The sequence below is a fragment of the Spiribacter onubensis genome (assembly GCF_040838425.1).
Classification (GTDB): Bacteria; Pseudomonadota; Gammaproteobacteria; order Nitrococcales; family Nitrococcaceae; genus Spiribacter; species Spiribacter onubensis.
On record NZ_JBAKFI010000002.1, the window covers coordinates 447,888 to 502,592 of the forward strand.

The following is a 54,705-nucleotide window of genomic DNA, read 5'->3' on the forward strand; positions in this document are numbered from 1 at the left end:
ACGGTTTCTGGACGTTCCACATCGACACGCTGGTCGTGTCCTGGGTGCTGGGCCTGATCTTCTTCGGTGTCTTCTACTCCGTCGCCCGTAAGGCCAGTACCGACGCGCCCAGTGGAATACAGACCTTCATAGAGACCTGTGTCGAATTCATCGACAACCAGGTCAGCGAGAGCTTCCACGGCCCCAAGGATTTTGTCGCTCCGCTGGCGCTGACGATCTTCGTGTGGGTGCTGCTCTGGAATCTGATGGACCTCATCCCGGTGGATCTCTTCCCGGAGATCATGAAGCTGTTCGGGGTCGAATACGTCCGAATCCTGCCCTCAGCGGACATGAACGCGACGTTTGGTCTGTCCTTCAGCGTGCTGATCCTGATCATCATCTACAGCGTCAAGGGTAAGGGCGCCAAGGGCTTCGGCAAGGAGCTGTTCTGCCATCCGTTCGGGTCCCATCCCCTGCTCTGGCCGGCCAACCTGCTGCTCAACATCGTCGAGCTGATCGCCAAGCCGGTATCGCTGGGCATGCGGCTTTTCGGCAACCTCTACGCGGCCGAAATAATCTTTATTCTCATCGCGCTGCTGCCCATCTGGGCGCAGTGGATGCCGGGTGTTGCCTGGGCGGTCTTCCATATTCTGGTGATCCCCCTGCAGGCATTCATATTCATGGTGCTCACGATCGTGTATCTGAGCCTGGCTTATGAGGAACACTGATCGGCCGATCTGAAGTCGACCGATCGAGCGTAATCAACCCTTAAACGACCCCTTATTGGAGGAACCATGGAAGCTATCGCCCAGGTCCAGGCGTTTACCGCCATCACCATCGGACTGATCTTCGCCTTCGCGGCTGTCGGCACCAGCATCGGCTTCGGCATGCTGGGCGGCAAGTTTCTCGAGGGCATCGCGCGCCAGCCCGAAGTGGCCGGTGTCCTGCAGGTCCGCATGTTCATCGTCGCCGGTCTGCTCGACGCCCTGTCCATCATCGGCGTGGCCTTCGCGGCGCTTCTGATGTTCGCCAACCCGCTGCTCGGCGCGCTGGGCTGAACCAATCGGACGAAGCGACATTCTGCCAACCGGCAGTCATCGGAGAGTAGACCGTGGGCATTAACGCAACGCTATTCGGACAGATGATCACCTTCCTGGTGTTCATTCTGCTCACCATGAAGTTCGTCTGGCCGCCCATCAAGCAGGCCATGAGCGAACGCGAGAAGCGTATCGCGGACGGTCTGGCTTCCGCCGAACGCAGCCAGCACGAGCTGGAACTTGCCAAGGAGCGGGCCGCCGAGCATATCCGCGAGGCCAAGGCGCAGGCAGCGGACATCATTGAGAAGGCCAACCGTCAGGGGGCCAATATCGTCGATGAGGCCCGTCAGGAGGCCCGCGTCGTCGCGGATCGTGAGAAAGCCGCCGCTGAGGCGCGGATCGAACAGGAGGTCAGCCAGGCGCGGACCGAGCTGCGCCGCAACGTCTCGGAGCTGGCCATTCTCGGCGCAAGCCGCATTCTCGAGCGGGAGGTGGACGCCAAGGCCCATCAGAAGATGCTCGACGAGCTGGCCGACCAGGTCTGAGGCAGTAGGAATATGGCGCAGGAAACCACCGTTGCCCGTCCCTATGCCGAGGCCGCTTTCGAGCTGGCTCGCGAGGCCGAAGTGCTGGCCGGCTGGGCGGATGGTCTCGCGCTCGCCGCGACGGTTGTCGCCGACGAGCGGGTGGACGCCGTGCTTGGCAATCCGCGGGTTGACGATGAGCGGAAGGCCGGGCTGATCCTGGAAGTCTGCGGTGATGCGCTTGATCTGCAGCAGCGGAATTTCATCCGCCTGCTGGTCAATCGCGACCGGATCACGCTACTTCCCGAGATCCGCCAGCAGTTTGACCTTCTGCGTGCCGATCATGAGAAAACGCTCCGTGCCGAGCTCATTACCGCGCAACCGGTGGATGACACCGTGCGGGACCGATTGGCACGGGCGCTGTCGGATCGGCTTGAGCGTGAAGTCACCCTGGAGATCCGTCTCGACGAATCGCTCATCGGCGGCGCGGTCGTCCGCGCCGGCGACCTGGTCATCGATGGTTCGGTGCGCGGCCGGCTGGCCCGGCTGACCGGCGCCCTTAGCCGCTAAGAGGACAGATTAGATGCAACTTAATCCCACGGAAATCAGCGACCTGATCAAGCAGCGCATCGAGAACTTCGAAGCGGTGGCAGAGGCCCGCAACGAGGGCACGGTCGTCAGCGTCACCGATGGCATCGTGCGTATTCACGGCCTCAGCGACGTCATGCAGGGCGAGATGCTGGAGTTCCCCGGTGACACCTTTGGAATGGCGCTCAACCTGGAGCGTGATTCGGTCGGCGCCGTGGTGCTGGGCGATTATTCACACCTCAGCGAAGGTGATGCCGTTCGCACCACCGGCCGCATCCTCGAGGTGCCGATCGGCGAAGGCCTGCTGGGCCGCGTGGTCAACGCCCTGGGCGAGCCGATCGACGGCAAGGGTGCGGTGTCGGCGGACGCCACAGCGCCGGTCGAAAAGGTGGCGCCGGGCGTGATCGCCCGTCAGTCGGTTGATCAGCCGGTCCAGACCGGTCTCAAGGCCATCGACTCCATGGTTCCGGTGGGCCGCGGGCAGCGTGAGCTCATCATCGGTGACCGCCAGACCGGTAAGACCGCGGTCGCGATCGATGCGATCATCAATCAGAAAGGCACTGGCATTAAGTGCATCTACGTGGCGGTGGGCCAGAAGGCATCCTCCATCGCGAACGTCGTGCGCAAGCTCGAAGAGTACGGTGCGCTGGAGCACACCATCGTGGTGGCTGCGTCGGCCGCGGAGTCGGCCGCGCTTCAGTTCATCGCGCCTTATGCCGGCTGCACGATGGGCGAGTTCTTCCGCGATCGCGGCGAGGACGCCCTGATCATCTACGACGATCTCTCTAAACAGGCGGTCGCCTATCGCCAGGTCTCCCTGCTGCTGCGCCGCCCACCGGGCCGCGAGGCATTCCCGGGCGACGTCTTCTACCTCCACTCGCGGCTGCTCGAGCGCGCGGCCCGTATCAATGAGGCGGAGGTCGAGCGTCTGACCAATGGCGAGGTCAAGGGCAAGACGGGATCGCTGACGGCGCTGCCGATCATCGAAACCCAGGCCGGCGACGTTTCCGCCTTCGTGCCGACCAACGTGATCTCCATCACCGATGGCCAGATCTACCTGGAGACGGACCTGTTCAACGCGGGTGTCCGGCCGGCGATCAATGCGGGTCTCTCGGTGTCGCGTGTTGGCGGCTCGGCACAGACCAAGATCGTCAAGAAGCTCGGCGGCGGTATCCGCCTCGCCCTGGCGCAGTATCGTGAGCTGGCCGCATTCGCGCAGTTCGCATCGGATCTCGACGAGTCGACCCGGAAGCAGCTGGAGCGTGGCCAGCGCGCCATGGAGATCCTCAAGCAGGGTCAGTATGCGCCGCTGTCCGTCGCCTTCATGGCCATCTCGCTCTACGCCCTGAACGAAGGCTACCTCGACGAGCTCGACCTCAAGAAGGTCGGTGATTTCGAGGCGGCTCTGCATCAGTACATGGCCAACAACTACGCCGACCTGGTCAAGCAGATCAACGACACCGGCGATTACAGCGATGACATCCAGGCCCAGCTCAAGAAGGCGATGGATGACTTCGTGGCGACGGGTACCTGGTAAAGGCAGTTAAGGTAGGAACGGCATGTCCGGCGCAAAGGAAATCCGCACTCAGATAAAGAGTGTGAGCAACACGCAGAAGATCACCACGGCCATGGAGATGGTCGCGGCCTCGAAGATGCGTGGTGCCCAGCAGCGTATGCAGGCTGCCCTGCCCTACGCCGAGAAGATGCGACAGGTCATCGGCCATCTGGCCGAAGCCAATCCCGAGTATCGCCATCCATTTCTCGTCCGGCGTGACGAGGTCAAACGGGTCGGGTACATCATTGTCTCCAGTGATCGCGGCCTCTGTGGCGGGCTGAACAACAACCTGTTCCGGGCCATCATCAAGGAGCTGCGTGATCACGACAATGCCGGTCAGGAAGCGCGACTCTGTACGGTGGGCTCCAAGGCCATCCAGTTCTTCAGCCGCCTGTCCGCGCCCATCGTCGCCGAGGTTTCCCAGCTCGGTGACACGCCGCATCTGCAGGATCTGATCGGTACCCTCAAGGTGATGATGGATCAGTATGCGTCGGGTGACCTGGATCGCGTCGTCATCTGCTACAACCGCTTCGTCAACACGATGACGCAGACGCCGACCATCGAGCAGATCCTGCCCCTGCCGCCCACGGAATCGGAGTCGGTCCGGGAGCGGGCCCACAGCTGGGATTACGTTTACGAACCGTCGGCCGCCGAGGCCCTGGACCTGCTGCTCGAGCGTTACATCGAGTCGCTGGTTTACCAGTCCGTGGTCGAGAACATTGCCTGCGAGCAGGCAGCACGCATGGTGGCGATGAAGGCCGCCTCCGACAACGCCGGCAAGCTGATCGACGACCTGAATCTGGCCTACAACAAGGCCCGTCAGGCGGCGATCACCACCGAGCTTTCGGAGATCGTGGCCGGCGCCGAGGCCGTCTAGCGTGGACGGCCAGCCAAAACCGAATACAACGCTTTCGCGAAGAGGAACCGCGCTATGAGTTCAGGAAAGGTCGTCCAGATCATCGGTGCCGTGGTGGACATCGAGTTCCCCCGCGATTCCGTACCCAAGGTCTATGACGCACTCGAGGTCAAGACCAGGGATCTGGTGCTTGAGGTCCAGCAGCAGATCGGCGACGGAGTCGTTCGCGCCATCGCGATGGGCAGCACCGACGGCCTCCAGCGTGGTGTCGATGTGACCAACACTGGGGCGCCCATCTCGGTACCGGTGGGCGAGAAAACGCTGGGTCGCATCATGAACGTCCTCGGCGAGCCGGTGGACGACGAAGGCGACGTCGGCGCCGAGCAGCACTGGCCGATCCACCGCAAGGCGCCCTCCTACGAGGAGCAGGCGGGTTCCACGGAACTGCTCGAGACCGGCATCAAGGTCATCGATCTCCTCTGCCCCTTCGCCAAGGGCGGCAAGGTCGGCCTGTTCGGCGGCGCCGGTGTCGGCAAGACCGTCAACATGATGGAGCTGATCCGCAACATCGCCATCGAGCATTCCGGTTACTCGGTATTCGCCGGTGTCGGTGAGCGGACCCGGGAAGGCAACGACTTCTATCATGAGATGAAGGAGTCGGACGTGCTCGACAAGGTGGCACTGGTCTACGGCCAGATGAACGAACCGCCGGGTAACCGCCTGCGCGTCGCGCTGACCGGTCTGACCATGGCGGAGTTCTTCCGTGACGAAGGCCGCGACGTGCTGATGTTCATCGACAACATCTACCGCTACACGCTGGCGGGTGTCGAGGTCTCGGCGCTTCTGGGCCGCATGCCCTCAGCAGTGGGTTATCAGCCGACGCTGGCCGAGGAGATGGGCGTCCTGCAGGAGCGCATCACCTCCACGAGCAAGGGCTCGATCACGTCGATCCAGGCGGTCTACGTGCCTGCAGACGACCTCACCGACCCATCTCCGGCGACCACCTTCGCCCATCTGGATGCCACCGTCGTGCTGGCGCGTTCCATCGCCGAGCTGGGTATCTACCCGGCGGTGGACCCGCTCGATTCCACGTCCCGTCAGCTCGACCCTCAGGTCGTCGGTCAGGAGCACTACGACACGGCACAGGATGTCCAGCAGGTCCTGCAGCGCTACAAGGAGCTGCAGGACATCATCGCCATCCTCGGCATGGACGAGCTTTCCGAGGAGGACAAGCTCACCGTGACCCGCGCTCGAAAGATCCAGCGGTTCCTCTCTCAGCCGTTCTTCGTGGCCGAGGTGTTTACCGGCTCGCCGGGTAAGTACGTGTCGCTCAAGGAGACGATCCGCGGATTCCGGGCCATCGTCGATGGTGAGCATGACGACCTGCCGGAACAGGCCTTCTACATGGTCGGCAGCATCGATGAGGCCGTAGAGAAGGCCCGCAACCTTTAAGGGGATGCCCCGATGGCCCTGACAATGCATATCGACATCGTGAGTGCGGAGGAGTCGATTCACTCCGGCACGGCGTCATTCATCCTGGCGCGCGCCACTGAAGGCGAGGTCGGTATCTACGCCCGGCACGTGCCGATGCTCGTCCAGTTGCAGCCGGGCGAGGTCACCGTTCGGGATGAGTTCGGCACCGAGGAGCATTACTACGTATCCGGCGGGACGATGGAAGTCCAGCCACATGTGGTGACGGTGCTTGCCGATGCGGCCACTCGGGCGCACGATATCGACGAAGCCGCGGCGGAACAGGCGCGACGCCGGGCCGAGGAGGCGCTTGCCAATCGCACGGGTGAAATCGACTATGCCCGTGCACAGGCCGAGCTTGTCGAGGCCGCGGCCCAGCTGCGCACGATCCAGAAGCTGCGCAAGACCGCGAACCGGGGCTGATCCTGAGCGGGCAGCCCCGCGCTGCTGCGAAGGAGTCCCATGTCCAGTGAACCCCTCAGTGTCGTTGTCCTCGCCGCCGGCGAGGGCAAACGCATGCGATCCACACGTCCGAAGGTCCTCCAGACGGTGGCAGGGCGCCCCATGCTTGCCCATGTCCTCGATGCCGCCAGCGCGCTGCAGCCCGAGGCGATCCATGTCGTCTACGGTCATGGCGGCGACGCCGTTCAGGCGGCATTCGCCGATCGGTCGCTTGCGTGGGCCCTGCAGTCCGAGCAGCTCGGCACCGGGCATGCCGTCGCCCAGGCCCTGCCGGCGATTCCCGACCATCACCAGATCCTGGTCCTGTGCGCCGACGTGCCGCTGATCCGGCCGTCAACCCTGGAAGCGCTGGTTTCCGAGGCGCATGGAACCCTGTCGCTGCTCACCGTGGTATTGCCGGAGCCCACCGGTTATGGGCGGGTGGTACGTGGCGAAGGCGGTGCCGTCGATGCCATCGTCGAGGAAAAGGATGCGACGCCGGCGCAGCGGGCCATTACCGAGGTCAATACCGGCGTCATGTGTCTGCCCGCCAGCCCGCTTCGGCACTGGCTGGGTGCCCTCGACGCCGGCAACGCCCAGGGCGAGTACTATCTGACCGACTGTATCGCCATGGCCCGCGCCGACGGTTGGCCGGTGCATCCGCTGGTCTGTGCCGATCCCTGGGAAGTGCAGGGGGTCAATGACCGCGCCCAGTTGGCCGCGGTAGAGCGGGCCGCCCAGCACCGTCAGGCGGTGGCCCTGATGCGTGACCAGGGCCTCGGGCTGGCCGACCCGGCGCGCTTTGACCTGCGTGGCGAGCTCACTGTAGGACAGGACTGTTTCATCGATGCCAGCGTCATGATCGAAGGAACGGTCACGCTCGACGATGATGTGCATGTCGGCCCCTTTACCCGTCTCTGCGACTGTCACATCCAGTCGGGTACCCGCGTACTCGCCCACTGTGATGTCGAAGGCAGTGAAATTGGGCATGACTGTCGCGTCGGTCCGTTCGCGCGGCTCCGGCCGGGAACGGCGCTGGCTGAACGGGCCCGGGTGGGCAACTTTGTCGAGACCAAGCAGGCACGGGTCGGCGCCGACAGCAAAATCAACCATCTCTCCTATATCGGAGACAGCCAGTTGGGTGCTGAAGTAAACGTCGGGGCAGGGACCATTACCTGCAACTACGATGGCCGGAAGAAGCATCGCACGCGCATTGGTGACCGCGTTTTCATTGGCTCGAATACGGCCCTGGTGGCGCCGCTTGCCGTGGGCGAGGGGGTGACCATCGGCGCCGGGACAACCGTGCGGGAAGATATCCCCGCTGATACCCTGATGCTGGAGTCCGGGCATCTGCGCCAGATCCCGGGCTGGCGGTCCAGGGGAAAGGACTGATTTGATCAAAGGGGGAAGCCTTCATGTGTGGAATCGTCGGGGCGGTGGCGGAGCGCGATGTCTCGGCCATCCTGCTGGAGGGCTTGCGGCGGCTCGAATACCGGGGCTATGACTCCGCCGGTCTGGCGGTGCGCGGTGATGAGGGTGTCCTCCATCGACATCGCGCGGTCGGCAAGGTCGGTGCGCTTGAAGATGCGCAGGCCGCCCGCCCCCACCACGGCGTCCTGGGCATTGCTCACACCCGCTGGGCAACCCATGGCGCTCCCACCGAGGCTAACGCTCATCCCCATGTTGCCCGCGATGAGGTCGCCATCGTCCACAACGGCATCATCGAGAACCACGAGCCGCTGCGTCGCCAGCTGACCGCCGCCGGCTACCGGTTCGACTCGGAGACCGATACCGAGGCGGTGGTCAATGCCGTCCACGAACGACTCGAGGCCGGGGACGACCTGCTGACGGCGACGCGTTCGGTGATCGCCAGGTTGGACGGCGCCTATGCCCTCGGCGTGATCTCGCGTCATGATCCGGACCGCCTGATTGCGGCGCGTCGGGGCAGCCCCCTGGTGGTGGGCGTGGGTATCGGCGAGCACTTCATCGCGTCGGATGTCGCCGCCCTGCTGCCGGTGACCCGGGACTTCATTTATCTCGAGGAGGGGGATGTCGCCGAGCTCACCCGTGAGGGTGTCCGTATCCTCAATGCCGCGGGCGAGCCGGTGGAGCGGCCCGTGCGGACCACCGAGCTGACCGCCGATGCCGCCGAGCGCGGAGCCTTCCGGCACTTCATGGCCAAGGAAATCCACGAACAGCCGCGAGCGGTGGCGGAGACACTCGAGGGCCGCGTCGCCGAGGCACGGGTTTTGCCCGAGGCTCTGGGGCCAGAGGCCACGCGGCTACTGGGAGAGGCCCGGCGCATCCAGATTGTCGCCTGCGGAACCAGCTATCACGCGGGGCTGGTGGCACGGTACTGGTTCGAGGCCATCGCCGGTCTCCCCTGCGATGTGGAGGTGGCCAGCGAATTCCGCTACCGGCGGCATGTCGTTCCACAGGACACCGTGTTCGTTACCCTGTCCCAGTCCGGCGAGACCGCGGACACGCTGGCTGCACTGCGCGAAGCCCGAACCATGGGCTATCTGGCCACGCTCGCTATCTGCAACGTGCCGGAGAGCTCTCTGGTGCGTGAATCCGATCTGGTCATGATGACCCGCGCCGGGCCTGAAATCGGCGTTGCCTCCACCAAGGCATTCACCACGCAGCTCACCGCGCTGCTTCTGACCGTCATTGCCACCGGGCGCATGCATGGCCTGGAAGCGGCCGAGGAAGCGCGGCTGGTGACCGCGCTTCGCAGCCTGCCCCGGCAGATGGAGGATGTGCTGGCCCTTGAACCCGCGATCGAGGCGATGTCAGAGCAGTTTGTCGATAAGCATCACAGCCTCTTCCTGGGCCGCGGCACTCAGTATCCGATTGCCATGGAAGGTGCGCTCAAGCTCAAGGAAATCTCCTATATCCACGCCGAGGCCTATCCGGCGGGCGAGCTGAAGCATGGCCCGCTGGCTCTCGTGGATGCCGAGATGCCGGTGGTTACGGTGGCCCCCAACGATGACCTGGTGGAAAAGCTCAAATCCAATCTCCAGGAGGTCCGGGCCCGTGGCGGGCGGCTCCATGTGTTCGCCGATGCCGCGGCGGCGCCGGCCGCCGATGCCGACTGCCAGGTCATTACGCTACCGCCGGTGGATGAGGCGGTCGCACCGCTGCTCTACACCGTCCCATTGCAGCTGCTGGCCTACCACGTGGCCGTGCTTAAGGGTACCGACGTCGATCAGCCGCGTAATCTCGCCAAGTCCGTGACGGTGGAATAACCGCGGCACTGGATTTTTCCACCGCTTTCCGTGTCCGACAGAGCAGTGCCACGAAGCGTATTCGGAGGCCTGCATGGAGGCAGCACAAGCGTCGGATCAATCGCCGACCGGAGAGGTCATCGGCGTCCATGGCAGCGTTGTGGACGTCCGATTCGTCGATGCGCTCCCGGAGCGTCTCGAGGCACTGACCGCTGGCGGGGACGATCGCATCGTGCTCGAGGTGCAGCGCCATGTGGACGTGCACGTGGTCCGCTGCATCGCTCTCACCACCACGCGCGGGCTGGCCCGCGGCGACCGTGTCCGGGCAACCGGTGCCGGGCTGCAGACGCCGGTGGGCCGCCAACTCCTGGGCCGGATGCTCAACTGTTTCGGCCGGCCGGTCGATGGCGGCGAGCCCCTCGGGTCTGCGCCCCTCGCACCCATTCATCGGGATCCGGTTGCCCTCGAAGACCGGGTGACCAGTACCGAGATTTTCACCACCGGCATCAAGGCGATCGATCTGCTCTCGCCCCTGGAGCTGGGTGGCAAGGCCGGCCTGTTCGGCGGCGCCGGTGTGGGCAAGACGGTGCTCATTACCGAGCTGATCAATAACATGGTGCGCGACTACGAGGGGGTGAGTCTGTTCTGCGGCATCGGTGAGCGCAGCCGCGAAGCCGAAGAGCTCTACCGTCAGATGCGTGATGCGGGGGTGCTTGAGCAGACCGTCATGCTGTTCGGCCAGATGAACGAGCCACCCGGCGCGCGTTTTCGTGTCGGGCATTCGGCGCTCACGGTCGCCGAGCACTTCCGCGATGTCGAGCGGCAGAGCGTGCTGTTGCTCATCGACAACATCTTCCGCTTCGTCCAGTCGGGGATGGAGGTTTCCGGCCTCATGGGCCGTATTCCCTCGCGGGTGGGCTATCAACCCACGCTGGCCACCGAGCTCGCGGAGCTCGAGGAGCGCATCGCGAGCTCGCGCAGTGCCGCCATCACTTCGGTCCAGGCGGTCTATGTGCCAGCGGATGACATGACCGACCCCTCCGCCACCCACACGTTCTCGCACCTCTCGGCATCGCTGGTGCTCTCCCGGAACCGCGCCAGCCAGGGGCTCTATCCGGCGGTGGATCCGCTCGCCTCCGACTCGAAGATGCTCTCGGCGGACGTGGTGGGCCGTCGTCACGACGAGATCGCCCGGGCGGTGCGCCGAACCCTGTCCGAATACGAGGAACTGAAGGACATCATCGCGATGCTGGGCCTCGAGGAGCTCTCCGCCGATGACCGTGCCACGGTCAGTCGGGCCCGGCGGCTGGAGCGTTTTCTTACGCAGCCATTCTTCACCACCGAGCAGTTCACCGGGATGCAGGGCCGCAGCGTGAGTCTGGAAGATACGCTGTCCGGCTGCGAGCGGATCCTTGACGATGAATTCGCCGACTATGGGGAGCGCGCCTTCTACATGATCGGCGGGATCGACGAGGTCGCGGACGGATGACGGCGGCAACCCTGCATCTGCGGATATTCCTGCCCACCGGCATCCTGCTCGATACCGAGACCAACAGGCTGGTGGCGGAATCCCCCGCGGGCAGCTTCGGTGTACTGCCGCGCCATATCGACGGGGTGGCGATGCTGGCGAGCGGCATTCTCTGCTACGGCTCATGCGGATATGCGGCGGTGGATGGCGGCACGCTGGTGAAATGCGGTGATGAGGTAAGGGTCTCAACGCCGCAGGCCATGCTGGGCGACTCGCTGGAGTCGTTGATCAGCGTGGTGAGCGAGCGTTTCCGGGTCCGGGACGAGGACGAGCGCCTCACCCGCAGCGCGCTGGCGAGGCTGGAGGCTGGAACCCTGCGTCGCCTCCAGGATATGGAGGGCTGGCCCGGATGACCCGCCGTCCCGAGGAAAGTGAACGAGAGCGACGGGAGCAGGATCTGCAGTCGCAGGTGACCCGGCGTGCCAGGCGCCGCCTCGCCGCACGGCGGGCGCGGGATGAGGGGGTCTGGTTCTGGCTGGGCATGTTCGGTCTGGTCGGGTGGTCCATCGCTATCCCCACTGTGATCGGTACTGCCATCGGTCTCTGGCTGGACGGGCGCTTCCCCGGCCAGCCGTCGTGGACCATCACGCTCATGCTGATTGGTGTGGCGCTTGGCTGTCTGATGGCCTGGCGCTGGATGCGGGAGGAACGTGTGGATGACGGCTGAGGGACTGGCTCTGCCATGGCCCGCACTGGCAAGCGGTCTGGTGGTGGGCATGCTGCTGGCCGCGACGTATTTGTGGTTGCTGACGCGCAGCGTACGCAGTCTGGCCCATGCCCGGCATCCGACTCGCCGACTGCTGCTCGGCAGTCTGATCCGGCTGCTCATGGTGGGCGCCGTGTTCGGCGGCATGCTCCACGTCGGCAACGTACCGCAGGCGCTGGCCGCGGTCGTGGGCTTCGTGATGGTGCGCACGGTGGTCGTCCGTTGGCGGATAGCCCGGGAGGCGGCATGACGATCAGTCCTGATCAGATCATTCTCCTCGATCTCGGGTTCTGGGCCCTCAATGCAACCGTCGCGGTGACCTGGGGGATCATGGCGATGCTCACACTGGGCGCCTGGCTGATCACCCGCCGCATTTCGGATGCGACCGAGATCTCCCGCTGGCAGAACCTGCTCGAGGTCCTGGTCAGCGGGTTGCGCGATCAGATCGCCGCAGTCAGTCGTCAGCGGCCGGGCCGCTATCTGCCCTTTGTCGGGACGTTGTTCATCTTCATCCTGGCATCCAATCTGTTGCATCTGGTGCCCGGCCTGATTCCCCCCACCGGGTCCCTCTCCACCACGGTGGCCCTCGCCCTCTGTGTATTCGTGGCGGTGCCGGTGTTCGGTATCGCCCAGGAGGGCGTGGCGGGTTATCTGCGGCAGTACATGCGACCGACGCCGATCATGCTGCCTTTCAATATCATCAGCGAGCTCTCTCGCACAGTGGCGCTGGCCGTGCGGCTTTACGGCAACATCATGAGCGGGACGGTGATCGCGGGCATTCTGCTCAGCCTGGCGCCGTTCATCTTCCCCGTGCTGATGCAGTTGCTGGGGCTCATCACTGGTGTCATCCAGGCGTACATCTTCGCCATTCTGGCCATGGTCTATATCGCATCGGCGAGCAGTGTCCGCCGTGGCCACGAATCGACCAGCCGATCGGAGGAAAACACCAATGGATAGCACCGCCCTCATCGCGATGGTTTCCATCTTTACCGCGGGCATCACGATCGCCATCGGTGCCATCGGCCCCGCCCTGGGTGAAGGCCGGGCGGTGGCGCAGGCACTCTCCGCCATCGCCCAGCAGCCCGATGAGGCCGGCACCATCACGCGGACGCTGTTCGTGGGGCTTGCCATGATCGAATCGACGGCCATCTACTGCTTCGTGGTGGCCATGATCCTGATCTTCGCCAATCCGTTCTGGAATCAGTTGAGTGCCGCCGCCGGGGGCTGATCATGGCTATTGACTGGGTGACGGTCGCCGCACAGGTGGTCAACTTCCTGATTCTGGTCTTCTTGCTGAAGCGCTTTCTCTACAACCCGGTTATCCGCGTCATGGACCGTCGCGAGCAGCGCATCAGCGATCGGCTTGAGCGCGCCCGTGTCCGGGAGGAGGAGGCCGAGTCACGCGCCGAGGAGTATGAGCAGGCCCAGCAGGCATTGGCCGCGGAGCGTGATCGTCGCCTGGAGGCCGCGCGTCAGGAGGCGGAAGAGAGCCGCCAGCGACTCATCGATGAGGCCCGCGCCGAGGTGGCGGAGCGGCGGCAGCAATGGCGTGATGCGCTGTCGTCGGATCAGGAAAGGGTCGAGCACGCCCTGCATCGTCAGGTGGTGGAATCGGTTACCGACATTGCCCGGCGCGTGCTGGATGACCTCGCCGGTGAGTCACTGGAGGCGCGCGTCGTCGAGCGCTTTCTCGAGCGTCTGGAAAACGACGATGACGTCAGTCGGGATGATCTCGAATCCCTGCTGGATGAGAACAGCAGGCTGCTCGTCCGCAGTCGCTTCGAACTCGGCGAACCGGCAAGGAAACGCCTGGCCGAGGTGCTGGAAAACCGGCTGGGCCGAGTGCCCGAACTCCGTGTCGAGACCGATGACTCCCTCATCTGCGGGATCGCGGTGGAGGGTGAGGGTCAGCGGATCGGCTGGTCCATCGACGCCTATATGGATATGGTCGACCGCCAGCTCGGCAATCTGCTGGAGCGGACGGTGGCATGACCTCGCTCCGCAGGCTGCCATCCAATCTCCAGCAGCTCGTCGGTGACGCGCTCGAGCGGATCGAGCCCCGGCCGCGGCACGAGGATATCGGCATCATTACCGCCGTCGGCAATGGAGTGGCACGGGTCAGGGGATTGCACCGCGTCGCCGCGGAATCCCTGGTGGCCATGCCGGGGGGCATACTGGGTATCGCCCTTGATCTGGACGAGGATGAACTGGGCGTGATCCTGCTGGGCGATGATGCCCGGCTGAGTGCGGGTCAGGAGGTGCGAGCCCTGGGTCGCCTGGTGGACACGCCGGTGGGTGAGGGGCTGCTGGGCCGGGTGCTGGATGCGTCGGGGACAGCGCGGGATGGCCAGGGTGCCATCACAGCCGACACGCGCTGGCCGGTGGAGCGGGAGGCACCACCCATCATGGCCCGGGCGCCGGTGGAAACGCCCTTGCAGACGGGGCTGAAGGCCGTGGATGCGCTCGTGCCCATCGGCCGGGGTCAGCGTGAACTGATTGTCGGTGATCGCCAGACGGGCAAGACCGCCATCGCCATCGCGAGCCTGGTGAATCAGGCCGATACCGATGTCATCAACGTCTATTGTGCGGTCGGTCAGCGCGGAACCGCCGTCGCCCGGGTCATTGATGATCTGCGTGATGCCGGCGTGATGGACCGGACCGTCGTCATGGTGGCCGCCGGTGAGGACCCGCCCGGGCTCCAATACATTACGCCCTATGCCGCCATGACGGTGGCCGAGTATTTCCGGGATAAGGGGCGGGATGTCCTGCTGGTCCTCGACGACCTGACCCGCCACGCCCGTGCCTATCGCGAGCTCTCGTTGCTGTTGCGCCGCCCGCCGGGGCGGGAGGCCTATCCCGGCGATATTTTCTATGTCCACTCGCGGCTGCTGGAGCGGGCGACCCACCTCCGTGACAGCCATGGAGGCGGCTCGGTGACCGCCCTGCCCATCGTCGAGACCCAGGCTGAGGATATCTCCGCCTATATCCCCACCAACCTGATTTCGATTACGGACGGCCAGATCTATCTTTCCCCCCGGCTTTTCCGCAAGGGCCTGATGCCGGCGGTCGACGTCGGCCGTTCCGTCTCCCGGGTGGGCGGCAAGACCCAGCTGCCGGCCTATCGGGTCGTGGCGGGCGATCTGCGACTGGCCTACTCGCAGTTCGAGGAGCTGGAGACGTTCTCGCGCTTCGCTACCCGGCTTGATGAGGAAACCCGGCAGCAGATCATCCGCGGCCGGCGCGTGCGCGAGATCCTCAAGCAGGGCCGGCTGCGGACGCTGAGCGTACCGGAGCAGATCATCACCCTGCAGGCGGCGAATCTCGGGCTCTTCGACACGGTGGACGTGGATGCGGTGCAGGATCTTGCCGATTATCTGCGCCAGCATGCGCCGCCACAGCTCAATGACCTGCCCGAGCGCATGGCGGCAGGCAAGAAGCTTGAGGCGGAGGACTGGGATCAGCTCGAAAGCGTCCTCCGGGAGCAGGCAGACCAGTGGCGCAGTACCGGCGAGGCGGACTGATGGAGACTCAGGAGGCCCTCCGGCATCAGCTGGATTCGCTTGACGATCTGCAGTCCATCGTGCGGACGATGAAGGCGCTGTCGGCATCCAGCATTCGCGAATACGAGCAGGCCGTAGAGGCGCTGCGCCAGTATGAGAACATCATCGAGCTCGGCTTTGCCGCCGCCCTCCGTGACCATCCGGGGTGGCCGACGGATGTCAGCACCGCCGATGACGGACCCGGTCACGGCGTGGCGGTGATCTTTGGCAGCGATCACGGTCTATGTGGCCGGTTCAATGAGCAGGTCGCGGAGCATTTCGTCCAGCGCATGGGGCACAAGGAGGCCGCGACGTCAGATCGCCCGCGTATATTGGTGGTCGGGGTGCGGCTGGAACCCGTCCTCGGCGCCCGGGGTGTCGAGGCGGACGAAGTGCTTGAGCTTCCGGCGACCGTCGAGGAGATCACCGCTACCGTTCAGGCCATCATCCAGCGGATCGATCGCTGGCAATCCACCGGTCCGCACCGTTCCGTCCGCGTCTTTCACAATGGTCCGGGCCGACAGCTGCAGAGCCGGCCAACCGATCAGCATCTGTTGCCGCTCGCCCTGCAACGCCTGCAGCAGATGGGGCGTCGTGAATGGCCGAGCCCTCGACTGCCGCGGGCATTCATGGCCGAGCCGGCCCTGCTGTCCTCACTGATCCGCGAGTATCTGTTCGTGCGCCTCTTCCGGGCCTGCGCCGGCTCACAGACCAGTGAGCATGCCAGCCGACTGAATGCCATGCAGCGTGCCCAGTCCAATCTGGATGATCGCATCGAGTCGCTTACCGGTCGCTTTCGACGGCTGCGTCAGGATGCCATTACCAGCGAGCTGCTGGATGTCGTCTCAGGCTTCGAGGCGGTGAATTCGGATTGAGTCTCGTCAATTCCGGTCCGGAACGGCCGATCCGCTCAACGCATCGAATCCGGTGTGTCTGCAATCAACATCAATGAGGGTTTCAATGCGCAATGCACTATTCGCGCTGACGCTGACGGTCAGCGTAACGGCGACCATCGCCGCGGCCTCGGAGTCCGAGCCACAAATGCCGCCGGGTGAGCGTTTCCTCAGTGTCTGGGATCTGAACGGGAACGGGACGGCTACGCTGAATGAGCTCCGGACCATGCGTGGCCGGGTCTTCAACAGTTTTGATGGCAACGGCGACGGAGTCCTCGACGAAAGCGAGTACGCAGCCTTTGATCAGGCACGCGCGGGCGATGTCGAGGGCTACGAGGGGGAGGACCGCGAACGGATGCAGCGTATTACCGACGGTATGAGCCGCTCTGTCTCCGACGCCGACGGTGATGGCGTGGTTCAGCGAGAAGAGTTCCTGGCCGGTGCCGAGGACTGGCTGGGGGATCTGGACACCGATGGCGACGGCGTAATCACGGACGGAGATTTCCCTGACTGAGGGATTGCCGTCACCACCGGTATCGGCTTCACGGTCAGGATTTTCCAGCCGTGAAGCCGCCGTCCACCAGCAGATCAGCGCCGGTGATGAAGCTTGCCTCGTCGCTGAGCAGAAAGACCGTGGCGGCTGCGATCTCCTCGGGTCGACCGAGACGTTTCATCGCATGTAGCTGTTTCAGGCCTTCCAGCGACTCCTCATCGAGCACGTCGAGCATGGGCGTCTGGATATAGCCCGGGGAGATGCTGTTCACCCGGACGCCATCAAGGGCCGTCTCCACCGCCAGGGTCCGGGTGAAGTTGAGCACACCGCCCTTCGCGGCGCTGTACGCGGGCGTCTGTGACTGGCCCAGGTGGCCCAGGATCGAGGCACAGTTGACGATACTGCCGTGTCCCTGCTTCTGCATGATCTGCAGCGCCTGCCGGGCGACCTTGAAGACGCCGGTCAGATTGATGTCGATGACTTTCTGCCAGTCATCGTCACTGCAATCGGCACTGGGCGTGATCGCGCCGATACCCGCGTTGTTGAACACGCCATCAACGCCGCAGAAATCGGCAGTCGTCCTGAAAAGGGACTCGACGGACGGTGTATCGGCGACGTCCGTCTCGACGAACTTCGCCTGCTCTTCGCCGAGCTCTTTCGCCAGGGCCTCACCCTGCTCACGATCCAGATCGGCAATGACGACACGGCCACCTTCTTCGATGATCCGCCGCACAGTGGCCTCACCTATACCACTGGCACCGCCGGTGACGATGATTCCCTTGCCCTCGAGTCGCGTCATGCGAGTCTCCTTCAGCTGTCTGCGCTTCGATCCAGCAGCATGGCCATACGATCCGCCTCTTCGCGGGCCGTGACCAGCTTGCTGATGTCGTATTGGACGCCGAGGTAGTAGAGGAGTTTCCCGTGCTCGTCGCGCAGGGGCTGAATGGTCAACTGATTATGGAAAAGCTCACCGGTTCTGCGGTAATTGCGCAGCGTGACCTCCGTGCGTGAACCGGTCTGCAGGGCGTCGCGGATCGTCTGCAGACCGGGCTGGTCACGATCATCGCCATGCAGGAAGCGGCAGTTCCGGCCGATGATCTCATCCTGGCTGTAACCGGTCATCTCGGTAAAAACCCGGTTGGCGAACACGATCGGGTTGTCTGGTTGATCCGGGTCCGAGAGGGTGATCCCGTTCACGCAGGTGTCGAGGATCTGGGTCAGAACGCTGGGGATGATGCAGGGGTCTTTTTCTGGCTGGAATTCCATGGGCTTGCCCTGTTGTGGCTCAATCCGCTGGGGTCTCGGTTTCAATCAGCATCTTCAGGTTTGCGGTGACGCGTTCGACACCGCCCTGCACGGCATGTTGGATCAGTTTCTCAAAGGGCCGGAAGGCAAGGCCGAGTCGGCCCAGCTCGAAGGAGAAGATCAGTTCCGTGCGTCGCCGGTCCTGCGGCTGCAGGCGGAACTCGATGCCATAGGGATCCTTCAGGCCCCGGAAGGCGACATAATGGGGTCGTTCGAGACCGACCACCTGGAAATCGGTGGCGGTTCGCCGGCCCTGGTCCACGCGGACCTGCCGGGCTTTCCAGCCGGGCATGAGTGGCCCTTCGCTAAGGGGCTTCAGGCTCTTGACCTCGGGGGACCAGCGCGGGTAGTTGACGAGGAAATCCTCCACCACAAAGGCGAAGATGGCCTCAGGCGGGCGCTGGATCATCACGGTGGATTCTGTGCTGATCATGTTCCACTCGACACTGGACACCGCGGTGCATTGTCCCGCACCTTAACCCCTGCAGGGCGGATTCCGAAACAGCCGGGCTCGCCCCCGCTCCGTAACAGGCCGCTCCGCCCGGCCGACAAGGAGGCCAGGATCATGACGATTAACGGCGTCTTCTCCGCCCGTGTTCCCGCGTACCTGATGGCGCTCATGCTCGGGCTGGTCCTGTCGGTGGCGAAGGCCCAAGAGGCCGCGCCGACGGACCAGCTCCTCAAGCCCAGCCCGGAACGCTCGGCACGGGAAGTCGTTACGATCCAGCTGGATGCGCTCAGCGACAACGATCAGCCTGAAAGAAACGCCGGCATCGAACAGGTGTGGGCCTTTGCCCACCCCCGCAATCGCGTGATCACGGGCCCGCTGGCGCGCTTTACGCGCATGCTTCGGGGGCCGGGTTACGCCATGCTGATCGATCATCTGGGGTATGAGATCACCGAAATCCGCAGGACCGGGCGGACGGCGGTCTACCAGGTCAAGGTCCTGTCCCGGGATGGAGGCTTCTACCGCTTCCAGTGGCGGCTCGAGAAGGCCGCGCAGGCGGATGGTCCGGCATGGATGACGACGCGGGTGACGCCGGCACGGCAGACCGGCGAGCAGCTCTCCTGATCGGATACGCTCCGGCCATCGGGAATTTCCCGATGACCGGAGCGATGCGGCGGGCTTACGCGAGTGTCGTCGTAACGTCGATGTTGCCCTGCGTGGCATAGGAATACGGGCAGACCACGTGGGCCTTCTCGACCAGCTTTTCCGCATCGGCTGATTCGACGCCCGGGAGCTCCACGGACAGATCGACGCCAATGGCAAAGCCCTGGCCGTCATCGCGCTTGCCCAACGAGACGGTGGCGGTCACTTTCGTCTCGGCGGGCACCTTGATGCCTTCCTGACCGCCCACGAACTGCATCGCCCCCAGGAAGCAGGCGGAGTACCCGCAGGCGAAAAGCTGCTCGGGATTCGTGCCTTCGCCACCCGGGCTGCCCAGCTCCTTGGGTGCGGTCAGTCTGACATCCAGCGAGCCGTCGGCTGTCGCGGCATGGCCATCGCGGCCGCCGGTTGCCGTTCCGGTCGTGGTATAGAGTACTTCCATTGCTCCGCTCCTGTTATGTGACTGGTGCCGGTCACCATACACGCCGTTGGCCGCCGGGATCAGCCCTGCCATGATAGGGACATGAAACGTGGAACACGACTCGTGCACGCGGCGCGGCCCGCCTATACGGACGGGCGCCGGCCCGTCAATCCACCCGTCGTTCGCGCCTCCACCGTGGATTTTGCCTCCATGGCTGATATGTCCGCGGCACAGCGCCCCGGCATCGAGGGCGCGCAGTCTTTCACCTATGGCGTCCGCGGCACGCCCACCACGTTTGCTCTCGAGACACTGATCACCGAACTCGAGAACGGCGATGGCACCAAGCTCTACAGCTCCGGGCTCGAGGCGATCGCTGCTGTGCTGCTCGCCTTCCTGCGCCCCGGCGATCATCTGCTGGTGGTGGACACCGTCTACTCGCCCGTACGCCAGCTACTGGAGCGTTTCCTGCGTGAGCGGGGCGTCCACTTCGATTTCTACAGCCCGCGCGAATCCGATCTCTCGCGCCTGATCAAGCCCTCTACCCGCATGATCTACACCGAGACGCCGGGCTCGGTGACCATGGAGCTGCAGGATATCGCGGCCATTTCGGAAACGGCCCGTCGTCATGGCGACATCCTCGTCGCCTGTGACAACACCTGGGCCTCGGGCTTCTGCTATCGACCGCTGGAGCATGGCGCTGATCTGTCAATCGTGGCGGGCACCAAATACCTTGGCGGGCATTCCGACGTGCTGATGGGATCGGTCACGGCCAGGGGGAAGGCCTACGAGGTATTGCATGAGGCCAGTATCCTCCTCGGCCTCGCCGTCTCCGCCGATGATGCCGCGCTGGTGCTGCGTGGCGCCCGGACGCTGCATATCCGTTATCCCGAGCATGCCCGGCGCGCCCTCGCCGTGGCCGAATGGCTGGCGCGACGCGACGAGGTGACCGAAGTGCATTATCCGCCGCTGCCGACGAGTCCGGATCATGCCCTGTGGGCGTCACAGTTCGATGGGGCAGCGGGGCTTTTCAGCGTAGAGCTGACACCCGCCTGGCGGGACCGGGTGAGTGCCTTCGTGGATGGCCTGTCACTGTTCGGGCGCGGCTCCTCCTGGGGTGGCTTCGAGAGCCTCGCGCTACCCTGCAGTCTGAAAGGCAATCGCAGCGTGGATGACTGGAGTGGCCGCGGGCCGCTGGTGCGGCTGCAGATCGGCCTGGAGGATCCGGAAGATCTGATTGCGGACCTGGCCCGTGCGCTGGAGAGTGCCTGTCGCTAGAGGCCCGGGCCGGCCTCAGATCGAGCCGGTCACATCGTGCTGGACCGCGACGTAATGCGTCGTTCGTCCGGACTGGCGGACCGGGATGACGTTCCATTCGATGATGAACTCGTTGCCGTCCTTCCGGTAGTTCACGGTTTCGCCGTGAAAAATCTCGCCCCGACGGATCTGCTCGGCGAGACGCTGCAGCACGGCCCGCTCCGTGTTCGGCCCCTGTAGCATGCCCGGGCTCCGGCCCAGCACCTCATTCGCGGCATAGCCGGTCATCTCGGTGAAGGCGTCATTGACATAGATGATCGGCCCGGCACCGCCATCCTCGGCCGCTTCGGTGATGGTGATGGCATTGAAGGAGTGATCGGCCGCTGTCCTGAACAGCCGGTTACCCAGTGCCTCGTCGATGTCTCTGTCGTCCATGTCTGATTCCCTGTCAGCCGCTCAGTGACCCGGCCGTTAAAGTCCCAGTCCCGTCAGTACCTGTCAATCGCTCTTCCCGCCCCTTTCGAATCGGGCGATGGTGTTCAGCAGGGCGAACAGGATGGCCGCCACGCAGACAATGGTTGGACCGGTGGGTGTGTCCAGGTTCCAGGATCCCCACAGGCCACCCAGCACGGAAATGATGCCAAGACCGGCCGCAATGAGTGCCATCCGCTCGGGGGTGGCACTGAATGGCCTGGCGGTGGCCGCCGGGATGATCAGCAGCGCGGCGATCAGCAGGACGCCCACCACCTTGATGGCCACCGCCACCACGATCGCCAGCGCTACGGTCAGCACGAGACTCTCGCGTTGGGGGTCATAGCCCTCGGCGTGGGCGAGTTCCTCGCTGACCGTCGCCAGCAGGAGGGGCTGCCAGCGCCACAGCGTGAGCCCGAGCACCAGGAGTGAACCGCTCCAGATGATCCCGAGGTCGGTGCGGCCCACGGCCAGGATGTCGCCGAACAGATAGGCCATCAGGTCGATGCGCACATCGGTCAGGAATGACACGGCCACCAGCCCGAAGGCGAGGGAAGAGTGGGCCATGACGCCGAGCAGGGTATCCATGGCATAACCGCGATGGCTCAGCAGGGTGACCGAGATGGCCATCAGCAGCGATACGGCGAGGACACCGGCGAAAACGGACATCGACAGGGCGAGCGATAAGGCAACGCCGAGCACCGCGGCATGCGCTGTTGCCGCGCCGAAGAAGGCCATTCGCCGCCAGACCACGAAGCAGCCGAGTGGCGCGGCGGCCAGCACGACGCCCAGGCCCGCGAGCGCGGCGCGCACCATGAAATCATCCAGCATGGTCGCGCTCCCGTTCCCGTTCCCGCTCGTGATCGTGGGGATGCTTGTGGGGGTCATGCCGGAAGATCGCCAGCGCCTCCTCGTCATCGGTGCCGAAGAGGGCCCGGTATTCAGGCGCGGCGGTGACCGCCTCGGGGTGTCCCTGGCAGCAGATATGATGATTCAGACAGATCACCCGGTCGGCGGCGCGCATCACCACGTGAAGGTCATGGCTGACCATCAGGATGCCGCAGCCGAGCTGGTCACGGATTTCCTCGAGCTGCCGGTAGAAATCGGCGGTGCCGGTCTGATCAAGCCCTTGTGAGGCCTCGTCGAGCATGAGCAGATCCGGTTCGTCCAGCAGGGCCCTGGCCATCAGTGCGCGCTGGAACTGACCGCCGGAGAGCGCCGACATGGCGGCGCCGGCCCGCCCGGGGATGCCTGCTCGCGCCAGTGCCTGAGCTATGGTCCGGCGACTGTGCCGTCGCGGCAGATTGAGGAACCGTCCGACGCTGAGCGGCAGGGTCGGATCGATATGCAGGCGTTGCGGCACGTAGCCCACCCGCATACCCGGCGCCCGGCTGATTCGCCCGCTGCTGACAGGCATCGCCCCAATCAATGCACGCAACAGTGTCGATTTGCCCGAACCGTTGGGCCCTACCACCGTCACGATCTCGCCTGCCGACAGGCTGAGCTCAATGTTCTCGAGGATCTGCCGTCCGCCGATGCGGACATTGACGCCGCTGGCATCGATCAATGGGTGCTGTGGATTCGCCATGATGGGATCGGACAGTGCCATAGCCGGGGTTTCTCGGGAAGCGAACAGTGATGTTATAGTATAACATTACATTGCGTTTTCCACTTCCCGGAGGTTGCCGATGCTTGATCAAAGTCTGTCTGCGTTCGTCCGCCAACTGCGAGTGGCCACGATGGTCATGCTCCTGAGTGTTGCACTGCCCGCGGTGGCCGTGCCGGTTGTCGCGACCGATGTGACACCGGTGCACTCTCTGGTCAGTCAGGTCATGGATGGTGTCGGCGAACCGAGTCTGGTCATCCAGCGGGGTGCCTCGCCGCACAGCTACTCAATGCGGCCGTCCGAGGCAGCCGCCCTGGAGAATGCGCATGTTGTTTTCTGGGTGGGCGAGGAACTCACCCCCTGGCTGGACCGCGCGCTGGGCAGTCTGGCGCCCGATGCGAGGCAAGTGGCGTTGCTGCACACCGAGGGGACGCGACGGCATGCTTTCCGGGAGCGCGTACTGACCGACATGGTCGACCATGACGACCACGACCACGATCATGGCGCCGAGGAGCATGACGCCCATGATCATGGCGATCATGCCGCGGAGGTCGACGGGCATCATGACCATGCGGGTCATGCGCATGAAGGCATCGACCCCCATGCCTGGCTCGATCCGGTGAATGCCCGCTACTGGCTGGGCGTGATCGCCGAGACGCTGGCCGAGGAGGATCCAGCCAATGCAGCGATCTACCGCCGCAACGCCGAGGCCGGACAGGCGGAGATCGACGGGCTGGTGGAGCAGGTCCGGGGCGAGGTCTCACCGGTGCATGAACAGGCCTTCATCGTCTTCCATGACGCCTATCAGTACTACGAGCGCCGTTTCGACATGAACACGGTGGGTGCCATCTCCCTGAGCGATGCCACCGATCCGAGCCCGGCGCACATTGCGGATATCCGCGAAATCGTCGGCGAATATGATGTGCAATGCGTCTTTGCCGAGCCGCAGTTCAATCCGGCACTGGTCGACACGGTACTGAACGGCACCTCCGCGCGCACCGGTGTCCTGGATCCGTTGGGCAGCGATATCGCCACCGGACCGGATTTCTACCCGACGCTGATCCGGCAACTCACCGACCGCCTGGTCTCCTGCCTGGGGGAAGGCTGACCAGACCACCCGGCATCAGGGTGTCAATCGGGCAGGCGGAGCCCCGGGCAGCAAGGTAGAATGAGGCCTCGAATAACCCGCTGGCCCGATCATGCACATCGTCGCCTTACACAATCTCAAGGGTGGGGTCGGAAAGACGGCCGCCGCGGTGAATCTCGCCGCGCAGGCGGCCGAGGCCGGCATCCCCACCCTGCTATGGGATCTTGACGCTCAGGCCGCGGCGACGTGGTGTCTGGGTGCTCAGGCGCGGCTTGCCAAGCCGCCCCGCAAGCTCTTCCGGCGCAAGGCCCCGATCGGCCGCGAAGCGGCGAGGACGCAGTGGGACTATCTGGATCTGCTGCCTGCCGATGAATCCCTCCGGCACCTCGACGATCTGGTGGCAAAGGGCAAGGATGGCGGGCGTCTGCTGCATGGCCTCCTGCAGCCGTTCTCCGAAAACTATGCTCTGGTCGTGCTGGACTGTCCACCAAGTTTCTCGCGCCTGGCCGAGGCGGTGGTCCGCAATGCCGACCGTGTGCTCTGTCCGCTCATCCCCGCCCCGCTCTCTCTCAACGCCTGGCGGCAGATGGCAGGCCACTTCGATCGCAAGCGCTATGGCCGGGACAAGCTGCGGCCGTTCCTCTCCATGGTCGATCGGCGCCGGAGCCTCCACCGCACCTGGGCGGAAACGCCCCCCACGACGCTCAGGGGGTGCCTGAGCACCTGGATCCCCTATGCCACCGATGTCGAACGGATGAGCGTCCGACGTGCCCCGCTGGCCGCCTTTGCACCCCGCTCGCCGGCGGCGGATGCCTATCGCCGGCTCTGGACCGAACTTGCCGAGGACCTTGATACCCGCCCATGAACCACATCAACTTTCGCGACCTGCGCTATCTCGTTGCCGTGGCAGACCATCAGCACTTCGGGCGCGCCGCCGCGGCCTGTTTTGTGAGTCAGCCGACGCTGAGCACCCAGGTCAAGAAACTCGAGGAATACCTCAACGTCCAGCTCGTCGAGCGCACCAGCAAGCGCGTGATCGTCACGCCCATTGGCCGGATGATCACCGAGCGCGCCCGCCAGGTGCTCAACGAAGTGGATGACCTGGTCAACGTCGCCCGCTCCGCCGGTGACCCCATGAGCGGCGACCTGCGGCTCGGGATCATACCCACCCTGGGCCCCTACCTGATTCCGCACCTCTTTCCCGTGCTGCAGGCGAGCTATCCCAAGCTGCGGCTGCTCCTGCACGAGGAGCGCACCCGCGGGCTCATTGAGCGGCTGCAGGAGGGCACGCTCGATGCGGCCATCATGGGCACCCCGATCCCGGACGAGGGGCTGGTGTCGCAACCGCTGTTTCAGGAGCCCTTCGAGGTGGCATTGCCCGCGGGACATCCGCTCGCCAGCCAGGCGGCCATCAAGCGCGATGATCTGGATGCGGCGCCCATGCTGCTGCTCGAGGAGGGGCATTGCATGCGCGATCAGGCCCTGGACTTCTGCTCGCGGGTCGGCGCCCAGCAGCAGCAGGACTTCCGTGCCACCAGCCTGGAGACACTCCGTCAGATGGTGGCCTCGGGGGCTGGGATCACCCTGCTGCCCACCCTGGCCGTCGAACCGGCGGGGTCGCATACCGAAGGGCTGGTGGTGCGTCCCTTCGACGGTCAACCACCGGTACGCGAACTGGCCATCTATCGGCGCCGCGGATGTGCCCGGGAACCGGTGGTCAGCGCCATGGCCGAGCTTATCCGCGGGTTGCCACCGGTCAGGGCACTGCCCGGCACCTAGCGCGGTGACGCGCTGATATAATCCCACGGCATGGATGTCTCCGATCTGATCGATCCGCTCAATCCCGCTCAGCGCGAGGCGGTCACCGCGCCGCTGGGCCACGCCCTCGTGCTGGCCGGTGCGGGGAGTGGCAAGACCCGCGTGCTGACGCACCGCGCGGCCTGGCTGGTTCGCGTGGAAGGTGCGACTCCCTGGAACCTGCTGGCGGTGACCTTCACCAACAAGGCCGCGGCCGAGATGCGTGGCCGCATAGAGCAGCTTCTCGGTCTGTCCGGCTCCGGGATGTGGGTGGGCACCTTCCACGGCCTCAGTCACCGCCTCCTGCGCCTGCACTGGCAGGAGGCCGGCCTGCCGCAGGGTTTTCAGATCCTGGACAGCGAGGATCAGCGGCGTCTGGTCAAGCGGGTCATGCGCGATCTGGAGGTGGACGAGAACCGCTGGCCCGTCCGCCAGCTCCAGGGGTTCATCAACGCGCGCAAGGATGCCGGCGAGCGGCCCGAGGACCTGGACACCGGGGATCCCTACAGCGGTCAGATGGCGCGGGTCTACACCGCCTATGAGTCCGCCTGCCGAAGTGCCGGTGTGGTGGATTTCGCCGAACTGATGCTGCGCACCGTGGAGATGCTGCAGAACCATCTGGAGCTGCTCGGACACTACCGCCGACGTTTCCGGCATGTCCTGGTGGACGAGTTCCAGGATACCAATGGCATCCAGTATGAGTGGCTCAAGCTGCTCGCGGGTCCCGAGTCCGATGTCTTCATCGTGGGGGACGACGACCAGTCGATCTACGGCTGGCGTGGTGCCCGGGTGGAGAATCTGCAGCGATTCCGTGAGGACTACTCCAACACGCGCGTCCTGCGTCTGGAGCAGAACTACCGATCCACCAGTACCATCCTCGAGGCGGCGAATACGCTGATCGCACGGAACAGCGACCGGCTGGGCAAGAAGCTCTGGACCGAGGGCGAGCAGGGCGAGCCCATCGCCCTGTACGCGGCATTCAACGAACAGGATGAGGCCCGCTTCGTGGTCGAGCGCCTCATGGCCATGGTCGAGGAGTATGGGCTGGCGCGGCGGGATATCGCCATACTCTATCGATCCAATGCCCAGTCGCGGACCTTCGAGGAAGCCCTGCTTGCCCGTCGCATTCCCTATCGCGTCTATGGCGGGCTGCGCTTTTTCGAACGTGCCGAGATCAAGGACGCGCTGGCCTATCTGCGCCTGATCGCCAACCGCGATGACAGCGCGGCGCTGGAGCGCATCATCAATACACCCACGCGTGGCATCGGCAACCGCACCCTGGAGGCCATCCGGCTGGCGGCCCGCGATCAGGACGTGAGCCTGTGGGCGGCGGCCCGCGGTCTGGTGGAAAACCGCGGCGTGCTGCCGGCCCGGGCCGCGAATTCCCTTCGTGCCTTTCTGGAACTGATCGATGGTCTGGCGGCCGAGAGCGCGGACCTGGACCTCGCGGACCGGCTCGAGACCGTACTGGAGCGGAGTGGACTGCGGGGTCATGTCGGCAAGGATCGCTCGGAACGTGCCCAGGACAAACTTGAGAACCTCGATGAGCTCATCACCGCGGCGCGCAGTTTCGAGCAGGACGCCACCATCGAGGAGGGTATGGATACGCTGACGGCCTTCCTTGCCCATGCGGCGCTGGAGGCCGGTGAGGGCCAGGCGGGTGCCTGGGAGGACTGTGTGCAGCTGATGACGCTGCACTCCGCCAAGGGTCTGGAGTTTCCGGTGGTTTTCCTTGCCGGGCTCGAGGAGGGGCTGTTTCCGCATCGCATGTCCGTGGAGGAGCCCGGCCGGCTGGAAGAGGAACGGCGCCTCGCCTATGTGGGCATCACCCGGGCCCGCCAGCGCCTGCTGATCACCTACGCCGAGCGCCGCCGGCTGCATGGCCGGGACGAATTCGGCATCGCCTCGCGCTTCATCCGCGAGCTCCCGCCCGGGCTGATTGACGAGGTCAGGGCGCGCTTCTCGGTGACCGGGCCGGATGCCGCCGGCGGCGGGTTGGGCGATGGCGTCATCCCCGAGGCGGAATTCAATCTCGGTGAGCGCGTGCAGCACAGCCGCTTTGGCGAGGGGGTGGTGCTGGACTGCGAGGGGAGCGGTCCCAACGCCCGCATCCAGGTCAACTTCGACGAGGTGGGCGCGAAGTGGCTGGTGGCGGCCTATGCCAATCTGGAGCGCGCCTAGAGGTTGAGCAGGACCTCCCGCTCCTGCGGCGAGGGCTCGAAATTCCGATCGCGGTAGTGCGTGAAGATCGCGTCCACCGCTGCCTGGGGTTCATCCAGGACCTGGAACAGCGACAGATCCTCGGGGTCGGCATTCCCCGCCCCGACCATCCTGTGCTCCAGCCAATCCGCCAGCCCCTGCCAGTAATCCGAGCCCATGAGGATGACCGGAATGCGGCGGGTCTTTCCGGTCTGCACCAGGGTGAGGATCTCGGCAAGCTCGTCCAGCGTGCCGAAGCCGCCCGGGAAGACCACGTAGGCGGAGGCATACTTCACGAACATGACCTTGCGGGCGAAGAAATGCCGAAAGTGCAGCGCGATCTCCTGATATCCGTTCGGCGTCTGTTCCCGCGGTAGCTCGATGTTGAGTCCGATGCTGGCCGACGCGCCCTCGAAGGCGCCCTTGTTGGCGGCTTCCATGATGCCCGGCCCCCCGCCGCTCACGATGGAAAAGCCGGCGTCGGAGAGCAGGCGCGCGGTGGCCTCGGCGCTTTTATAGGCGGGCTCATCGGCACCAATCCGTGCCGAGCCGAAGATGCTCACCGAAGGGCCCACCGGGGCGAGACGCTCAAAGCCCTCGACGAATTCGGCCATGATCTGGAAGATCCGCCAGGACTCCCGCGTCATCAGCGTCGGATCGAGGCCCGCCGCGCCATTCCCGGCCCGCTGTCGAGTCGTCTGATCAGACGGATGCGTCATGGTCTCTCTCCTGCCCGGTGATGACGATAGTCTCGCACGGCCATGGCACTGTCCGCGCGCTGTCACTGCCGCAGGGGCGGCGGTTATCATGCAGGTAATGCCAGCGAGGAAGACCCCATGACCGACCCCGACAAGCGCCTGTTGCTGGTGGATGGCTCGTCCTACCTGTACCGCGCTTATCACGCCCTGCCGCCACTCACCAACCCCGCCGGGGAGCCCACCGGCGCCATCTACGGCGTCATCAGTATGCTGCGCCGGCTTATCCAGGACTATCAACCGGTCCATATGGGGGTGGTCTTCGACGCACCGGGGAAGACCTTCCGCGATGAGCTGTTCACCGAGTACAAGGCCAACCGCCCGCCCATGCCCGATGATCTGGCCGCTCAGCTTGAACCGCTCAAGGCTATCGTGCGGGCCATGGGGCTGCCACTGATCGAAGTGGGCGGCGTCGAGGCGGACGACGTGATCGGCACACTGGCGGTTCGCGGGCGCCGGGACGGGCTTTCGCTGCTCATCTCCACCGGAGACAAGGACATGGCCCAGCTGGTCAATGGCGGCGTGACGCTGCTCAACACCATGTCCAATACCACGCTCGATCGCGACGGCGTACTGGAGAAATTCGGCGTTCCACCGGAGGGCATCATCGATTATCTCGCCCTGGTGGGCGACAGCTCCGATAATATCCCCGGTGTCCCCAAGGTCGGCCCGAAAACGGCCGCCAAATGGCTCAATCAGTACGGCTCAATCGATGGCATCCGTGAGCATGCCGATGCGATTGGCGGCAAGGTTGGTGAGAGCCTTCGGGACCATCTTGAGGAACTCGATCTCTCGCGCCAGCTCGCCACCATTCACTGCGACGTCGACCTGCCACTGACGCCACTGGAGATTCGCCTCGATCCGCCTGATCGGAATGAGCTCGCCCGGCTCTACCGGCATCTGGGGTTCAATACCTGGCTGCGGGAGATTGAGGCCGACGGCGAGCGCAACGCTGAACGGGCGGCCGGAGAGGCCGTGGCGAGTCATGATCCGGCGGATCCACAGGCGGACTATGCCTGTCTGCAGGATCAGGCCGGCTTCGACGCCTGGCTGGAGCGGCTCGCCGCAGCCGAGCTCTTCGCCCTTGATCTCGAGACCGACAGCCTCGAGTACATGAACGCCGCCATCGTGGGCGTCTCTTTTGCCATCGAGCCCGGCGAGGCCGCCTATCTGCCGCTGGCCCATACCGGCCCGGACCAGCCGGTGCAGCTTGACCGGGACGCAGCCCTGGAGCGACTGCGGCCGCTGCTGGAGGATCCGCGGGTCCGCAAGGTCGGGCAGAACCTCAAGTACGACATGAGCGTATTGGCGAACCATGGCATCACGCTGCGCGGCGTGGTCCATGACACCATGCTGGAGTCCTATTGCCTCGACGCCACCGCATCGCGGCATGACATGGATTCGCTTGCGCAGAAATACCTGAAGTATCGGCCCATTGGCTATGAAGAGGTGGCCGGTAAAGGGGCGCGACAGATAACGTTTGATCAGGTCGCGCTGGAACAGGCGGTGGATTATGCCGCCGAGGATGCCGACGTCACCCTGCGCCTGCATGAACGGCTCTGGCCGGCGCTGGCCGAGCGATCCGGCCCCAGAGCGGTCTATGAAGGTATCGAGATGCCTCTGCTGCCGGTCCTCTCGCGCATGGAGCGAACCGGTGTCCGGGTGGATGCGGCGTTGCTCGGCACCCAGAGCGGAGAGCTTGCCGAGACCATGCAGCGACTCGAGGAAGAGGCTCATGCCTGTGCCGGCGGGCCCTTCAATCTGGGTTCCCCCAAGCAGATCCAGGAAATCCTCTACGAGCGCCAGGGGCTGCCGGTCCTCGCCAAGACGCCGAAGGGTGCACCTTCCACCGCGGAATCGGTTCTCGATGAGCTGGCGGCGCAGGGGCACGAGCTGCCGCGTCTGATTCTCGACTATCGCGGCGTATCCAAGCTGCGCTCGACCTACACCGAAAAGCTGCCCACACTCATCAATCCGCGCACGGGCCGGGTCCACACCTCCTACCATCAGGCGGTGGCCGCTACTGGACGGCTCTCTTCATCCGACCCGAATCTGCAGAACATCCCGGTGCGGACTCCCGAGGGCCGGCGTATCCGTCGCGCCTTCATTCCCGAGCCCGGCCACCAGCTCATGGCCGCCGACTACTCCCAGGTCGAGCTGCGCATCATGGCGCACCTGTCCGGAGATGACGGATTGCGTCGGGCGTTCGCCGACGGGCTCGACATCCATTCGGCGACGGCCGCCGAGGTGTTCGGGAGCGCCGCGGATGCGGTCACCAATGACCAGCGACGGGCGGCCAAGGCCATCAACTTCGGCCTCATCTATGGCATGTCGGCCTGGGGACTGGCCCGCCAGCTCGGCATCGAGCGCGGCGAGGCGCAGGCCTATGTCGACCGCTATTTCGAACGCTACCCCGGGGTGCGGGCATTCATGGACCGGACCCGCCAGCTGGCCCGTGAGCAGGGCTATGTGGAGACGGTCTTCGGCCGGCGGCTTTACCTGCCCGAAATCAGCAGCCGCAACAACCAGCGGCGACAGTATGCCGAGCGGACGGCGATCAACGCGCCCATGCAGGGAACGGCGGCGGATATCATCAAGCGGGCCATGATCGCGGTGGACGGCTGGATTGCGGCGGAGCATCCGGGGGTGGCGCTGGTCATGCAGGTGCATGACGAGCTGGTGCTCGAGGTTCCGGTGGACAAGGCGGACATGGTCGCCGAGCGAATCCGCGGGTTCATGAGCGAAGCGGCCGAACTGGACGTGCCACTGGAGGTGGAAATCGGCGTCGGCGAGAACTGGGAGAGCGCACACTGAACTTCCCGTCCGGTGGGCTGTCCCATCAGGTGCGCCAGTGCCCGGCGCGGCCCGCTATTCCCTCCCTTACTAGCGGGCCAGCGAGGCCCGGCCGAGCCCCCAAGGCCGGGTCCACTGTCCCCGGAGCCCACACCCCATGGACTCCGGGGTTTTTTATGCCTGCTGCAGCCACTCGTCGAGCCGGGCGCGGGCGGTTTCCACGCCCTGGCGGGTCTGCGCGGAGAAAAGCTGGATACTGGCTCCTGGACAGGTCCGCAGCGCTGCTGTCCGGACCGACTGCAACGTATTGCCGGCAGGTCCGCGACGGAGCTTGTCCGCCTTGCTCAACAGGATATGCACCGGCAGTCGGGCTGCCTCGCACCACATCAGCATCTGCTCGTCGAGTTGGCCAAGGGGGTGACGGATGTCGGTAATCAGCACCAGGCCTCGAAGGCTCGCCCGCGTCTCCAGGTACTGCGGTAGCGCCTTCTGCCAGTGCGCCCGAAGGGCCGGCGGCGCCTTCGCGTAGCCATAGCCCGGTAGGTCGATCAGGCGCCGGCCGCTGTCCGGTGCGCCGACCGGGAAGACATTGATCTGCTGTGTCCGTCCCGGTGTCTTGCTGACCCGCGCCAGCTGCTTCTGGTCGGTAATGGCGTTGAGCGCGCTGGACTTGCCGGCATTCGAGCGCCCGGCGAATGCGACCTCATGGCCGATATCATCGGGGAGCTGGCGCGGTTCAGCCGCTGAGAGGAGAAACTGAGCCTGACGGTAGTCAATTGACACGGCGTTGGCCTCGCGCGGAAATTGACCCCTGAGGGGGGCGTTGGTATAAAGCCAGCGATTGTACTCGAGGTTTGTCTGTAATCATGATCGCCAAGACGCTCCCTGCGCTCGCCACGTTCCTTCTGGTCAGCTTTTCCGCCACGGCTCAGCTCGAGGATGCCGATCCGATGCGGGGTGAGACCTCGGCGGCGGTCTGTGCCGCCTGTCACGGTATGGACGGCAACAGCATGTCGCCGGAGTGGCCGAATCTCGCCGGCCAGCATGCCGATTACATCTTCGAGCAACTGCAGTACTACAAGTCCGGCGAACGCAACAACGCCATCATGCTCGGGCAGGCCGCCGGTCTGGATGAGCAGACCATGGCGGATCTGGCTGTCTATTACGAAGGGCTCGAGGCCGAGATCGGCGAGACCCCGGAGGAGCTGCTCACGACCGGTCGCAGCATCTACATGGGTGGCATCGCCGAAAAAGGCGTACCGGCCTGTGTGAGTTGCCATGGTCCCGCCGGTCTCGGTGTACCGAGCAGCGGCTACCCGCGCTTGAGTGGCCAGAAGGTCCAGTACACCATGGATCAGCTCATGCTCTACCGCTCCGGTGAGCGCTCGGGCTACGGGCAGGCAGCGGTCATGAACGAGATTGCCGTCAACCTCACGGACGAGGAGATCCAGGCGGTGTCGAATTACGTGCGCGGGCTGTACCCGGCGGAACTGGCGGCTGAATAGGCGGCAGCCGGAAACTCGCCGAACGCGGGGCCGGATTGATCCTGCGCAAGAATTTCCCTGCGCTGTTGTGGTCAATTGAATAACCCACACGGGTTAGTCTGATGGACAGGCAACGGCGATAGACAGATTCATGGCCCAGAGCGCTGCCACAATCTCCACCGGTCAGTCACGCCAACGCGGCCAGTACCGCCGTAGTCTGGGCGCGATCTGGCTGGAGTTCCTCGGCTCGATGAACCTGGCCATCACCCTGCTGGTGGTGGTGAGCATCGCTTCAGTCATCGGGACCGTGCTCCCGCAGAACAATCCCTACAGTGAGTACCTGATCCAGTTCGGGCCGTTCTGGTTCGAGGTCTTCCGCCTGCTCAACCTCTACGACGTCTACTCCGCCTGGTGGTTCCTGGCCATCCTCGGCTTTCTGGTGCTATCCACCGGTGTCTGTGTCAGCCGCCATATCCCGGGCGTCTGGCGCGAGATCACACGGTATCGCACGCACGTCCGGGAGAAGTCCCTCCTCGCGCTCTCCCAGCATCGGCGCTGGCGGACGTCCGTGGACGCCGAGTCAGTCGAGGCGGTGGCCGAGACGGCACTGCAAGGGTACGGATTCCGGACGCGGCGGGAGGCGCGCGGCGATACGGTGGTCGTGGCCGGGATGAAAGGCGGCGCCACGCGCATCGGCTATGTGCTGACCCACGTCGCCGTGGTGGTGATCGCGCTTGGCGCACTGGCGGATGGCAACATCAATCTCAAGCTCAGGGAGCTGATGGGTGACCTGGCCGTGGAAACCCGTGACCTGCCTGTCTCCCAGGTTCCGGCGGCTAGCTGGCTGGGTCCGGAGAGCGGATCGTTCCGGGGGAATGTCACCATCCCCGAGGAGAGCAACAGCGGTGTGGTCTTCCTCCAGGTGCGCGACGGCTACGTCGTCCAGCAGCTTCCCTTCGAGATCTATGTCGAAGACTTCCGCATCGACCACTATCCCAACGGCATGCCGAGCTCCTACGAGAGTGATCTGGTCATTCATGACCCTGCGCTGGAGGAACCCATCCGGCAGACCATCTCGGTCAACCATCCGCTGACCCACCGCGGCCATACCATCTACCAGGCCTCTTTCACCGACGGCGGCACGGCGCTTGAGCTCACCGGCCATCTGCTGGACGGTTCGGGCCAGACCATGCCCATCACCGGCCGCGTCTTCGAAAACCTGCGTCTGCAGCTCGGCGGTCTGCAGCGCACCATGGAGATCGACGACTTCCAGCTGTTCAATGTCGATCGGGATCCGCGGGCGGTAGAGCGTACGGGTTCGCGGGACGAATTCCGCAACGTCGGCCCGTCGTTCAACTTCACCATGCGCGACGAAGCGGGTCAGGCCCGTGAGTTCCACACCTATATGGCACCGGTGGAAATCGAGGACCGCTGGTACTATCTGCACGGTATGCGTGAGAGCGCCAGTGAGCCGTTCCGCTACCTGCACATTCCCGCCGACGCCAATGCCTCCATGGAGACTTTCATGGCGTTCCACGCGGCATTGCATGATCGTGCCCGGGTGGAACGGGCGGCACGCCGTGCAGCGGACGTGCTGCTGGCCCAGATGGGCGTGGCCAATCCCGAACTCGGTGCCCGCGTGGCCGGTACGGCCAATGACATGATTGCAACATTGGTTGAAGGTGGTTTCGGCGCCGTCAATGCACAACTTGAGGCGCGCGTCGCCGGCTCCAACCGCCCCGAGATGCTGCTGGAGTTCTCGCGCTCCGTGCTGCAACGCACGATGTTCGAGATCTATCGAGAGCAGCTCGCGGCCCGTCAGGGCGTCGAGCTGTCGATGGTTCAGACGGATGCGGATCAGCGCGCCTTCTTCGAGGAGGCGATGAATGCGGTCTCGGCGGTGGCGGAATACGGCTCACCGATCATCTTCGAGATCGATCATTTCAACCATCGTGAGGCCACCGGCCTGCAGATCACCCGCGCGCCCGGCAAGAACGTCGTCTATGCGGGGTCGGCCGTGCTGGTGCTGGGCATCTTCCTGCTTTTCTACGTATCCCATCGCCGGATCTGGGCGATGGTGACGCCGCGGGAGGATGGCGGCAGTGATCTTCTGATGGCCGGCATCAATCAGCGCCGGCCGGAGGAGTTCGAGGCCGAGTTCGCTGACCTGGCCGAGGCGGTCGAGAATCAGCTCGGCGTGACCGGCGACATGCCAGGCCGGCGCCGCAAGGATGCGTCCGACTCCGCCGGACCGACAGAACAAACTGACTGAGGACTGGGCAATGGTTGCGTCCCGCGAAGACATGCTCCGAGAAATCCGCCGGCCATCGCTCTGGCAGCGGCTCACCGTCGCTGACTGGGCCTGGGCTGCCCTGGTGGTGCTTGCAACGGCCGGTACCTACTGGGTGTTATGGGGCGTGATGAACGTCTACGAAGTCGTTATCACGTTCTTCACGGCGGCAACCATGATCGGTCTCGGCTGGCACTGGCATGCTTCGCGTTGGTACATGGCGATCGTCTGTCTGGCGAGCCTCTTTGCGATCACCCGCTATCCTGAGCTGGCCGCGGCACAGAGCGACTTCTTCCTGAAGTATCTGCTCTCCAGTCAGTCGGCGATCATGTGGATGAGTGCCCTGTTCCCGGCCGCCACCGTCGTCTACGGCGTGGCGCTTTTCACCGGTAATGACTTCGCTGGCCGCGTCGCCTCGAAACTCACCTGGATCGCCGCCGGCGCTGGCCTGGTCGGGCTGCTGGTGCGCTGGCACGAGACCCACCTCTACGCCGGCGGGATTGGCTATATCCCGGTCAGCAACCTCTACGAAGTCTTCGTGCTGTTCGCCGTCATGACGGCGCTCATCTATCTGTACTACGAGAACGCGCAGCGCACCCGATCCATGGGCTTTTTCGTGCTGTTGATCATCTCGGCATCCATCGGTTTCCTGCTCTGGTATCACTTCGACCGCGGCGCCTACCAGATCGAGCCGCTGGTGCCGGCGCTGAACAGCTACTGGATGAAGATCCATGTGCCCACGAACTTCGTCGGGTACGGCTGCTTCGCCATTGCGGCCATGCTTGGCGTGGCCTATCTCATTCGGGCCCGGGTCTCCGATGACAGCCCATGGGCCGAGCGTCTGCCCACCCTCAAGCAGATCGACGAGGTGAGCTACCGAGCCATTGCTCTCGGTTTTGCATTCTTCACGGTGGCGACCATCCTCGGTGCGCTCTGGGCGGCTGAGGCCTGGGGGGCCTACTGGTCCTGGGACCCGAAAGAGACCTGGGCACTGATCGTCTGGCTCAACTATGCGGCCTGGCTGCATCTGCGCTACACCAAGGGGCTGCGGGGCAAACCGATGGCTTGGTGGGCGATCATTGGTCTGTTCATTACGACATTCGCATTCCTTGGCGTGAACATGTTCCTGTCCGGCCTGCATTCCTACGGAGAGCTGTAGAATGGGCGACTTTCAGGCAGCAATTCTCCGGAGTCCGATGATGCAGCGCTTATCCCTCGTCCGCTTCGGCCAGACCATGGCCATGGTGCTGATGCTTGCCGGCCTGTTCGGGCCTGGCTCGGCTCAGGCGCAGCAGGGGTACCGCGTGCTGGACACCCCGCAGCCCACGGATGCGCCGGCTGGCGCTGTCGAGGTGCGGGAGTTCTTCTCCTATGGTTGTCCGCACTGCGCTGATTTTGAACCGGTGCTCGGCGAATGGAGCGCGGAAATGGGCGAGCGCATCGAGGTGGTCCACACGCCGGTCACCTTCGGCCGCGAGAGCTGGGCCGTGCTCGCGCGTGCGTACTACGCCGCGCAGGCACTGGGTATCCTCGATCAGACCCATGCGGCCCTTTTCGAGGCGATTCATGAGGAAGGCCGGTCGTTCACCCGCAACGAGGATGTTGCGGCCTTCTATGCCAGCGTGGCGGATGTCAGCGAAGCCGACGTACTGGCGGCGATGAACTCCTTCGCCGTCAATACGCAGCTCAATCGGGGTGAGCGCCTGGTCAATGCGTACCGGGTGCCCGGAACGCCCGCCTTGGGGGTGGCCGGCAGGTATCTGATCGACGTCCGGGCGGCTGGCGGGCAGCAGGGCATGCTGGATGTCGCCGAATCGCTGGTTGTCGAAGAGAACGGCGATCAGTAGGCAGTGAGCGATTCCATCACCTGCGCCGGTGGGTCGACTTCGTCGCCGCCGGCGGCCGAGGCCAAGCCTGGTTCGGCGACAGGGTTGCCGGCGCGTCTGCGGCTCATGAGCTTCAACATCCAGGCCGGCATCCAGACCCGCTACTATCACCAGTACTTCACCCGCGGGTGGCGTCATGTCCTGCCGGACAGCAAGCGCGTTCCCAATCTGCGACGGATCGCATCGCTGATCCGTCGCTTCGATCTGGTCGGTCTACAGGAGCTTGACGGGGGCAGCCTGCGCAGCGGATTCGTCGATCAGACGGCCTTCCTGGCCGATACGGCAGAGTTCCCGCACTGGTATTCGCAGACAAACCGGCCCCTGGGGCGCCTTGCCCAGCACAGCAATGGCCTGCTCAGTCGTCTTGTGGCACGCCGCGTTGACGAACACCGGCTTCCAGGGCGCATTCCGGGCCGGGGGGCGCTGATCGTCCGCTTTGGCACGGAAGAGGCGGAGCTGATGGTCGTTCTGCTCCATCTGGCGCTCAGTCAGCGCGCACGGTTAACCCAGCTCGCCTACGTCGCCGACTGCGTCCGCGATTGCCCGCATGTCATCGTCATGGGAGATCTGAACTGCAATTCACACAGTCCCGAGCTTCAGTATCTCTGCACCGAAACCGGGCTGCGCGAGCCATTGCACGATCTGCCAACCTATCCGAGCTGGCGGCCCGAGCGGAATATCGACCATATCCTGGTCAGCCCGAGCCTTTCCGTGGAATCAGCGGAAGTTCTCGATGCCCCACTGTCCGATCATCTGCCCATGACCATGGTGGTCAATCTGCCCGAGCGGCTGCACGGCGGGTAGCGGCGGGCGACGGCGGACAGGCTAGCCCGTGGTAGAGCCGGAAACCATTGGCCCGAGCGCCTGCCAGATATTGTCGAGAATCCGGGCCTGGGCACGTGTATTGGGGTGAATGCCGTCATCCTGCATCAGCGAGGGCTGCTCGGCGACACCGGCCAGAATCTTCGGGACGTAGGCCACGCCGGTCTCTCTGGCCACTTCTTCGTAGACATTACGGAACCGTTCGATGAAAGCGCTGCCATAATTCGAGGGCAGACGCACGCCGGCGAGGACGACGCGCGCCCCGCTGTCCCGCGCCATGGTTATCATGGCCTCCAGGTTGTCCCGCAGTTCGCTCAGGGGAACACCGCGCAGGCCATCGTTGCCGCCAAGCGCGATGACGACGATATCCGGCGCATGGATGTCCAGGGCCTGAGGCAGACGTGCCCTGGCGCCGGCGGTGGTTTCACCGCTGATGGCGGCATTGACGACCTCTGCCCCGGCACCGAGCCGATCGGCCAGCAGGGCGACCCAGCCCGCCTCGGCGGGCATGTTGTAGGCGGCAGACAGGCTGTCGCCAAGAACAAGAATACGCGGTCCGGATGTCTGCGCCGCAACCAGGCCAGACAGAGCCAGACCGAAAACAAGCAGTACAGTCAGGAGTCGAGTTCGCATGCCCGGTACCATGGATTCACCCTCTAACGGTTCGCCGGTTCTCGAAGCCCGCGGTCTCGCCATGCGCTTCGAGGCCCCGGAAGGCCGGATCAGCCTGTTCGAAAATCTCGATGTTAGCATCGCCGCTGGCGATTCTCTGGCCATTCTTGGTACCTCGGGATCGGGTAAATCCACGCTGCTCGGACTGCTGGCCGGTCTGGATCTGCCCAGCGGTGGAACCGTGGCGCTGGACGGACATGACCTGACCACCCTGGATGAGGACGAGCGTGCGGCGCTACGCAGCGGGCGGGTCGGCTTCGTCTTCCAGGCCTTTCACCTGCTACCGGGCCTGACGGCGCTCGAGAATGTGATGCTGCCGGCCGAGCTGGCCGGTGATACCGATGCAAGGAAAAAGGCGGCGCATGCCCTGGAGCAAGTCGGGCTCGCCGGCCGGGTCGCGCACTATCCGGCCCAGCTTTCAGGCGGCGAACAGCAGCGTGTGGCGATTGCCCGCGCCTTTATCAGCGAGCCGCGCATCCTGTTTGCCGACGAGCCGACGGGTAATCTTGATCACCGCACGGGCGAACAGATCATCGAGCTGCTGTTCAACCTCAATCGCGACTATGGCACCACGCTGATCCTGGTGACCCATGACCAGGCAGTGGCCGGGCGTTGCGCCCATGTGCGCTATCTGCGCGAAGGCGCGCTGGCGAGGAAGGCGGGCTGATGCTCTCGCTGCGATTGCTCTACCGTGACTGGCGAGGGGGGGAGCTGCGTCTGCTGGCCCTTGCGCTGGTCATCGCCGTGGCCGCGGTGACGGGTGTCTCCTGGCTCGCGGACCGGGTGGCCGGTGCCACGGAGGCGCGCGCGGCCGATCTGCTTGCCGCCGACCGGGCCGTCGAGTACCCGGAGCCCATTCCCGACGCCTGGCAGGCGCGTGCTGAGGCCGATGGCCTGGACACGGCCCGCATCGCGGTCTTTCCGACCGTGGTGCTCACCGAGAGCGCCAACCGTCTGGTCTCCGCCAAGGCTGTCAGCGATGCCTATCCGCTCAGGGGCAGCCTGCGCATTCAGCCGGCACCCGGCGCCGAGGAACAGCAGCCTCCAGGTATTCCCGAACCGGGAACGGCCTGGGTGGAGTCGCGTCTCCTCGGGCTGCTGGATCTGGAGGTTGGCGACACCATCACCCTGGGCGCGCGGGATCTCCGCGTCGGGGGCATCCTCAGCTTCGAGCCCGATCGGGGTCAGGGGTTTGGAAGCCTGGCGCCGCGGGTGATGTTCAACCATGCCGACCTTCAATCAACGGAACTCCTTGGCCCGGGCAGTCGGGTCAGGCATAAGCTGCTGCTGGCCGGCGATCAGGCCGCGGTCGCGCAGTTCACCGATCGGCTGGCGGCCGAGCAGGGTAATGCCGTGGAGATCGAACGGCCCAGCGAGCAGGGACGCGGAGCCGCCGAGGTTATTGAACAGGCAAAGCGTTTTCTCGGCCTCGCCGCGCTGCTGACGGTGATCGTGGCCGGCGTGGCCGTTCTGCTCACCGTCCGCCACTACGCCGAGCGGCAGATCACCGGCGTCGCGGTGATGCGGGCCATGGGCGCCACCCGGCGTCAGGTGCTGCAGCTGTTTGTCGGCAAATTGCTCTGGCTCGGGCTCTTCGCCGGCGCAGTGGGTGCCGCACTCGGCTATATCCTGCATCTGGCGATGCTCTCGCTGGTGGCCGAGCTGCTCGGGGCGGAGTTGCCCCCGGCCGGGATCCGGCCCTTGCTCACCGGCTGGCTCACGGCGGCGGCCGCCCTGCTCGGGTTTGCCCTGCCAACCCTGGTCCGCCTGCGGGATGCACCGCCCATGCGGGTGCTGCGCCAGGATCTGGGCAGTGGGCTGCTCCGCGCCGGCTTGCCGTTACTGGTTGCAGCGCTCGTCATCCTGGGGCTGATGGCCTGGCAGGCGGGCGATGTCCGGGTGACGCTCAGCGTTTTTGGTGCCGTCGCCGCCACGCTCGCCATCCTGGCGGCCGTGGCTGCTGCCATCGTCCTTGGGGCGAGGGCCTGGTCACGCCGTGGCGGGCAGCGACGGCTGCTCTGGCTGACCGGTTTCACCCGCCGTCCGCTCACGGCGATCATCCAGATCGTCGCCGTTGGCGTCGGTCTGATGAGTCTGTTTCTGCTGGCCGTGGTGCGCAACGATCTGCTCAGCGCCTGGCAGGCCGAGATACCCCCGGACGCCCCGAACCAGTTCCTGATCAACATCCAGTCTGACGAGGTGGACGGGGTTCGTACCACCCTGGCCGATGCCGGTATCGAAACGGTCTTCTATCCCATGGTTCGCGCCCGCCTCACGGCGCTCAATGGCGAGCCGGTCCGTGCCCAGGACTATGACAGTGCCCAGGCCCGGCGCCTGGCCCGACGCGAGTTCAATCTGTCATGGAGTGCGCGGCTGCAGGCGGACAACCGGATTGTGGCCGGTGACTGGTGGGGCGATCAGTCGGATCCGGCGCCACAGTTGTCGGTTGAGACCGAGTTTGCCGAAGAAATTGGCGTGGAAATGGGCGACCGCCTCACCTTCAGTTCCGGCGGCGGCAGTGTCACCGCCGAGGTCACCAGCCTGCGCGAGGTCCGCTGGGAGAGCTTTAACGTCAACTTCTTCGTGCTCGCCTCCCCCGGTACGCTCGATGAGCTGCCGCGGACCTGGCTCACCAGCTTCTATCTGCCCCCGCAGAATACCGCTGTGCTCAACCAACTCATCCGCGCGTATCCCAGTGTGACACCCATCGATGTCAGCAGTGTTTTGCGGATCGTGCGCACCATCATCGACCAGGGCTCCAGCGTGGTCGAACTCATGGCGTTGCTCACCCTGGCCGCGGGCGTTCTCGTACTGCTCGCGGCCCTGCAGATCACCGGTGAACAACGCCGCTTCGAGAGCGCGCTGCTCCGCGCCCTGGGAGCCAGCGGCCGACGCATCCGGGCCATGGCCCGGCTCGAGTTCTGGGTGATCGGTGCGATTGCGGGTGGTCTCGCTGGCCTCGCCGCTACCGCCGCGGGTGTCGTGGTGGCGGAAGTCCTGTTCGACCTTGATTATCCGTTCCGGCCCATGACCCTGCTGGCCGGCGCCTTTGTTGGCCTGCTCACCGTCTGGGCCGCGGGCGCGCTCGGTGCACGACGCTACTATCGGGCCTCGCCGATGCGATTGCTCCGCGAAGGGGGATAACGCGCGGTGCCCTGTCGCTCCCGTCTCCTTGTCCCGGGCTCGCGCGGTGCGCGAGGCGTTTCACGCGGTGGATAACAAACCGAAACGCGCCCCGAGGTCGCCCGGGACAAGGAGACGGGAGCGACAGGGCACGGCCATGGATCAACCGCGGCGGATCCGCGTCTCGCGTGAGTCCGGGGAAAGGGGCGGAGGTGGCATCGCACCGCACCGGGCGACCTCGGGCCGCGTAGCGGACCGGTGAGCCCGGCGAAGGGGGTGGCGCCGGCATTCGCACCGAGGGGAACCGACCGCCGCGTTGTCGAGCCCAAGAGGATGAATCCTCACAAAAGGAGGCGACATGACGCGCCTGGAACACGCCTTTGAGGAAAACGTGACCGAGCCGGTGCCATGGGATCGGCTGCTGCACGCGACCCTCGGCCGCATGACCGGGGGCATTTCGCCAACCGCGTTGCAGCTTGCCTTTTTCGACTGGGCGGGCCATCTCGGCCTTAATCCGGGCCGCCAGAGTGCCCTGCAGGAGAAGGCGTTGCGCAAGGCGCTGCGGCTGGCAGCCTACTCCGGTCACTGCCTTGCGGGTGACGAGGAGGGGCGCTGCATCGAACCGCTGCCCAATGATCACCGCTTCGATGCGCGGGAGTGGGAGCGCTGGCCGTTTTCCTTCATCCACCAGGCTTTCCTCCTGCAGCAGCAGTGGTGGCATGTGGCGACCACCGGCGTCCCCGGCGTCGACCCCCACCATGAGGAAGTGGTGAATTTCACGGTGCGACAGATGCTCGACGTGCTCTCGCCATCCAACTTCCTGCCGACCAACCCGGAGGTGCTGGAACGGACGATCAACGAGAATGGCTGGAATCTGGTCCGGGGCGCATCGAACTGGTTGGAGGACGCGCAGCGCGAGATCGCCGGCCGGCCCCAGAAGGGTGGCGGTGACTACGCGGTCGGCCGTGACCTGGCGCTGACACCGGGCAAGGTGGTCCACCGAAATGCCCTCATGGAACTCATCCAGTACGAGCCGGCGACCGAGACTGTCCACCCCGAACCGGTCCTGATCGTGCCGGCCTGGATCATGAAGTACTACATCCTCGACCTGCAGCCGGGCCGGTCACTGATCGAATACCTGGTCAACCAGGGCCATACAGTGTTCGTGGTCTCCTGGAAAAACCCCGGGCCCGATGATCGCGAAATGGGCATGGCCGATTACCGTCGCCTGGGCGTGAACGACGCGCTCGACGCGGTCAATGCCATCGTGCCTGAGCAGAAAGTGCACGGCGTGGGCTATTGCCTGGGTGGCACGCTCCTGACCCTGGCGGCCGCGGCCATGGCCCGCGACGGTGATGATCGCCTCGCGACCCTGTCCCTGCTGGCGGCACAGACGGACTTCACCGAGCCCGGCGAGCTGGATCTGTTCATCGATGAGTCACAGGTCTCGTTCCTGGAGGACGTCATGTGGGCGCGGGGCTATCTGGGCCGGGATCAGATGGCCGGCGCCTTCCATCTGCTGCGTTCCCAGGACCTGGTCTGGTCGCGGCTCGTGCGTAATTACCTGATGGGCGAGCGCGAAGAGATGTTCGACCTGATGGCCTGGAACGCCGATGCCACTCGACTGCCCTATCGCATGCACAGCGAGTATCTGCGTCATCTGTTCCTCCACAACGACCTGGTGGAAGGTCGCTACGACATCGAAGGACGGCCGGTCTCGGTAGGTGATATCGATGCGCCGATCTTCTCCGTGGCCACCCAGAAGGATCACATCGCGCCCTGGCACTCGGTCTATAAGATCGTGCGGCTGGCGCGCACGGATGTCACCTTCCTGCTCACGCGAGGGGGGCACAACGCTGGCATCGTCAGTGAGCCCGGTCACCCGCGGCGCCATTATCAGATGAAGCATTTCCAGCCCCTGGGGCGGACCTATCCGGCGGAACGGTTCGAGCGGGAAACGCCACGCGAGGAAGGGTCCTGGTGGCTGGCGTGGCAGCAATGGCTGGCTGAACGCTCGGGTGAGCCTGTCTCACCGCCGTCCATCGGTGCGCCCGAGCGGGGTTATGTACCGTATGCGGATGCGCCCGGCGAATACGTGCTCATGCACTGAGACGGGCCAGGGTCTGCCTCAGCGCTCGTCCACCGGCAGGCCCCGGAGATATTCCGCCCAACGCCAGTCGGGGTCGCCGAGCACGACAAAATTGGGGTTGAGGGTCGATTCCTTGGCGTTGTAGCGCAGCGCCACGCCGTCGGTGCGAATGACCATGCCGCCAGCGGCTTCGACCACACACTGGGCGGCGGCGCTGTCCCATTCCGAGGTAGGCCCGAACCGGGGGTAGCAGTCTGCCGCGCCCTCGGCCACCAGACAGAACTTGAGTGAGCTGCCCATCGAGCGCGTCTCGAACTCGGGCAGCCGCTGCAGGAGTTCCTCCACGCGCGGGTGACGGTGCGAGCGGCTCACCACGACGGTCAGCCGAGCGGCATCCACGCGGCGGGTGCGGATATCGTGGCGGCCCTCGGCGTCGCGGCGCTCGGCCCGACACCGCTGCGTCCCCGACTCCTCGCCGATGACTGGCCAACGGAGGCCCATCCAGGTGGTGGACAGGACGGGGGCATGCACCACCCCGATCGCTGGTGCCTGATGCTCAATGAGCGCGATGTTCACGGTGAATTCGCCGTTGCGCTTGACGAACTCCCGGGTACCGTCCAGGGGGTCCACCAGCCAGTATCGCCGCCAGCCCCGGCGCGTTTCGTATGAGGGGATGCCTCCTTCCTCGGAGATCACGGGGATGTCCGGCGTCAATTCGCCCAGCCGCTCGACGATCAGGTGATGCGCGGCATTGTCGGCGGTGGTCAGTGGCGAGTCGTCGGCCTTGGCCTCGACCTCGAAGCCACTCGCATAGATCGAGAGAATCTCCCGGCCTGCGGACTCCGCGATCTCGACGGCCGCCTCGCTGAGGCGATCGATGTCCTGTGTATCCATGACGCCCCAATATACACGGGCCGATACGGAAGTTGACACGCCTCGAACAGGGGGCTAGTCTCTCGCCCAGTGCCGTTCAGGCCACACCCCCTACTCGGCCTCATGAATTCGCCAAGCGATCCACCCGGTCGTTTCAAATCCGACAAGTAACCTGCGTATTCCCTGGAGGATTGTTTCGTGAGCGACAACATCGTCCACGTCTCCGACGCCAACTTTGAGTCAGAAGTCATTAACGCCGATCAGCCGGTCCTCGTGGACTACTGGGCAGAGTGGTGCGGCCCCTGCAAGATGATCGCGCCGATCCTTGAGGAAGTGGCTGGCAGCTATGATGGCAGGCTCAAGATCGCCAAGCTGAATATCGACGAGAACCCGGAAACCCCGCCGAAGTACGGTATCCGTGGCATCCCCACGCTGATGCTGTTCAAGAACGGGGGCGTCGAGGCGACCAAGGTGGGCGCCCTTTCCAAGGCGCAGCTTTCCGCCTTCATCGACAGCAACCTCTAGCAATAGTGGAATCCCCGGGGTACGCCCCCTCTCCTACCAGGGTAATGGCCGTCCGCCGGGCGGCCTCAGAGCAGTAATGAATCTCACCGAACTCAAGCAGAAGCCGGCCGCCGAACTCGTCGAGCTGGCCCAATCCCTCGGCATTGAGAACATGGCCCGCTCGCGCAAGCAGGATGTCATCTTCTCGTTGCTCAAGGCCCATGCCAAGAAGGGCGAAGACATCTGGGGCGATGGTGTTCTGGAGATCCTGCAGGACGGTTTCGGGTTCCTGCGCTCCACAACCAGCTCCTACATGGCCGGACCCGATGACATCTATGTATCGCCCAGCCAGATCCGGCGCTTCAGCCTGCGCACCGGCGACACCATCTCCGGGAAGATCCGCCCGCCCAAGGAGGGCGAGCGATATTTCGCGCTGCTCAAGGTCGATCAGATCAACTTCGAGAAGCCGGAGGCGGCGAAGCACAAGGTTCTGTTCGAGAACCTCACGCCGCTGTTCCCCAAGGAACGGCTGACCCTTGAGCGGGGCAACGGCTCCACCGAGGATCTCACCGCCCGGGTCATCGATCTGTCCGCGCCCATCGGCAAGGGGCAGCGTGCGCTGATCGTCTCGCCGCCCAAGGCCGGCAAGACCATGCTGCTGCAGAACATCGCGCAGTCCATCACGGCGAACAACCCGGAGGCCTACGTCATCGTGCTGCTCATCGACGAGCGGCCAGAGGAGGTCACCGAGATGGAGCGGACGGTGCGTGGCGAAGTGGTTTCGTCGACGTTTGACGAGCCGGCCAACCGCCACGTCCAGGTCGCCGAGATGGTGATCGAGAAGGCGAAGCGTCTGGTGGAGCACAAGCGTGACGTGGTCATCATGCTCGACTCCATCACCCGTCTGGCGCGGGCCTACAACACGGTGGTGCCGAGCTCCGGCAAGGTGCTGACCGGTGGCGTGGATGCCAACGCGCTGCATCGTCCCAAGCGCTTCTTCGGGGCCGCCCGCAACATCGAAGAGGGTGGCAGTCTGAGCATTATCGCCACCTCGCTGATCGAGACCGGCTCGCGCATGGATGATGTGATTTACGAGGAGTTCAAGGGCACAGGCAACATGGAGGTCCACCTCGACCGCCGTATCGCCGAGAAGCGCATCTACCCGGCCATCAACATCAATCGCTCCGGTACCCGTCGCGAGGAGCTTCTGATGACCCCGGAGGAGCTGCAGAAGGTCTGGATCCTGCGCAAGCTCCTGCATCCCATGGATGAACTCGCGGCCATCGAATTCCTGCTCGACAAGCTCAAGGACACGAAGACCAACAACGAGTTCTTCCAGGCCATGAAGCGCTAGGCGTCAGATGATGCGGGATCCAATTGGATACGGCGGGCGCCGTCGCGCGGTCAGTGGTTAACCCGCGTCCAGGTCTCAAAGTCCATCGGCCAGGCATGCTCGGCGTCGGCCGGGTGATGGGTGGTCTGTTGTAGGGCCCAGTCCGGGCCCTCGAAGGCCGGAAACCACGTATCTCCGTCGAGCTCCGCGCGTACCCGGGTCAGTTCGATGCGATCGGCGATGGGCAGGAAAGCCGCGTAGATCCCGGCGCCGCCGATGACCATCAGCTCGGCGGCACCCGCCGCCGCGGCCACGGCCTCCTCCAGCGTATGCACCACCTCAACGCCATCCGTCGCCCAGTTGGCATCCCGCGTCATGACGATGTTCTGCCGGTTGGGCAGGGGCCGGCCGATCGACTCGAAGTTGCGCCGGCCCATGACGATGGGCTTGCCGCGGGTCAGCGCCACGAAATGCCGCATGTCATCGGGCAGCCGCCAGGGCAGGTCGTTGTTGCGGCCGATGACCCGGTTCTCGCTCATCGCCACCACGAGCGTGATCTGCATGGCCTAAACCTCCTCTACACCGCCACCGGGGCGGCGATATGCGGATGTGACTGGTAGCCCTCAAGGGCGATGTCCTCGAACCGGAAATCGAACAGGTTCGTGATGTCCGGATTCAGGCGCAGCGTGGGCAGTGGCAGGGGTTCACGTGCCAGCTGTCGGTCGGCCTGCTCCAGGTGATTCAGATAAAGATGGGCATCACCGAAGGTATGCACGAACTCGCCCGGCGCCAGCCCGGTGACCTGCGCCACCATGTGGGTGAGCAGCGCATAGGAGGCGATATTGAACGGCACGCCAAGGAACAGGTCGGCACTGCGCTGATAGAGCTGGCAGGAGAGCCGGCCACCGGCGACGTAGAACTGGAAAAGCACATGGCAGGGCGGCAGCCCCATGCGGTCGACTTCGGCCGGGTTCCACGCGGTGACGATATGCCGGCGCGAATCCGGGTTGTGCCGGATCTGTTCGACGACCTGGGCGATCTGGTCGATTTTCCGGCCATCCGGGGCGGGCCATGAGCGCCATTGCACACCGTAGATGGGTCCCAGGTCGCCATTTTCGTCGGCCCATTCATCCCAGATCCTGACACCGTTTTCCTTCAGGTAGCGGATATTGCTGTCACCCGCCAGGAACCAGAGCAGCTCGTGGATGATCGATCGCAGATGCAGTTTCTTGGTGGTGACCACCGGGAAACCCTCGGCCAGGTCAAAGCGCATCTGCCAGCCGAACACCGATCGGGTTCCCGTCCCGGTGCGATCGGATTTCTCGATGCCGTGGTCACGGACGTGGCGGAGAAGGTCCAGGTACTGTTGCATGCGTGCGGATGACTCCCGTGTTGGACCTGGGATTGTGGTGTCCGCCGAAGTCGACGGCAAGTCAGCGGCGACGCGCCGCCCAGGCCATCAGGCCGAGCCCCGCCAGGATCATCGGCAGGGAAAGCAGCTGACCCATGGTCAACCAGCCGCCCAGCAGGTAACCGATATGCGCGTCCGGCAGGCGCACGAACTCCACGCTGAATCGGGCGACGCCGTAGCCGGCGAGGAACAGGCCCGTCACCATGCCGGTGGGCCGCGGACGGCTTGAGAACCACCACACCACCACGAAGAGCACGATCCCCTCCAGTGCCATTTCATAGAGCTGTGAGGGATGCCGGGGGGAAGGCCCCAGCGGCGGATAGACCATGCCCCAGGGCAGCTGGGTCGGTGCGCCCCAGAGCTCGCCGTTGATGAAGTTGCCGAGTCGGCCTGCCGCCAGTCCCGGCGGGATGAGCGGCGCGACAAAGTCGCCCAGCGCCAGCGGGCGGATCCCCTGGCGCCAGGCATACCACGCCATCATCAGGATCACGCCAATGAGTCCGCCATGGAAGGCCATCCCGCCTTCCCAGACGCGGAGCAGCGAGAGCGGATCGTTCCAGACCGCCCCGCCGCTATAGAACAGCGCATAGCCGACGCGGCCGCCTACCACCACGCCGATCGCGCCGAACAGCAACAGATCGTCCATCTGCGCCGGCTTGATGGGTGTGTCCGGCCGGCGTGCCCGAAGTCGCCCCAGCCACCACGCCAGCCCGAAGCCGACCGCGTACATCAGCCCGTACCAGTGGATGTCCAGCGGGCCGAGTGAAATGGCGACCGGGTCGATATCGGGGTAATGCAGCATGGGGCTCATTGTGACGCAATGGCGGTAGAGCAGGAAGGCGCCGGGTGTCCAGTATCCGGGGCTTGAGCTAGACTGAATCCTGATCCTTGGTTCAGCGATTCATGACAGGAGTAGGCGTTCGTGCGGCGATGGGTACATGCGGCAGGCATGATAGTGGTGATGGGGCTGGCGAGTCTGGCGCCGGCGGCTGCGCAGACAACCGCCTACGTCACCGATGAGCTCGAGATCACAATGCGCAGTGGCCAGGGCAATGATTACCGCATTATCCGGTTGCTGAGCTCCGGGGCACAGCTTGAAGTGCTGCAGCGGGGTGAGACCTGGACCCGGGTCCGTGCCGGCGACGACGAGGGCTGGGTTCGCAGCATCTATCTACAGTCCGAGCCGGGCGCCGCGGCGCGGCTTGCCCGCGCCAGCGAGCAGCTCGAGCGGCTGCGCCAGGAGAACGGAGAACTGTCAGACAACCTGGCCAGGCTGGAGTCGGAACTGGAAACCGTGAGCGCCGCCAATACCGAACTCGAGGCGGATAACCAGCGCATGTCCCAGCGCCTTCAGGAGGCTGGTGAAGGGTTGCAGCTCGCTGACGAGAACAAGGCGCTGCGCAAGCAGGTCATCGATCTGGAGCGTCAGGTTCAGGACCTCTCCCGCGAGGCCGAGCGCATGGCCGACCGCGAGCGCCAGGACTGGTTCATCGCCGGGGCGGGCGTGATCGTATTCGGCATGCTGCTGGGCATCCTCGTCACCCGCATCCGCTGGCGCAAGCGCAGCAGCTGGGGAGACCTCTAGGGGCCGGCCTCATGAGCGATTCCCTGGGCCATCTGGTGGACTGGTTCCGCCACAGCTCCCCGTTCATCCATGCCCACCGGGGGCGCACCTTCGTGGTCAGCGTCGGTGGTGAGGCACTGACGGAAGGCACGGCGGCGGGCCTGGTGCATGACCTGGCTCTGCTGAGTGGGCTGGGGATCCGGGTGGTGCTCGTTCCCGGCGCCCGCCCGCAGATCGAAGCGCGTCTCAATCAACAGGGCGCGACCATTCGCTATGTGAATGGCCTGCGGGTGACCGATGCGGACGCGCTCGCCTGCGTGCGCGACGCCGTCGGCAGCGTGCGGCTCGAACTCGAGGGGCTGTTCTCGATGGGGCTCGCCAATTCACCCATGGCCGGCCTGCGCCTGCAGGTCGCCAGCGGCAACTTCGTGACCGCCCGGCCGTTGGGAATCCGAGACGGGGTGGACTACCTACAGACCGGTGAGGTGAGGCGCATCGATACCACGGCCATCCGCCAGCGGCTCGACGATGGCGCCGTGGTGCTGCTGAGTCCGCTCGGCGTCTCGCCCACGGGTGAGCAGTTCAACCTGTATGCCGAAGACGTAGCCGTCGCGGCCGCCCGCGGTCTGCGGGCAGATAAGCTGCTGTTCCTGCACGAAGGTGAAGGGCTGGTGGATGCCCAGGGCGAGGCCATCGGCGAGCTTACCGTCGAGCAGGCACGGGACTGGCTGGAGCCGGGGAAGACGGCTGATTCGCCGGTCATCGCCCAGCTCGCCCGTGCCGTCGCTGCCTGCCGAGGCGGTGTCGCGCGGGTCCATCTGCTGCCGCGGGCCCTTGATGGTGCGATTCTGGGTGAGCTGTTCAGCCGGGATGGTGTCGGCACGCTGGTGACGCCCCGCGCCTTCGAGCGGCTGCGCCCCGCCGGCGTTGAGGACATCAGCGGCATCCTGGCGCTGATCGCCCCGCTCGAGGCCGATGGCACGCTCGTGCGGCGGACTCGCGAGCGCCTGGAGACGGAAATCAGTGAGTTTACGGTGATGGAGCGTGAGGGGACGGTGGTCGCCTGCGCTGCCCTGCACCCCATCCCGGACACGGATGCCGCGGAGGTTGCCTGCCTGGTGGTGCACCCGGACTACCGGGGTGGCCAGAGAGGCCGGCAGCTGCTGCGCAGGCTGGAGGATGACGCCCGCGCCGCCGGCCGTGAGCGGCTTTTCGTGCTCACGACGCGAACCGCCCACTGGTTCCAGGAACAGGGCTTTGCGCCGGCGCCAGTGGATGCCCTGCCCGCGGGCCGCCAGGCCTTCTACAACCTCGGCCGCGGCTCGCGGGTGCTGATCAAGCCCATCGGCTAGCGCAGCGCCAGGCGTTCCGGAATGCCCGAGAGCCGGGCATTGGCTACCGCCTGCTCCAGGCCGTTGCCGCTGATCATTGCCCGGACTTCCTTTACATAGGCCCAGCCACGCTGGGAATACTTCTCCAGGCCTGCGGTCATCTCGGTGGGTGTCATCTCCCGCCCCGCCTCGTCAGCTCGCGCCCGGAGCGAACGGAACCGCTGGTAGGCCTCGTGACTGTTGAGGTTGTTGAGATAGCTGCGCACGGAATCGCGTAGGTCATCGAAGACCCGGACGTAATGGTCGGCTCCCTTGGCCCGGTCGCGGGGCTTCAGGCCCTCGCTGGCCTGCCAGGTCCACTCGCCGAACAGGTTGTTGCCCTGGCGTGCGAACCGCGATGTGCCCCAGCCGCTCTCGATTGCCGCCTGAGCCAGCGCCAGCGAGGTCGGCACCGTGTTGACCCGGTTCATCAGTGAATCGGTGGTCGCCTCGGCGAGCGGATCGCCCTCAACGTCATATTCCGCGGCGAGGCGCTTGATGATGTTGACCCGGCGCTGTTCCGGCAGATCGCCGTTGACGGCCTGCCTGAGTTCGCTGCGCTGCATTTCGATGCGAGTGTTCTCCGCCAGTACCAGCGGCAGCAGCGTGCGGAAGAACAGCGACTTGCGGGTGTCGGTGGAAGTATCCGAAAGATCGTCCGGGAAATACTGCACCGTCAGCGGCGGCACCTGGGTCGCCGGCCAGAAGTAGCCCGCCTGCGAGAAGACCGCCTCAAGCCCTTCCGCGCTGCTGGCGTAAACCGGTTCCAGTGGTGGCACCTCGCCGTCGCTGTTGGCGATGCCGGGCCAGCCAAGCCACCAGAAGGCAAGGATCAGGGCGACTGCACCGAGGGGAGTCGCCTCAATCAGCGTTCGCAGAGGAGAGCTCTTTGTTCTGTCGTTATCCATTGTCTGACGTATCCCGTTGTTCCATTTCAAGGATATGGTCCCATTCCGATTCGCTCACCGGCATCACGGACAGCCGGTTACCGCGCTGGACGAGACGCATTTCAGACAGAGCGGGGTCCGCCTTGAGTTCCGACAACGGAATAATTCGGTCCAGATGTCTGATATAGCGCACATCCACCATCAGCCATCTGGGGTTGTCCGGATCGCTTTTAGGGTCGTAGTACTTTTCGTCCGGGTCGAATGCGGTGTGATCCGGATAGGCCTCGCTGACTACTTCCATGATGCCGACAATGCCCGGCACCTTGGTATTGGAGTGGTAGAAGAACGCCTGGTCTCCCGGCTGGAACTGATCCCGGAACATATTGCGCACCTGGTAGTTGCGGATGCCGTCCCAGTGCTCTGTTCCATCGGGTTCCGCCGCCAGATGATCGATGCCGTAGACATCCGGCTCGGACTTCATCAACCAGTAAGCCATGACGTTTCCAGAAAGCGACTCGAATCGAATCAACCGTGCAGCTTAACAGAAAATCGTTTCGCGATTGGTGACGCAGATATCCAGTGGCTGATCCCATGGATCATGGGGAATGCCTGGCTGTTTCTGGCAGGCATGGGCCAGTCCCAGACAGATCGGCCGGCGGAATCGGCCGCGAACGCCTAAGGTGCGATCGTAGAAACCGCCGCCCATGCCGAGGCGATGACCGGCCTCGTCAAAACCGACCAGTGGCATGATCAGCAGATCAATGGCGGCCAGAGAGCAGGTGGGATGGGGTCGGCCGGCCGGCTCGGGAATCCCCAGCAGGCCTGGATGCAGCGGCGTGTTGCGGTCATAGCGGCGGAAGATCAGATGTCCGCGCTGCCGGGCGGCCCGTCGCCCGTGCTCGCCCTTTGGCGGTTGGATGACCGGCAGATGGACCTGCTTGCCCGCTCGCCAGGCGGCCTCGACCAGCGGCTGTGGATCGATTTCACCGTCGGCCGCCAGATAGACCGCAACGCGCCGGGCCCGCCGCCAGGCAGCCAGGCGCATCACCCGTATGGCCGCCATGCGGGCGGCCCATCGGGCGGTGCCGGCGTCGATGGCCCGGCGCTGCGCCCTCAGCCGGGCGCGCAGCGTCTGCTTGCGCTCGGTGGTGATGCTCATGGGATGGCAGGTGGTAAGTGAACGGGTCCCCGTGACGTCGTTCGGGCACGCCCTTGAACCCTTTGGTTCAGGTCGGGGAGGGCGAATGACACCTTAGGCTTTCCGCTCATGGCGGACTTGCTCACCAGCGCCATTACCAGCGTCTCCCCTAAGGCGCGAGATTGTAGGGTCAAGAATGCTAAAGCCCGTTGTCGAGCGCCACAGGGACCCGACTCACAGTCTGCATCCCTGCCGGCCTTTCGTCTAGCGGCGCTGCAGCTCTGCCGGCACCTCGACGCCGTCGAGGTAGTCATCGATGCGTGCATCCAGGTCGCGCAGCCGGGTCTCGATCACCTCGGCGCCGGCTGCGTGATTCTGCGCCTGGAGCATCTCATGGGTGATGTTGAGGGCCGCCATGATGGCGATGCGCTCCATGCCAACGATCTTTCCGGCGTCGCGGATTTCGCGCATGCGGGCGTCGAGCTGACGGGCCGACTCCAGCAGGCCATCGCGCTCCTCGGCGGGGGCGGCGAACATGAATTCGCGATCGAGGATGCTGACCTTGACCGGTTCACTCATCCATTGTTCTCCAGTGCCTTCAGCCGGCTGATCATGGCCTCGATCCGCGCTCTGGCGGTCTCGTTCTTGTCCAGGAGCGCCGCGCGTTCCGCGTTGAGCGATTCCTGGGCGCGGAGCAGTACGCGGTTCTCGTCACGCAGCTGATCGCAGAGCCGTATGAGCCGCTCCACGCGCTGTTCCAGTTGCATGACCTGTTCGCTAACGGAATCAACCACTTGAGATATCCCCGCGTAATCACTGCGAGTCTAGCACCAATGGTAGAATATGCCCATGAACGATTCCGAGCGCTACAACGAAGTGGCGGCCGCATTGGCGGGCGTGGAAGCCAATCTCTCCGCTGCCGAGGCCCAGGGCATGCTCTGCGGCCTTTTCTGCAGCCCCGAGACACCGGAGGCGGCGCGCTGGATCGCGCAGGTGCTGGATGGCCTCTCGCCCAAGGGAGAGCCGGCCCGGGAAGTGCTGGAGGCGCTGTCCAACCTCTACCAGGACACCCGTGACCGGCTCGAGAACGACAGCCTCGAGTTCGATCTGCTGCTCCCCGACGACGAGCAGCCCATCGGCCAGCGCGCCACCGCCCTCGGCCAGTGGTGCGAGGGCTTTCTGTTCGGCCTCGGCCTGGCCGGCAGCCATGACCCTGCCAGGCTGCCGCGCGAGGCGAACGAGGTGATCAGCGACCTGACCGAGATCGCGCGGGTGGATGCCGACGCCGAGGCCGACGAGGACAGCGAAATCGCCTACACCGAGCTGGTCGAATACCTGCGTGCGGCCACGCTGCTCGTACGCGAGCATACGGCGCTGCCCTCTTCCGCCCGTCCCGCGGACAACGGCAGCCCTGCCGGACCGGACATCCTGCACTAGCGATAAGGACACCGACGGATGGATACCGCTGAACATGCCCGTCGCCGCGACATCCTCATGCGTCACGTCGGCGAGGACGGTATCGCCGTGCTCGCCGCGGCACCCGAGCGCCCGCGCAACCGCGACGTCCACCACCCTTACCGTCAGGACAGCGACTTCCTCTACCTGAGCGGTTTCGACGAGCCCGACG

General features: G+C 64.9%; 60 protein-coding genes and 1 other RNA gene (2 of these 61 running past the window's edge). 41 read left to right on the forward strand and 20 right to left on the reverse strand.

Features of this window, described 5'->3' with window-relative positions; all coding sequences use genetic code 11:
* From atpB to V6X63_RS05735, 20 genes are all read left to right on the forward strand, one after another.
* Positions 1 to 707, forward strand: the 3' portion of a protein-coding gene (gene atpB / locus V6X63_RS05640; RefSeq protein ID WP_367967690.1) for a F0F1 ATP synthase subunit A. Its footprint begins 61 nt before the window's first position; the window shows 707 of its 768 coding nt (coding positions 62-768); its start codon lies off the left edge, out of view; the stop codon is at positions 705 to 707.
* A gap of 66 nt (positions 708 to 773) precedes the next feature.
* A complete protein-coding gene (gene atpE / locus V6X63_RS05645; RefSeq protein ID WP_367967692.1) occupies positions 774 to 1,037 on the forward strand; it encodes a F0F1 ATP synthase subunit C in 264 nt (87 codons plus the stop codon).
* Positions 1,038 to 1,090: 53 nt separating this feature from the next.
* Entirely contained in the window at positions 1,091 to 1,561 is a 471-nt protein-coding gene (locus V6X63_RS05650) for a F0F1 ATP synthase subunit B (RefSeq protein ID WP_367967694.1), read from the forward strand.
* Between the two features lie 12 nt (positions 1,562 to 1,573).
* The gene (locus V6X63_RS05655) at positions 1,574 to 2,110 is read left to right on the forward strand and encodes a F0F1 ATP synthase subunit delta (protein ID WP_367978371.1); all 537 of its coding nucleotides are present in this window, start codon (positions 1,574 to 1,576) and stop codon (positions 2,108 to 2,110) included.
* A gap of 13 nt (positions 2,111 to 2,123) precedes the next feature.
* The gene (atpA, locus tag V6X63_RS05660) at positions 2,124 to 3,665 is read left to right on the forward strand and encodes a F0F1 ATP synthase subunit alpha (RefSeq protein WP_367978372.1); all 1,542 of its coding nucleotides are present in this window, start codon (positions 2,124 to 2,126) and stop codon (positions 3,663 to 3,665) included.
* A 22-nt stretch (positions 3,666 to 3,687) separates the two neighbouring features.
* Positions 3,688 to 4,560: a F0F1 ATP synthase subunit gamma gene (gene atpG / locus V6X63_RS05665; RefSeq protein WP_367967697.1), complete on the forward strand. Its 873-nt coding sequence runs from the start codon at positions 3,688 to 3,690 to the stop codon at positions 4,558 to 4,560.
* A gap of 54 nt (positions 4,561 to 4,614) precedes the next feature.
* Positions 4,615 to 5,991, forward strand: coding sequence for a F0F1 ATP synthase subunit beta (atpD, locus tag V6X63_RS05670; RefSeq protein ID WP_367967698.1), 1,377 nt, complete (start codon positions 4,615 to 4,617; stop codon positions 5,989 to 5,991).
* A 12-nt stretch (positions 5,992 to 6,003) separates the two neighbouring features.
* On the forward strand, positions 6,004 to 6,432 hold the full coding sequence (locus V6X63_RS05675; RefSeq protein ID WP_367967700.1) for a F0F1 ATP synthase subunit epsilon: 429 nt from the start codon (positions 6,004 to 6,006) through the stop codon (positions 6,430 to 6,432).
* A gap of 39 nt (positions 6,433 to 6,471) precedes the next feature.
* Positions 6,472 to 7,842 carry a bifunctional UDP-N-acetylglucosamine diphosphorylase/glucosamine-1-phosphate N-acetyltransferase GlmU gene (gene glmU, locus V6X63_RS05680; RefSeq protein WP_367978373.1) on the forward strand — a complete coding sequence of 457 codons (1,371 nt, stop codon included), beginning with the start codon at positions 6,472 to 6,474 and terminating at the stop codon, positions 7,840 to 7,842.
* 23 nt (positions 7,843 to 7,865) lie between these two features.
* Complete coding sequence (gene glmS / locus V6X63_RS05685) at positions 7,866 to 9,698, forward strand: glutamine--fructose-6-phosphate transaminase (isomerizing) (RefSeq protein ID WP_367978374.1); 1,833 nt, start codon at positions 7,866 to 7,868, stop codon at positions 9,696 to 9,698.
* A gap of 73 nt (positions 9,699 to 9,771) precedes the next feature.
* Positions 9,772 to 11,166: a F0F1 ATP synthase subunit beta gene (atpD, locus tag V6X63_RS05690; RefSeq protein ID WP_367978375.1), complete on the forward strand. Its 1,395-nt coding sequence runs from the start codon at positions 9,772 to 9,774 to the stop codon at positions 11,164 to 11,166.
* Positions 11,163 to 11,558: a F0F1 ATP synthase subunit epsilon gene (locus tag V6X63_RS05695; protein WP_367978376.1), complete on the forward strand. Its 396-nt coding sequence runs from the start codon at positions 11,163 to 11,165 to the stop codon at positions 11,556 to 11,558. The genes atpD (V6X63_RS05690) and V6X63_RS05695 overlap by 4 nt, the downstream gene beginning before the upstream one ends.
* Positions 11,555 to 11,872 carry an AtpZ/AtpI family protein gene (locus V6X63_RS05700; RefSeq protein ID WP_367967706.1) on the forward strand — a complete coding sequence of 106 codons (318 nt, stop codon included), beginning with the start codon at positions 11,555 to 11,557 and terminating at the stop codon, positions 11,870 to 11,872. Before V6X63_RS05695 ends, V6X63_RS05700 begins: the two co-directional genes overlap by 4 nt.
* On the forward strand, positions 11,862 to 12,161 hold the full coding sequence (locus tag V6X63_RS05705; protein WP_367978377.1) for an N-ATPase subunit AtpR: 300 nt from the start codon (positions 11,862 to 11,864) through the stop codon (positions 12,159 to 12,161). Before V6X63_RS05700 ends, V6X63_RS05705 begins: the two co-directional genes overlap by 11 nt.
* Complete coding sequence (locus V6X63_RS05710) at positions 12,158 to 12,868, forward strand: F0F1 ATP synthase subunit A (protein WP_367967709.1); 711 nt, start codon at positions 12,158 to 12,160, stop codon at positions 12,866 to 12,868. The genes V6X63_RS05705 and V6X63_RS05710 overlap by 4 nt, the downstream gene beginning before the upstream one ends.
* A complete protein-coding gene (locus V6X63_RS05715) occupies positions 12,861 to 13,139 on the forward strand; it encodes a F0F1 ATP synthase subunit C (protein WP_367967710.1) in 279 nt (92 codons plus the stop codon). The genes V6X63_RS05710 and V6X63_RS05715 overlap by 8 nt, the downstream gene beginning before the upstream one ends.
* A 2-nt stretch (positions 13,140 to 13,141) precedes the next feature.
* Positions 13,142 to 13,903 (forward strand): F0F1 ATP synthase subunit delta, encoded by a 762-nt coding sequence (locus tag V6X63_RS05720; RefSeq protein WP_367978378.1) that lies wholly within the window; start codon positions 13,142 to 13,144, stop codon positions 13,901 to 13,903.
* Positions 13,900 to 15,432: a F0F1 ATP synthase subunit alpha gene (locus V6X63_RS05725; RefSeq protein WP_367967712.1), complete on the forward strand. Its 1,533-nt coding sequence runs from the start codon at positions 13,900 to 13,902 to the stop codon at positions 15,430 to 15,432. Before V6X63_RS05720 ends, V6X63_RS05725 begins: the two co-directional genes overlap by 4 nt.
* Positions 15,432 to 16,325 (forward strand): F0F1 ATP synthase subunit gamma, encoded by an 894-nt coding sequence (locus tag V6X63_RS05730; RefSeq protein ID WP_367978379.1) that lies wholly within the window; start codon positions 15,432 to 15,434, stop codon positions 16,323 to 16,325. The genes V6X63_RS05725 and V6X63_RS05730 overlap by 1 nt, the downstream gene beginning before the upstream one ends.
* 85 nt (positions 16,326 to 16,410) lie before the next feature.
* Positions 16,411 to 16,857, forward strand: a complete 447-nt coding sequence (locus V6X63_RS05735) for an EF-hand domain-containing protein (protein ID WP_367967715.1) — start codon at positions 16,411 to 16,413, stop codon at positions 16,855 to 16,857.
* Positions 16,858 to 16,891: 34 nt separating this feature from the next.
* On the opposite strand, the gene V6X63_RS05740 is transcribed toward V6X63_RS05735, so the two are convergent.
* From V6X63_RS05740 to V6X63_RS05750, 3 genes are read right to left on the reverse strand one after another with little or no spacing between them, the layout of a single operon-like run.
* A complete protein-coding gene (locus V6X63_RS05740; RefSeq protein ID WP_367967717.1) occupies positions 16,892 to 17,635 on the reverse strand; it encodes an SDR family NAD(P)-dependent oxidoreductase in 744 nt (247 codons plus the stop codon).
* An 11-nt stretch (positions 17,636 to 17,646) separates the two neighbouring features.
* Positions 17,647 to 18,102: a PAS domain-containing protein gene (locus tag V6X63_RS05745; protein WP_367967718.1), complete on the reverse strand. Its 456-nt coding sequence runs from the start codon at positions 18,100 to 18,102 to the stop codon at positions 17,647 to 17,649.
* Between the two features lie 19 nt (positions 18,103 to 18,121).
* Positions 18,122 to 18,574: an SRPBCC family protein gene (locus V6X63_RS05750; RefSeq protein ID WP_367967720.1), complete on the reverse strand. Its 453-nt coding sequence runs from the start codon at positions 18,572 to 18,574 to the stop codon at positions 18,122 to 18,124.
* A 132-nt stretch (positions 18,575 to 18,706) separates the two neighbouring features.
* Between V6X63_RS05750 and V6X63_RS05755 the strand changes: the two genes are divergently transcribed.
* Positions 18,707 to 19,213, forward strand: coding sequence for a DUF4864 domain-containing protein (locus tag V6X63_RS05755; protein ID WP_367967721.1), 507 nt, complete (start codon positions 18,707 to 18,709; stop codon positions 19,211 to 19,213).
* A gap of 55 nt (positions 19,214 to 19,268) precedes the next feature.
* Here the strand turns inward: V6X63_RS05755 and V6X63_RS05760 are convergent, their stop codons facing one another.
* Positions 19,269 to 19,691, reverse strand: coding sequence for an organic hydroperoxide resistance protein (locus tag V6X63_RS05760; RefSeq protein ID WP_367978380.1), 423 nt, complete (start codon positions 19,689 to 19,691; stop codon positions 19,269 to 19,271).
* 81 nt (positions 19,692 to 19,772) lie between these two features.
* Here V6X63_RS05760 and metC point away from each other — a divergent pair, with 81 nt between their 5' ends.
* The gene (gene metC, locus V6X63_RS05765; RefSeq protein ID WP_367978381.1) at positions 19,773 to 20,945 is read left to right on the forward strand and encodes a cystathionine beta-lyase; all 1,173 of its coding nucleotides are present in this window, start codon (positions 19,773 to 19,775) and stop codon (positions 20,943 to 20,945) included.
* 15 nt (positions 20,946 to 20,960) lie between these two features.
* Here metC and V6X63_RS05770 read toward each other — a convergent pair whose 3' ends face one another.
* From V6X63_RS05770 to V6X63_RS05780, 3 genes are all read right to left on the reverse strand, one after another.
* Positions 20,961 to 21,359, reverse strand: a complete 399-nt coding sequence (locus tag V6X63_RS05770) for a PAS domain-containing protein (RefSeq protein ID WP_367978382.1) — start codon at positions 21,357 to 21,359, stop codon at positions 20,961 to 20,963.
* A 63-nt stretch (positions 21,360 to 21,422) separates the two neighbouring features.
* The gene (locus tag V6X63_RS05775; RefSeq protein WP_367978383.1) at positions 21,423 to 22,226 is read right to left on the reverse strand and encodes a metal ABC transporter permease; all 804 of its coding nucleotides are present in this window, start codon (positions 22,224 to 22,226) and stop codon (positions 21,423 to 21,425) included.
* Positions 22,216 to 22,983, reverse strand: coding sequence for a metal ABC transporter ATP-binding protein (locus V6X63_RS05780; protein WP_367978384.1), 768 nt, complete (start codon positions 22,981 to 22,983; stop codon positions 22,216 to 22,218). The genes V6X63_RS05775 and V6X63_RS05780 overlap by 11 nt, the downstream gene beginning before the upstream one ends.
* Positions 22,984 to 23,083: 100 nt before the next feature.
* Here V6X63_RS05780 and V6X63_RS05785 point away from each other — a divergent pair, with 100 nt between their 5' ends.
* The 4 genes from V6X63_RS05785 to uvrD all read left to right on the forward strand — a co-directional run bounded on the left by V6X63_RS05785 (position 23,084) and on the right by uvrD (position 28,066).
* Positions 23,084 to 24,109 (forward strand): zinc ABC transporter substrate-binding protein, encoded by a 1,026-nt coding sequence (locus V6X63_RS05785; protein ID WP_367967730.1) that lies wholly within the window; start codon positions 23,084 to 23,086, stop codon positions 24,107 to 24,109.
* A 91-nt stretch (positions 24,110 to 24,200) separates the two neighbouring features.
* Positions 24,201 to 24,953 (forward strand): ParA family protein, encoded by a 753-nt coding sequence (locus tag V6X63_RS05790; RefSeq protein ID WP_367967731.1) that lies wholly within the window; start codon positions 24,201 to 24,203, stop codon positions 24,951 to 24,953.
* Positions 24,950 to 25,867, forward strand: a complete 918-nt coding sequence (locus V6X63_RS05795) for a LysR substrate-binding domain-containing protein (RefSeq protein WP_367967733.1) — start codon at positions 24,950 to 24,952, stop codon at positions 25,865 to 25,867. The genes V6X63_RS05790 and V6X63_RS05795 overlap by 4 nt, the downstream gene beginning before the upstream one ends.
* A 30-nt stretch (positions 25,868 to 25,897) precedes the next feature.
* A complete protein-coding gene (gene uvrD / locus V6X63_RS05800) occupies positions 25,898 to 28,066 on the forward strand; it encodes a DNA helicase II (protein WP_367967735.1) in 2,169 nt (722 codons plus the stop codon).
* Here uvrD and V6X63_RS05805 read toward each other — a convergent pair.
* A complete protein-coding gene (locus tag V6X63_RS05805; protein WP_367967736.1) occupies positions 28,063 to 28,803 on the reverse strand; it encodes an LOG family protein in 741 nt (246 codons plus the stop codon). The genes uvrD and V6X63_RS05805 overlap by 4 nt on opposite strands.
* Before the next feature lie 117 nt (positions 28,804 to 28,920).
* Here V6X63_RS05805 and polA point away from each other — a divergent pair, with 117 nt between their 5' ends.
* Positions 28,921 to 31,653 (forward strand): DNA polymerase I, encoded by a 2,733-nt coding sequence (polA, locus tag V6X63_RS05810; RefSeq protein ID WP_367978385.1) that lies wholly within the window; start codon positions 28,921 to 28,923, stop codon positions 31,651 to 31,653.
* Between the two features lie 153 nt (positions 31,654 to 31,806).
* Here polA and yihA read toward each other — a convergent pair whose 3' ends face one another.
* Positions 31,807 to 32,415: a ribosome biogenesis GTP-binding protein YihA/YsxC gene (yihA, locus tag V6X63_RS05815; protein WP_367967738.1), complete on the reverse strand. Its 609-nt coding sequence runs from the start codon at positions 32,413 to 32,415 to the stop codon at positions 31,807 to 31,809.
* A gap of 83 nt (positions 32,416 to 32,498) precedes the next feature.
* On the opposite strand from yihA, the gene V6X63_RS05820 reads away from it, so the two are divergent.
* The 5 genes from V6X63_RS05820 to V6X63_RS05840 all read left to right on the forward strand — a co-directional run bounded on the left by V6X63_RS05820 (position 32,499) and on the right by V6X63_RS05840 (position 38,096).
* The gene (locus V6X63_RS05820; RefSeq protein ID WP_367967739.1) at positions 32,499 to 33,137 is read left to right on the forward strand and encodes a c-type cytochrome; all 639 of its coding nucleotides are present in this window, start codon (positions 32,499 to 32,501) and stop codon (positions 33,135 to 33,137) included.
* A gap of 130 nt (positions 33,138 to 33,267) precedes the next feature.
* Complete coding sequence (locus V6X63_RS05825) at positions 33,268 to 35,388, forward strand: cytochrome c biogenesis protein ResB (RefSeq protein ID WP_367978386.1); 2,121 nt, start codon at positions 33,268 to 33,270, stop codon at positions 35,386 to 35,388.
* A 31-nt stretch (positions 35,389 to 35,419) separates the two neighbouring features.
* Positions 35,420 to 36,565 (forward strand): c-type cytochrome biogenesis protein CcsB, encoded by a 1,146-nt coding sequence (ccsB, locus tag V6X63_RS05830; RefSeq protein WP_367978387.1) that lies wholly within the window; start codon positions 35,420 to 35,422, stop codon positions 36,563 to 36,565.
* Between the two features lie 37 nt (positions 36,566 to 36,602).
* Entirely contained in the window at positions 36,603 to 37,253 is a 651-nt protein-coding gene (locus tag V6X63_RS05835; protein WP_367978388.1) for a thiol:disulfide interchange protein DsbA/DsbL, read from the forward strand.
* A gap of 105 nt (positions 37,254 to 37,358) precedes the next feature.
* Positions 37,359 to 38,096 (forward strand): endonuclease/exonuclease/phosphatase family protein, encoded by a 738-nt coding sequence (locus V6X63_RS05840; protein WP_407826393.1) that lies wholly within the window; start codon positions 37,359 to 37,361, stop codon positions 38,094 to 38,096.
* 21 nt (positions 38,097 to 38,117) lie between these two features.
* Here the strand turns inward: V6X63_RS05840 and V6X63_RS05845 are convergent, their stop codons facing one another.
* Positions 38,118 to 38,747: an arylesterase gene (locus V6X63_RS05845; protein WP_367978389.1), complete on the reverse strand. Its 630-nt coding sequence runs from the start codon at positions 38,745 to 38,747 to the stop codon at positions 38,118 to 38,120.
* Here V6X63_RS05845 and V6X63_RS05850 point away from each other — a divergent pair.
* The 3 genes from V6X63_RS05850 to V6X63_RS05860 all read left to right on the forward strand — a co-directional run bounded on the left by V6X63_RS05850 (position 38,746) and on the right by V6X63_RS05860 (position 44,019).
* A complete protein-coding gene (locus tag V6X63_RS05850; protein WP_367978390.1) occupies positions 38,746 to 39,453 on the forward strand; it encodes an ABC transporter ATP-binding protein in 708 nt (235 codons plus the stop codon). The two genes, V6X63_RS05845 and V6X63_RS05850, sit on opposite strands and share 2 nt — an antisense overlap.
* Complete coding sequence (locus tag V6X63_RS05855) at positions 39,453 to 41,930, forward strand: ABC transporter permease (protein ID WP_367978391.1); 2,478 nt, start codon at positions 39,453 to 39,455, stop codon at positions 41,928 to 41,930. Before V6X63_RS05850 ends, V6X63_RS05855 begins: the two co-directional genes overlap by 1 nt.
* 337 nt (positions 41,931 to 42,267) lie before the next feature.
* Positions 42,268 to 44,019, forward strand: a complete 1,752-nt coding sequence (locus V6X63_RS05860) for a PHA/PHB synthase family protein (RefSeq protein WP_367967751.1) — start codon at positions 42,268 to 42,270, stop codon at positions 44,017 to 44,019.
* Between the two features lie 18 nt (positions 44,020 to 44,037).
* Here V6X63_RS05860 and cysQ read toward each other — a convergent pair whose 3' ends face one another.
* Positions 44,038 to 44,892 carry a 3'(2'),5'-bisphosphate nucleotidase CysQ gene (gene cysQ, locus V6X63_RS05865; RefSeq protein ID WP_367967752.1) on the reverse strand — a complete coding sequence of 285 codons (855 nt, stop codon included), beginning with the start codon at positions 44,890 to 44,892 and terminating at the stop codon, positions 44,038 to 44,040.
* A gap of 177 nt (positions 44,893 to 45,069) precedes the next feature.
* Between cysQ and trxA the strand changes: the two genes are divergently transcribed.
* Both trxA and rho read left to right on the forward strand, forming a co-directional pair.
* On the forward strand, positions 45,070 to 45,396 hold the full coding sequence (gene trxA / locus V6X63_RS05870) for a thioredoxin TrxA (RefSeq protein ID WP_367967754.1): 327 nt from the start codon (positions 45,070 to 45,072) through the stop codon (positions 45,394 to 45,396).
* A gap of 76 nt (positions 45,397 to 45,472) precedes the next feature.
* On the forward strand, positions 45,473 to 46,729 hold the full coding sequence (gene rho / locus V6X63_RS05875) for a transcription termination factor Rho (RefSeq protein WP_367967756.1): 1,257 nt from the start codon (positions 45,473 to 45,475) through the stop codon (positions 46,727 to 46,729).
* 50 nt (positions 46,730 to 46,779) lie between these two features.
* Here rho and V6X63_RS05880 read toward each other — a convergent pair whose 3' ends face one another.
* The 3 genes from V6X63_RS05880 to lgt form a co-directional block, all read right to left on the reverse strand.
* Positions 46,780 to 47,271, reverse strand: coding sequence for a dihydrofolate reductase (locus tag V6X63_RS05880; RefSeq protein WP_367978392.1), 492 nt, complete (start codon positions 47,269 to 47,271; stop codon positions 46,780 to 46,782).
* A 14-nt stretch (positions 47,272 to 47,285) separates the two neighbouring features.
* Entirely contained in the window at positions 47,286 to 48,080 is a 795-nt protein-coding gene (locus tag V6X63_RS05885; protein WP_367978393.1) for a thymidylate synthase, read from the reverse strand.
* Positions 48,081 to 48,141: 61 nt separating this feature from the next.
* Positions 48,142 to 48,921 (reverse strand): prolipoprotein diacylglyceryl transferase, encoded by a 780-nt coding sequence (gene lgt / locus V6X63_RS05890; RefSeq protein WP_367967761.1) that lies wholly within the window; start codon positions 48,919 to 48,921, stop codon positions 48,142 to 48,144.
* A gap of 120 nt (positions 48,922 to 49,041) precedes the next feature.
* Between lgt and V6X63_RS05895 the strand changes: the two genes are divergently transcribed.
* Positions 49,042 to 49,704, forward strand: coding sequence for a TIGR04211 family SH3 domain-containing protein (locus tag V6X63_RS05895; RefSeq protein WP_367978394.1), 663 nt, complete (start codon positions 49,042 to 49,044; stop codon positions 49,702 to 49,704).
* An 11-nt stretch (positions 49,705 to 49,715) separates the two neighbouring features.
* Entirely contained in the window at positions 49,716 to 51,035 is a 1,320-nt protein-coding gene (gene argA / locus V6X63_RS05900) for an amino-acid N-acetyltransferase (RefSeq protein WP_367978395.1), read from the forward strand.
* Here the strand turns inward: argA and V6X63_RS05905 are convergent.
* From V6X63_RS05905 to V6X63_RS05930, 6 genes are all read right to left on the reverse strand, one after another.
* Positions 51,032 to 51,961, reverse strand: coding sequence for a glucosaminidase domain-containing protein (locus V6X63_RS05905; protein ID WP_367978396.1), 930 nt, complete (start codon positions 51,959 to 51,961; stop codon positions 51,032 to 51,034). The genes argA and V6X63_RS05905 overlap by 4 nt on opposite strands.
* Positions 51,954 to 52,436, reverse strand: coding sequence for an EVE domain-containing protein (locus tag V6X63_RS05910; protein ID WP_367978419.1), 483 nt, complete (start codon positions 52,434 to 52,436; stop codon positions 51,954 to 51,956). Before V6X63_RS05910 ends, V6X63_RS05905 begins: the two co-directional genes overlap by 8 nt.
* Before the next feature lie 42 nt (positions 52,437 to 52,478).
* Positions 52,479 to 53,099 (reverse strand): 5-formyltetrahydrofolate cyclo-ligase, encoded by a 621-nt coding sequence (locus V6X63_RS05915; protein ID WP_367978397.1) that lies wholly within the window; start codon positions 53,097 to 53,099, stop codon positions 52,479 to 52,481.
* A 22-nt stretch (positions 53,100 to 53,121) separates the two neighbouring features.
* Positions 53,122 to 53,309: non-coding RNA, 6S RNA (gene ssrS, locus V6X63_RS05920), on the reverse strand.
* Between the two features lie 33 nt (positions 53,310 to 53,342).
* Entirely contained in the window at positions 53,343 to 53,657 is a 315-nt protein-coding gene (locus tag V6X63_RS05925; RefSeq protein WP_367978398.1) for a cell division protein ZapA, read from the reverse strand.
* Positions 53,654 to 53,872, reverse strand: coding sequence for a TIGR02449 family protein (locus tag V6X63_RS05930; protein ID WP_367967770.1), 219 nt, complete (start codon positions 53,870 to 53,872; stop codon positions 53,654 to 53,656). Before V6X63_RS05930 ends, V6X63_RS05925 begins: the two co-directional genes overlap by 4 nt.
* Before the next feature lie 55 nt (positions 53,873 to 53,927).
* Here V6X63_RS05930 and V6X63_RS05935 point away from each other — a divergent pair, with 55 nt between their 5' ends.
* Complete coding sequence (locus V6X63_RS05935; RefSeq protein WP_367967771.1) at positions 53,928 to 54,515, forward strand: UPF0149 family protein; 588 nt, start codon at positions 53,928 to 53,930, stop codon at positions 54,513 to 54,515.
* Positions 54,516 to 54,533: 18 nt separating this feature from the next.
* On the forward strand, positions 54,534 to 54,705 hold the 5' end (the start) of the coding sequence (locus V6X63_RS05940) for an aminopeptidase P N-terminal domain-containing protein (RefSeq protein ID WP_367978399.1). 1,133 nt of this gene lie beyond the right edge of the window; the window shows 172 of its 1,305 coding nt (coding positions 1-172); it begins with the start codon at positions 54,534 to 54,536; its stop codon lies off the right edge, out of view.

Coding starts and splice junctions, on each gene's coding strand:
- atpE (WP_367967692.1), top strand. CDS start 774: ATGGAAGCTATCGCCCAGGTCCAGGCGTTTACCGCCATCACCATCGGA.
- V6X63_RS05655 (WP_367978371.1), top strand. CDS start 1,574: ATGGCGCAGGAAACCACCGTTGCCCGTCCCTATGCCGAGGCCGCTTTC.
- atpA (WP_367978372.1), top strand. CDS start 2,124: ATGCAACTTAATCCCACGGAAATCAGCGACCTGATCAAGCAGCGCATC.
- atpG (WP_367967697.1), top strand. CDS start 3,688: ATGTCCGGCGCAAAGGAAATCCGCACTCAGATAAAGAGTGTGAGCAAC.
- atpD (WP_367967698.1), top strand. CDS start 4,615: ATGAGTTCAGGAAAGGTCGTCCAGATCATCGGTGCCGTGGTGGACATC.
- V6X63_RS05675 (WP_367967700.1), top strand. CDS start 6,004: ATGGCCCTGACAATGCATATCGACATCGTGAGTGCGGAGGAGTCGATT.
- glmU (WP_367978373.1), top strand. CDS start 6,472: ATGTCCAGTGAACCCCTCAGTGTCGTTGTCCTCGCCGCCGGCGAGGGC.
- glmS (WP_367978374.1), top strand. CDS start 7,866: ATGTGTGGAATCGTCGGGGCGGTGGCGGAGCGCGATGTCTCGGCCATC.
- atpD (WP_367978375.1), top strand. CDS start 9,772: ATGGAGGCAGCACAAGCGTCGGATCAATCGCCGACCGGAGAGGTCATC.
- V6X63_RS05695 (WP_367978376.1), top strand. CDS start 11,163: ATGACGGCGGCAACCCTGCATCTGCGGATATTCCTGCCCACCGGCATC.
- V6X63_RS05700 (WP_367967706.1), top strand. CDS start 11,555: ATGACCCGCCGTCCCGAGGAAAGTGAACGAGAGCGACGGGAGCAGGAT.
- V6X63_RS05705 (WP_367978377.1), top strand. CDS start 11,862: ATGACGGCTGAGGGACTGGCTCTGCCATGGCCCGCACTGGCAAGCGGT.
- V6X63_RS05710 (WP_367967709.1), top strand. CDS start 12,158: ATGACGATCAGTCCTGATCAGATCATTCTCCTCGATCTCGGGTTCTGG.
- V6X63_RS05715 (WP_367967710.1), top strand. CDS start 12,861: ATGGATAGCACCGCCCTCATCGCGATGGTTTCCATCTTTACCGCGGGC.
- V6X63_RS05720 (WP_367978378.1), top strand. CDS start 13,142: ATGGCTATTGACTGGGTGACGGTCGCCGCACAGGTGGTCAACTTCCTG.
- V6X63_RS05725 (WP_367967712.1), top strand. CDS start 13,900: ATGACCTCGCTCCGCAGGCTGCCATCCAATCTCCAGCAGCTCGTCGGT.
- V6X63_RS05730 (WP_367978379.1), top strand. CDS start 15,432: ATGGAGACTCAGGAGGCCCTCCGGCATCAGCTGGATTCGCTTGACGAT.
- V6X63_RS05735 (WP_367967715.1), top strand. CDS start 16,411: ATGCGCAATGCACTATTCGCGCTGACGCTGACGGTCAGCGTAACGGCG.
- V6X63_RS05740 (WP_367967717.1), bottom strand. CDS start 17,635: ATGACGCGACTCGAGGGCAAGGGAATCATCGTCACCGGCGGTGCCAGT.
- V6X63_RS05745 (WP_367967718.1), bottom strand. CDS start 18,102: ATGGAATTCCAGCCAGAAAAAGACCCCTGCATCATCCCCAGCGTTCTG.
- V6X63_RS05750 (WP_367967720.1), bottom strand. CDS start 18,574: ATGATCAGCACAGAATCCACCGTGATGATCCAGCGCCCGCCTGAGGCC.
- V6X63_RS05755 (WP_367967721.1), top strand. CDS start 18,707: ATGACGATTAACGGCGTCTTCTCCGCCCGTGTTCCCGCGTACCTGATG.
- V6X63_RS05760 (WP_367978380.1), bottom strand. CDS start 19,691: ATGGAAGTACTCTATACCACGACCGGAACGGCAACCGGCGGCCGCGAT.
- metC (WP_367978381.1), top strand. CDS start 19,773: ATGAAACGTGGAACACGACTCGTGCACGCGGCGCGGCCCGCCTATACG.
- V6X63_RS05770 (WP_367978382.1), bottom strand. CDS start 21,359: ATGGACGACAGAGACATCGACGAGGCACTGGGTAACCGGCTGTTCAGG.
- V6X63_RS05775 (WP_367978383.1), bottom strand. CDS start 22,226: ATGCTGGATGATTTCATGGTGCGCGCCGCGCTCGCGGGCCTGGGCGTC.
- V6X63_RS05780 (WP_367978384.1), bottom strand. CDS start 22,983: ATGGCGAATCCACAGCACCCATTGATCGATGCCAGCGGCGTCAATGTC.
- V6X63_RS05785 (WP_367967730.1), top strand. CDS start 23,084: ATGCTTGATCAAAGTCTGTCTGCGTTCGTCCGCCAACTGCGAGTGGCC.
- V6X63_RS05790 (WP_367967731.1), top strand. CDS start 24,201: ATGCACATCGTCGCCTTACACAATCTCAAGGGTGGGGTCGGAAAGACG.
- V6X63_RS05795 (WP_367967733.1), top strand. CDS start 24,950: ATGAACCACATCAACTTTCGCGACCTGCGCTATCTCGTTGCCGTGGCA.
- uvrD (WP_367967735.1), top strand. CDS start 25,898: ATGGATGTCTCCGATCTGATCGATCCGCTCAATCCCGCTCAGCGCGAG.
- V6X63_RS05805 (WP_367967736.1), bottom strand. CDS start 28,803: ATGACGCATCCGTCTGATCAGACGACTCGACAGCGGGCCGGGAATGGC.
- polA (WP_367978385.1), top strand. CDS start 28,921: ATGACCGACCCCGACAAGCGCCTGTTGCTGGTGGATGGCTCGTCCTAC.
- V6X63_RS05820 (WP_367967739.1), top strand. CDS start 32,499: ATGATCGCCAAGACGCTCCCTGCGCTCGCCACGTTCCTTCTGGTCAGC.
- V6X63_RS05825 (WP_367978386.1), top strand. CDS start 33,268: ATGGCCCAGAGCGCTGCCACAATCTCCACCGGTCAGTCACGCCAACGC.
- ccsB (WP_367978387.1), top strand. CDS start 35,420: ATGCTCCGAGAAATCCGCCGGCCATCGCTCTGGCAGCGGCTCACCGTC.
- V6X63_RS05835 (WP_367978388.1), top strand. CDS start 36,603: ATGATGCAGCGCTTATCCCTCGTCCGCTTCGGCCAGACCATGGCCATG.
- V6X63_RS05840 (WP_407826393.1), top strand. CDS start 37,359: ATGAGCTTCAACATCCAGGCCGGCATCCAGACCCGCTACTATCACCAG.
- V6X63_RS05850 (WP_367978390.1), top strand. CDS start 38,746: ATGCCCGGTACCATGGATTCACCCTCTAACGGTTCGCCGGTTCTCGAA.
- V6X63_RS05845 (WP_367978389.1), bottom strand. CDS start 38,747: ATGCGAACTCGACTCCTGACTGTACTGCTTGTTTTCGGTCTGGCTCTG.
- V6X63_RS05855 (WP_367978391.1), top strand. CDS start 39,453: ATGCTCTCGCTGCGATTGCTCTACCGTGACTGGCGAGGGGGGGAGCTG.
- V6X63_RS05860 (WP_367967751.1), top strand. CDS start 42,268: ATGACGCGCCTGGAACACGCCTTTGAGGAAAACGTGACCGAGCCGGTG.
- cysQ (WP_367967752.1), bottom strand. CDS start 44,892: ATGGATACACAGGACATCGATCGCCTCAGCGAGGCGGCCGTCGAGATC.
- rho (WP_367967756.1), top strand. CDS start 45,473: ATGAATCTCACCGAACTCAAGCAGAAGCCGGCCGCCGAACTCGTCGAG.
- V6X63_RS05880 (WP_367978392.1), bottom strand. CDS start 47,271: ATGCAGATCACGCTCGTGGTGGCGATGAGCGAGAACCGGGTCATCGGC.
- V6X63_RS05885 (WP_367978393.1), bottom strand. CDS start 48,080: ATGCAACAGTACCTGGACCTTCTCCGCCACGTCCGTGACCACGGCATC.
- lgt (WP_367967761.1), bottom strand. CDS start 48,921: ATGCTGCATTACCCCGATATCGACCCGGTCGCCATTTCACTCGGCCCG.
- argA (WP_367978395.1), top strand. CDS start 49,716: ATGAGCGATTCCCTGGGCCATCTGGTGGACTGGTTCCGCCACAGCTCC.
- V6X63_RS05905 (WP_367978396.1), bottom strand. CDS start 51,961: ATGGATAACGACAGAACAAAGAGCTCTCCTCTGCGAACGCTGATTGAG.
- V6X63_RS05910 (WP_367978419.1), bottom strand. CDS start 52,436: ATGGCTTACTGGTTGATGAAGTCCGAGCCGGATGTCTACGGCATCGAT.
- V6X63_RS05915 (WP_367978397.1), bottom strand. CDS start 53,099: ATGAGCATCACCACCGAGCGCAAGCAGACGCTGCGCGCCCGGCTGAGG.
- V6X63_RS05925 (WP_367978398.1), bottom strand. CDS start 53,657: ATGAGTGAACCGGTCAAGGTCAGCATCCTCGATCGCGAATTCATGTTC.
- V6X63_RS05935 (WP_367967771.1), top strand. CDS start 53,928: ATGAACGATTCCGAGCGCTACAACGAAGTGGCGGCCGCATTGGCGGGC.